Origin of the sequence: Halorientalis salina, assembly GCF_005049285.1 — an archaeon.
Lineage (GTDB): Archaea > Halobacteriota > Halobacteria > Halobacteriales > Haloarculaceae > Halorientalis > Halorientalis salina.
Genome location: NZ_SOSC01000008.1, coordinates 57376 through 113917, shown reverse-complemented (window position 1 = coordinate 113917; position 56542 = coordinate 57376). Strand labels below are relative to the sequence as shown.

General features: G+C 65.5%; 54 protein-coding genes (2 of these 54 running past the window's edge). 25 read left to right on the top strand and 29 right to left on the bottom strand.

Features of this window, described 5'->3' with window-relative positions; genetic code table 11:
- Together E2481_RS14210 and E2481_RS14205 are read left to right on the top strand one after the other, a co-directional pair.
- Positions 1-134, top strand: the 3' end of a protein-coding gene (locus tag E2481_RS14210; RefSeq protein WP_136717816.1) for a long-chain fatty acid--CoA ligase. Its footprint begins 1525 nt before the window's first position; only the last 134 of its 1659 coding nucleotides appear in the window; its start codon lies beyond the left edge, outside the window; the stop codon is at positions 132-134.
- A 176-nt stretch (positions 135-310) separates the two neighbouring features.
- On the top strand, positions 311-1459 hold the full coding sequence (locus E2481_RS14205; RefSeq protein ID WP_136717815.1) for an acyl-CoA dehydrogenase family protein: 1149 nt from the start codon (positions 311-313) through the stop codon (positions 1457-1459).
- Between the two features lie 18 nt (positions 1460-1477).
- On the opposite strand, the gene E2481_RS14200 is transcribed toward E2481_RS14205, so the two are convergent.
- Together E2481_RS14200 and E2481_RS14195 are read right to left on the bottom strand one after the other, a co-directional pair.
- Positions 1478-2521: a sensor histidine kinase gene (locus E2481_RS14200; RefSeq protein ID WP_169302454.1), complete on the bottom strand. Its 1044-nt coding sequence runs from the start codon at positions 2519-2521 to the stop codon at positions 1478-1480.
- Positions 2522-2584: 63 nt separating this feature from the next.
- On the bottom strand, positions 2585-3397 hold the full coding sequence (locus tag E2481_RS14195) for a DICT sensory domain-containing protein (protein WP_136717813.1): 813 nt from the start codon (positions 3395-3397) through the stop codon (positions 2585-2587).
- A 217-nt stretch (positions 3398-3614) separates the two neighbouring features.
- Between E2481_RS14195 and E2481_RS14190 the strand changes: the two genes are divergently transcribed.
- The 5 genes from E2481_RS14190 to E2481_RS14170 all read left to right on the top strand — a co-directional run bounded on the left by E2481_RS14190 (position 3615) and on the right by E2481_RS14170 (position 9432).
- Complete coding sequence (locus E2481_RS14190) at positions 3615-5507, top strand: 2-oxoacid:acceptor oxidoreductase subunit alpha (RefSeq protein ID WP_136717812.1); 1893 nt, start codon at positions 3615-3617, stop codon at positions 5505-5507.
- A gap of 2 nt (positions 5508-5509) precedes the next feature.
- Positions 5510-6445: a thiamine pyrophosphate-dependent enzyme gene (locus tag E2481_RS14185; protein WP_136717811.1), complete on the top strand. Its 936-nt coding sequence runs from the start codon at positions 5510-5512 to the stop codon at positions 6443-6445.
- A gap of 105 nt (positions 6446-6550) precedes the next feature.
- Positions 6551-6979: an HTH-type transcriptional regulator LrpA1 gene (lrpA1, locus tag E2481_RS14180; protein ID WP_136717810.1), complete on the top strand. Its 429-nt coding sequence runs from the start codon at positions 6551-6553 to the stop codon at positions 6977-6979.
- 99 nt (positions 6980-7078) lie between these two features.
- Positions 7079-8584 carry a DHH family phosphoesterase gene (locus E2481_RS14175; protein WP_136717809.1) on the top strand — a complete coding sequence of 502 codons (1506 nt, stop codon included), beginning with the start codon at positions 7079-7081 and terminating at the stop codon, positions 8582-8584.
- A 47-nt stretch (positions 8585-8631) separates the two neighbouring features.
- Entirely contained in the window at positions 8632-9432 is an 801-nt protein-coding gene (locus E2481_RS14170; RefSeq protein ID WP_136717808.1) for a CBS domain-containing ParB/RepB/Spo0J family partition protein, read from the top strand.
- Between the two features lie 19 nt (positions 9433-9451).
- Here the strand turns inward: E2481_RS14170 and E2481_RS14165 are convergent, their stop codons facing one another.
- The gene (locus E2481_RS14165) at positions 9452-11137 is read right to left on the bottom strand and encodes a histidine kinase N-terminal 7TM domain-containing protein (RefSeq protein ID WP_136717807.1); all 1686 of its coding nucleotides are present in this window, start codon (positions 11135-11137) and stop codon (positions 9452-9454) included.
- Between the two features lie 239 nt (positions 11138-11376).
- Between E2481_RS14165 and E2481_RS14160 the strand changes: the two genes are divergently transcribed.
- Positions 11377-13728 (top strand): hypothetical protein, encoded by a 2352-nt coding sequence (locus E2481_RS14160; protein WP_136717806.1) that lies wholly within the window; start codon positions 11377-11379, stop codon positions 13726-13728.
- 80 nt (positions 13729-13808) lie between these two features.
- Positions 13809-15509 (top strand): methylmalonyl-CoA mutase family protein, encoded by a 1701-nt coding sequence (locus E2481_RS14155; protein ID WP_136717805.1) that lies wholly within the window; start codon positions 13809-13811, stop codon positions 15507-15509.
- Positions 15510-15559: 50 nt separating this feature from the next.
- Here the strand turns inward: E2481_RS14155 and E2481_RS14150 are convergent, their stop codons facing one another.
- Positions 15560-15976 carry a universal stress protein gene (locus E2481_RS14150; protein WP_136717804.1) on the bottom strand — a complete coding sequence of 139 codons (417 nt, stop codon included), beginning with the start codon at positions 15974-15976 and terminating at the stop codon, positions 15560-15562.
- Positions 15977-16201: 225 nt separating this feature from the next.
- Here E2481_RS14150 and E2481_RS14145 point away from each other — a divergent pair, with 225 nt between their 5' ends.
- Positions 16202-17821 (top strand): long-chain-fatty-acid--CoA ligase, encoded by a 1620-nt coding sequence (locus E2481_RS14145; RefSeq protein WP_136717803.1) that lies wholly within the window; start codon positions 16202-16204, stop codon positions 17819-17821.
- Here E2481_RS14145 and E2481_RS14140 read toward each other — a convergent pair whose 3' ends face one another.
- Positions 17822-18088: a DUF7520 family protein gene (locus tag E2481_RS14140; RefSeq protein ID WP_136717802.1), complete on the bottom strand. Its 267-nt coding sequence runs from the start codon at positions 18086-18088 to the stop codon at positions 17822-17824.
- Positions 18089-18326: 238 nt separating this feature from the next.
- Entirely contained in the window at positions 18327-18734 is a 408-nt protein-coding gene (locus tag E2481_RS14135; protein ID WP_306293929.1) for a plastocyanin/azurin family copper-binding protein, read from the bottom strand.
- Between the two features lie 150 nt (positions 18735-18884).
- Between E2481_RS14135 and E2481_RS14130 the strand changes: the two genes are divergently transcribed.
- Together E2481_RS14130 and E2481_RS14125 are read left to right on the top strand one after the other, a co-directional pair.
- Positions 18885-19124, top strand: coding sequence for an Htur_1727 family rSAM-partnered candidate RiPP (locus E2481_RS14130; RefSeq protein WP_136717800.1), 240 nt, complete (start codon positions 18885-18887; stop codon positions 19122-19124).
- Positions 19121-20341 carry a TIGR04347 family pseudo-SAM/SPASM protein gene (locus E2481_RS14125; RefSeq protein WP_136717799.1) on the top strand — a complete coding sequence of 407 codons (1221 nt, stop codon included), beginning with the start codon at positions 19121-19123 and terminating at the stop codon, positions 20339-20341. The genes E2481_RS14130 and E2481_RS14125 overlap by 4 nt, the downstream gene beginning before the upstream one ends.
- 1 nt (position 20342) lies before the next feature.
- On the opposite strand, the gene E2481_RS14120 is transcribed toward E2481_RS14125, so the two are convergent.
- Together E2481_RS14120 and E2481_RS14115 are read right to left on the bottom strand one after the other, a co-directional pair.
- On the bottom strand, positions 20343-21374 hold the full coding sequence (locus E2481_RS14120) for an NAD(P)/FAD-dependent oxidoreductase (RefSeq protein WP_136717798.1): 1032 nt from the start codon (positions 21372-21374) through the stop codon (positions 20343-20345).
- Between the two features lie 56 nt (positions 21375-21430).
- A complete protein-coding gene (locus tag E2481_RS14115; RefSeq protein ID WP_136717797.1) occupies positions 21431-23755 on the bottom strand; it encodes a DEAD/DEAH box helicase in 2325 nt (774 codons plus the stop codon).
- A 147-nt stretch (positions 23756-23902) separates the two neighbouring features.
- Between E2481_RS14115 and E2481_RS14110 the strand changes: the two genes are divergently transcribed.
- Positions 23903-24838 carry a ribonucleoside-diphosphate reductase gene (locus E2481_RS14110; protein ID WP_250137833.1) on the top strand — a complete coding sequence of 312 codons (936 nt, stop codon included), beginning with the start codon at positions 23903-23905 and terminating at the stop codon, positions 24836-24838.
- A gap of 102 nt (positions 24839-24940) precedes the next feature.
- Here E2481_RS14110 and E2481_RS14105 read toward each other — a convergent pair whose 3' ends face one another.
- The 4 genes from E2481_RS14105 to E2481_RS14090 all read right to left on the bottom strand — a co-directional run bounded on the left by E2481_RS14105 (position 24941) and on the right by E2481_RS14090 (position 27041).
- Positions 24941-25612 (bottom strand): halocyanin domain-containing protein, encoded by a 672-nt coding sequence (locus tag E2481_RS14105; RefSeq protein WP_136717796.1) that lies wholly within the window; start codon positions 25610-25612, stop codon positions 24941-24943.
- A gap of 202 nt (positions 25613-25814) precedes the next feature.
- Complete coding sequence (locus E2481_RS14100; protein WP_136717795.1) at positions 25815-26249, bottom strand: universal stress protein; 435 nt, start codon at positions 26247-26249, stop codon at positions 25815-25817.
- A 103-nt stretch (positions 26250-26352) separates the two neighbouring features.
- Positions 26353-26667: a DUF7521 family protein gene (locus E2481_RS14095; protein ID WP_250137832.1), complete on the bottom strand. Its 315-nt coding sequence runs from the start codon at positions 26665-26667 to the stop codon at positions 26353-26355.
- Positions 26664-27041, bottom strand: a complete 378-nt coding sequence (locus tag E2481_RS14090; RefSeq protein ID WP_136717794.1) for a winged helix-turn-helix domain-containing protein — start codon at positions 27039-27041, stop codon at positions 26664-26666. The genes E2481_RS14095 and E2481_RS14090 overlap by 4 nt, the downstream gene beginning before the upstream one ends.
- Before the next feature lie 213 nt (positions 27042-27254).
- Here E2481_RS14090 and E2481_RS14085 point away from each other — a divergent pair, with 213 nt between their 5' ends.
- Complete coding sequence (locus E2481_RS14085) at positions 27255-27938, top strand: PHP domain-containing protein (protein ID WP_136717793.1); 684 nt, start codon at positions 27255-27257, stop codon at positions 27936-27938.
- Positions 27935-29056: an asparagine synthase C-terminal domain-containing protein gene (locus E2481_RS14080; RefSeq protein ID WP_136717792.1), complete on the top strand. Its 1122-nt coding sequence runs from the start codon at positions 27935-27937 to the stop codon at positions 29054-29056. The genes E2481_RS14085 and E2481_RS14080 overlap by 4 nt, the downstream gene beginning before the upstream one ends.
- Here the strand turns inward: E2481_RS14080 and E2481_RS14075 are convergent.
- Complete coding sequence (locus E2481_RS14075) at positions 29053-30915, bottom strand: halocyanin domain-containing protein (protein ID WP_136717791.1); 1863 nt, start codon at positions 30913-30915, stop codon at positions 29053-29055. The genes E2481_RS14080 and E2481_RS14075 overlap by 4 nt on opposite strands.
- A gap of 190 nt (positions 30916-31105) precedes the next feature.
- Between E2481_RS14075 and E2481_RS14070 the strand changes: the two genes are divergently transcribed.
- On the top strand, positions 31106-32821 hold the full coding sequence (locus E2481_RS14070) for a methyl-accepting chemotaxis protein (protein ID WP_169302453.1): 1716 nt from the start codon (positions 31106-31108) through the stop codon (positions 32819-32821).
- A 22-nt stretch (positions 32822-32843) separates the two neighbouring features.
- Here E2481_RS14070 and E2481_RS14065 read toward each other — a convergent pair whose 3' ends face one another.
- The gene (locus E2481_RS14065) at positions 32844-33824 is read right to left on the bottom strand and encodes a transcription initiation factor IIB (protein WP_136717790.1); all 981 of its coding nucleotides are present in this window, start codon (positions 33822-33824) and stop codon (positions 32844-32846) included.
- 265 nt (positions 33825-34089) lie between these two features.
- On the opposite strand from E2481_RS14065, the gene gatC reads away from it, so the two are divergent.
- The 3 genes from gatC (at position 34090) to E2481_RS18755 (ending at position 35874) form a co-directional block, all read left to right on the top strand.
- Complete coding sequence (gatC, locus tag E2481_RS14060; RefSeq protein ID WP_136717789.1) at positions 34090-34368, top strand: Asp-tRNA(Asn)/Glu-tRNA(Gln) amidotransferase subunit GatC; 279 nt, start codon at positions 34090-34092, stop codon at positions 34366-34368.
- A gap of 3 nt (positions 34369-34371) precedes the next feature.
- Positions 34372-35649 (top strand): Asp-tRNA(Asn)/Glu-tRNA(Gln) amidotransferase subunit GatA, encoded by a 1278-nt coding sequence (gatA, locus tag E2481_RS14055; protein WP_136717788.1) that lies wholly within the window; start codon positions 34372-34374, stop codon positions 35647-35649.
- A gap of 75 nt (positions 35650-35724) precedes the next feature.
- Positions 35725-35874 (top strand): hypothetical protein, encoded by a 150-nt coding sequence (locus tag E2481_RS18755; protein WP_169302452.1) that lies wholly within the window; start codon positions 35725-35727, stop codon positions 35872-35874.
- A 49-nt stretch (positions 35875-35923) separates the two neighbouring features.
- Here the strand turns inward: E2481_RS18755 and E2481_RS14050 are convergent, their stop codons facing one another.
- The 6 genes from E2481_RS14050 to E2481_RS14025 form a co-directional block, all read right to left on the bottom strand.
- Entirely contained in the window at positions 35924-36274 is a 351-nt protein-coding gene (locus E2481_RS14050; RefSeq protein ID WP_136717787.1) for a helix-turn-helix transcriptional regulator, read from the bottom strand.
- A gap of 58 nt (positions 36275-36332) precedes the next feature.
- Complete coding sequence (locus E2481_RS14045; RefSeq protein WP_136717786.1) at positions 36333-37073, bottom strand: NRDE family protein; 741 nt, start codon at positions 37071-37073, stop codon at positions 36333-36335.
- Between the two features lie 46 nt (positions 37074-37119).
- Positions 37120-38613 (bottom strand): o-succinylbenzoate--CoA ligase, encoded by a 1494-nt coding sequence (menE, locus tag E2481_RS14040; protein WP_136717785.1) that lies wholly within the window; start codon positions 38611-38613, stop codon positions 37120-37122.
- Entirely contained in the window at positions 38613-39635 is a 1023-nt protein-coding gene (locus tag E2481_RS14035) for a mandelate racemase/muconate lactonizing enzyme family protein (protein ID WP_136717855.1), read from the bottom strand. The genes menE and E2481_RS14035 overlap by 1 nt, the downstream gene beginning before the upstream one ends.
- A complete protein-coding gene (locus tag E2481_RS14030) occupies positions 39635-40585 on the bottom strand; it encodes a 1,4-dihydroxy-2-naphthoate polyprenyltransferase (protein WP_136717784.1) in 951 nt (316 codons plus the stop codon). Before E2481_RS14030 ends, E2481_RS14035 begins: the two co-directional genes overlap by 1 nt.
- A gap of 545 nt (positions 40586-41130) precedes the next feature.
- The gene (locus E2481_RS14025; protein WP_136717783.1) at positions 41131-42006 is read right to left on the bottom strand and encodes a 1,4-dihydroxy-2-naphthoyl-CoA synthase; all 876 of its coding nucleotides are present in this window, start codon (positions 42004-42006) and stop codon (positions 41131-41133) included.
- Positions 42007-42165: 159 nt separating this feature from the next.
- Between E2481_RS14025 and E2481_RS14020 the strand changes: the two genes are divergently transcribed.
- Positions 42166-43095 (top strand): J domain-containing protein, encoded by a 930-nt coding sequence (locus E2481_RS14020; protein WP_136717782.1) that lies wholly within the window; start codon positions 42166-42168, stop codon positions 43093-43095.
- Positions 43096-43110: 15 nt separating this feature from the next.
- Here the strand turns inward: E2481_RS14020 and menD are convergent, their stop codons facing one another.
- The 3 genes from menD to E2481_RS14005 all read right to left on the bottom strand — a co-directional run bounded on the left by menD (position 43111) and on the right by E2481_RS14005 (position 46901).
- Positions 43111-44883, bottom strand: a complete 1773-nt coding sequence (gene menD / locus E2481_RS14015; RefSeq protein WP_136717781.1) for a 2-succinyl-5-enolpyruvyl-6-hydroxy-3-cyclohexene-1-carboxylic-acid synthase — start codon at positions 44881-44883, stop codon at positions 43111-43113.
- A gap of 6 nt (positions 44884-44889) precedes the next feature.
- Entirely contained in the window at positions 44890-46239 is a 1350-nt protein-coding gene (locus E2481_RS14010; RefSeq protein WP_136717780.1) for an isochorismate synthase, read from the bottom strand.
- Between the two features lie 65 nt (positions 46240-46304).
- The gene (locus E2481_RS14005; protein ID WP_136717779.1) at positions 46305-46901 is read right to left on the bottom strand and encodes a sulfite oxidase-like oxidoreductase; all 597 of its coding nucleotides are present in this window, start codon (positions 46899-46901) and stop codon (positions 46305-46307) included.
- Between the two features lie 302 nt (positions 46902-47203).
- On the opposite strand from E2481_RS14005, the gene E2481_RS14000 reads away from it, so the two are divergent.
- Positions 47204-47419: a ribbon-helix-helix domain-containing protein gene (locus E2481_RS14000; protein WP_136717778.1), complete on the top strand. Its 216-nt coding sequence runs from the start codon at positions 47204-47206 to the stop codon at positions 47417-47419.
- 231 nt (positions 47420-47650) lie between these two features.
- Positions 47651-47929: a UPF0058 family protein gene (locus tag E2481_RS13995; RefSeq protein ID WP_136717777.1), complete on the top strand. Its 279-nt coding sequence runs from the start codon at positions 47651-47653 to the stop codon at positions 47927-47929.
- Between the two features lie 108 nt (positions 47930-48037).
- On the opposite strand, the gene E2481_RS13990 is transcribed toward E2481_RS13995, so the two are convergent.
- Entirely contained in the window at positions 48038-48766 is a 729-nt protein-coding gene (locus tag E2481_RS13990) for a hypothetical protein (protein WP_136717776.1), read from the bottom strand.
- A gap of 449 nt (positions 48767-49215) precedes the next feature.
- On the opposite strand from E2481_RS13990, the gene E2481_RS13985 reads away from it, so the two are divergent.
- The 3 genes from E2481_RS13985 to E2481_RS13975 are packed head-to-tail and all read left to right on the top strand — an operon-like array spanning position 49216 to position 52112.
- The gene (locus tag E2481_RS13985; RefSeq protein ID WP_136717775.1) at positions 49216-51171 is read left to right on the top strand and encodes a 3-hydroxyacyl-CoA dehydrogenase/enoyl-CoA hydratase family protein; all 1956 of its coding nucleotides are present in this window, start codon (positions 49216-49218) and stop codon (positions 51169-51171) included.
- Positions 51172-51645, top strand: a complete 474-nt coding sequence (locus E2481_RS13980; protein ID WP_169302451.1) for a PaaI family thioesterase — start codon at positions 51172-51174, stop codon at positions 51643-51645. It abuts the gene before it with no gap.
- Positions 51642-52112, top strand: coding sequence for a MaoC/PaaZ C-terminal domain-containing protein (locus tag E2481_RS13975; protein ID WP_136717774.1), 471 nt, complete (start codon positions 51642-51644; stop codon positions 52110-52112). Before E2481_RS13980 ends, E2481_RS13975 begins: the two co-directional genes overlap by 4 nt.
- Before the next feature lie 62 nt (positions 52113-52174).
- Here E2481_RS13975 and E2481_RS13970 read toward each other — a convergent pair whose 3' ends face one another.
- The 5 genes from E2481_RS13970 to E2481_RS13950 all read right to left on the bottom strand — a co-directional run.
- A complete protein-coding gene (locus E2481_RS13970; RefSeq protein WP_136717773.1) occupies positions 52175-53437 on the bottom strand; it encodes a PGF-CTERM sorting domain-containing protein in 1263 nt (420 codons plus the stop codon).
- Positions 53438-53736: 299 nt separating this feature from the next.
- The gene (locus tag E2481_RS13965; protein ID WP_136717772.1) at positions 53737-54255 is read right to left on the bottom strand and encodes an Lrp/AsnC family transcriptional regulator; all 519 of its coding nucleotides are present in this window, start codon (positions 54253-54255) and stop codon (positions 53737-53739) included.
- Positions 54256-54306: 51 nt separating this feature from the next.
- Positions 54307-55179, bottom strand: coding sequence for an alpha/beta fold hydrolase (locus E2481_RS13960; RefSeq protein WP_136717771.1), 873 nt, complete (start codon positions 55177-55179; stop codon positions 54307-54309).
- Positions 55180-55187: 8 nt separating this feature from the next.
- The gene (locus E2481_RS13955; protein WP_136717770.1) at positions 55188-56408 is read right to left on the bottom strand and encodes an acyl-CoA dehydrogenase family protein; all 1221 of its coding nucleotides are present in this window, start codon (positions 56406-56408) and stop codon (positions 55188-55190) included.
- A gap of 95 nt (positions 56409-56503) precedes the next feature.
- Positions 56504-56542 carry the 3' portion of an Lrp/AsnC family transcriptional regulator gene (locus E2481_RS13950; protein WP_136717769.1) on the bottom strand. Its footprint extends 450 nt past the window's final position, so 39 of the gene's 489 nt are visible here — the last part of the coding sequence; the start codon falls outside the window, past its right edge; it ends in the stop codon at positions 56504-56506.

The window sequence follows — 56542 nt, the reverse complement described above, 5'->3', positions numbered from 1 at the left end:
AGTTCATCACGATCGACGAGGTGCCGAAGACCGCGACCGGCAAGTTCGACAAGAAGGTCCTCCGCGACGAGTACGCCGACCAGTCCCTCGTCGAGGGACAGGTACCCGAGGACGCCTCGCCCGGCGAGGACTGACGACTCGGGCTTCCGAGCATCGACGACCGCCGATCACGACCACGCTTTTTTTTGACTTTCGTGCATACACTCGGTAGTGTCTCGACCGTATCAGTTTCCAGAGTAAACTGCAACTCCGTTTTGACTTTCCAGTGTTCCAGAGGTTTATCCTGCCACGTCCCTTGGTACTCGTAGGCATGGAGCTACTGACCGACGACATCGTCCCGGAACACGCACACGAGGTGAAACAGGAGGCACGGGAGTTCGCGGCCGAACACATCGAACCCAACGCCGCCGACTACTACGAGTCCGGGGAGTACCCCGAGGACGTCCTGCAGGCCGGGATGGACGCGGGACTGGTCGCCCAGGACATCAGCGAGGAGTACGGCGGGCGGGGCTTCTCGCTGACGGAGATTCTGGCCATGGCCGAGGAGTTCTATCGGGCCGACGCCGGCATCGCCCTGACCCTCCAACTCGCCAGTTTCGGCGCGGAGATGCTCCAGGAGTACGGGGAGGAGTGGCAGAAAGAGGAGTTCCTGCGGCCCGTCGCCGAGAACGACCAGCGCACCGGACTTGGCGTCTCCGAACCCGAGACCGAAAGCGACCTGGCAGGGATGGAGACCACGGCGACAAAGGACGGGGACGAGTGGGTCATCGACGGCGAGAAGTACTGGATCGGCAACGGCGTGGAGGCCGACTGGATCACCCTCTACGCGAAGACGGGCGACGACGAGGAAAACAGGTACGGCAACTTCTCGCTGTTCGTCGTGCCCACGGACGCCGACGGCTACGAGGCCGAACACATCCCCGAGAAGATGGGCTTTCGCGCCTCCAAACAGGCCCACATCACCTTCGAAGACTGTCGGATCCCCGAAGATCACCTCATCGGCAACGAGGGGGCCGGGTTCTACATGCTCGCGGACTTCTTCAATCACGGCCGGACCGTCGTCGGTGGCCACGGTCTCGGGTTGGCCGCCGCGGCCATCGAAGAGGCCTACGAGTTCGTTCACGGCCGGTCGGCGTTCGGCCGCGACGTCAGTGAGTTCCAGGCGGTCCAGCACACGCTGGCGGACATGCGCATGGAGTTCGAGAGCGCTCGCGCGCTCAATTGGCGCGCCTGCGAGAAAGTCGAGAACGACGACAACGCCGGCCTCTGGGCCGCCCAGGCGAAGGTCAAATCTACGGAAACGGCCAATATGTGCGCCGAACGCGGGATGCAACTCCACGGCGGTCGGTCCGTGCTGACGGAAAACCGCATCTCACGGGTGTACCGGGACGTTCGCATCCCGGTCATCTACGAGGGAGCCAACGACATCCAGCGCAACCTCATCTACGGCCAGTGGTAGGCAGGTGAGTCCGGCGAATCAGGCGGTCGGGATCGAGAGCGTCACGTTCGTGCCCCCCGACTCCGGCGTCTCGATGGAGAGGGACCCGCCGTAGGACTCGGTGATCGCTTTGACGACCCAGAGCCCGAGTCCGCTCCCGTGTTCGAGCTGGGTGATCTCCTGCTCGCCGGTGATGATCGCCCGCTCGGTGTCGGGAATCCCCGGCCCGTCGTCGCCCACGGAGAGGTCGGTACTCCCGCCGTTCTCTCTGGCGGTCACGCTGACTTCGGGACGGTTGCTCTCGTCGTACCGGGCGGCGTTGTCGAGCAGGTGTTCGACCGCGACTGCCAGGTGTTCGTCGGCCCGGACCGCCGCGTCCGCAGGTACCTCGACGTCGAAGCTCGCGTCCGGGTGCGCCGACTGGGCGTCGTCGACGGCCCCGTCGACGAGCGGGCCGAGGTCGAGGTGCCGGTCCTGGGACGGCTCGTGATCGATCGCCCGCTGGAACTGCGTCAGGTTCTTACCGATTCCGGCGATGTCCGCGGATTTGTTCTGGAGGCGTTCGGCCAGGGACGCCAGTTCTCCGTCGTCCGTGCGTGCTTCGAGCAGATCGGCGAGGCTCAGGAGGACCTGCGTGTCGTTGCGGAGGTTGTGGCGCGTCAGCCGGTTCAACACCGCGAGTTTCTCCCGCTCTGTGGCCAGTTCCGTCACGCGAATCCGTCGGACGTCGTTGATACCGATGAGTACGTGCGCGACGGCGCTGACGCCCATGATGACGGCGAGGACGAACATCGGGAGCATCGCGCCCGGAAACAGCGAAACCAGGACGAGGACGCTCCCGAGCGCGACGATGCCCAGCAGGTTCCAGCCGGCCACGCGCAACGCGTGATTCCCGTCGATATCCGACTGGGCGAGCCAGCCACCGCCCGCCAGCAAGGCGATCCCGAGGACGGTACCGAAGCCGGCGATGATCCCGCCGACGAGACCGACGCTGCCACCGGCTAACACACCGACTGTCGGGAGCAAGATTCCGAGACCGGTCAGGGCGACCGAGGCCCCGGCCAGCAGTCGCTTCGAATTCATTACGATCCACATCTCTCGCTATCCGGACAAAGGTGGGGCCAAACAGGTTAGTATGGGCCGAGGTCACTGCTCGACGACGCCGTACGTCGAGTCTAGGTAGTCGAGGATCCAGTCGACGGTATCGGGGTCGTACGTCCAGAAGCCGTAGAACTCGCGGGGCGCGCGCTCCTCGGCCAGCAGCGCACACTTGTTGTCGTCGGCCGCGTTCCGATCACCGGTGTCCGATCGGTGCCCGCCTGAACGGCCCGGATGGCTCTCTGCCTCGCCGTCGTCGGGTGCCCGGGCCATCGCAGACTCCCCGCCGTCGAAGACGACGAACCAGGACCGTTCGATCTCTTCGGCTCGCTCGATGTGGAGCGTGAAGCCGCGGTTCTTTGGCGGGTCCTCGTCGGGGACGGCGTAGGCGTGGACGTCGAGGCGTTTCGAGCCCAGCCGCTCGTAGACCGGGAGCTCTCCCCGGAGCGTCGAGAGGTACTGAAACCCCGCGTGGATTTCACCCTCGCCGACCCGCCAGGCCCGGTCCTCGATCTCCCGGGAGGCCGCGACCATCTGATCGATGCTCCAGGACGTGAACATCGTCTCGTCCAGGTATTCCAACAGGGACCGATACGGACTCTCCGAGAGGCCGATGGCCGCGTCTTCGTCCGCGAGCATCGACTTGAGATCGGCGATGCTGGTCGCAGTCAGTACCTCGCCGTCCTCGCTGATCGTGACGAACTCGCCGGGCTTGCCGCTCGGCGTCGACTCGCTTTCGACGGTCACGTTCCGGTCGGCGAACTGGTCGCGCAACTCGGCCGTCACCGATTCGTCCGCGTTGAACACCGTCAGCGTCTTTTCGTGATTCTCGACGCCGGCGATGAGTTCCGAAAGGGACATGCGCCTCCCGTCTAGCTCCGCAGCCACGCCTCTTAGGGTTTGTGCGGCACCGTCGATCCACCTATGGAAACGCCCCAACTACCGACCAGTTGTTCACGAACGTCCCTGCTCGTTTCCGTAAACTGTCATTATTAATTCGTGCTAACGGGTCGCAAACTCTTTGACCACGGCGAACCGTTTTCCGTATACGACGGCCGACCGCGGCCGATGATTTATCATGACAGACACGGAATTGATGTGGCGAATCGCGGGCGGTTCCGGGGACGGAATCGATTCGACGAGTCAGAACTTCGCGAAAGCCCTGATGCGAGCCGGTTTAAACGTATTCACACACCGACACTATCCGTCGCGGATCCGCGGCGGGCACACGTACGTCGAGGTCCGCGCGGACTCCGAGCCAGTCCGTTCGCGCGGTGACGGGTTCAACTTCCTGCTGGCACTCGGTGACAGCTTCGCCCGCAACCCCTCGGAGGACGCCTTCTACGGGGACGAGGAGGTAAAGCCCCTCACGGAGAACCTGGACGAACTGAACGAGGGCGGGGTTATCGTCTACGACGAGGGACTGTTGGAGGGCGATGACGTCGCGAACCTGAACGAACGCGCCGAGGAGAACGACTGGCACGTGTACCCCCTCGATCTCCGGGGCCTGGCACGCGAACACGGCCGCGAAGTCATGCGCAACACCGCCGGCGTCGGCGCGACGGCGGCCCTGCTGGACATGGACATCACGCACATCGAGGACCTGATGGAAGACGCCATGTCCGGCGACGTGCTGGAGGCCAACCTCCAGATCCTCGAAGAGGCCTACGAGGACGTCAAAGACAACTACGAGTTCACCCACGACCTGCGCGCGCCTACAGGCGAACACGACGAACAGCAGGTCCTGCTGTCGGGATCGAACGCCATCGCCTACGGGGCCATCGACGAGGGCTGTCGGTTCATCGCCGGCTATCCGATGACGCCCTGGACGGACGTGTTCACCATCATGTCCCAGCACCTGCCGGATATCGGCGGGATCTCCGAGCAGGTCGAAGACGAGATCGCCGCCGCGGCGCTGGCCATCGGCGCGTCCCACACCGGCGTCAAGGCCATGTCCGGCTCCTCCGGCGGTGGCTTCGCGCTGATGTCCGAACCGCTCGGACTCGCGGAGATGACCGAGACGCCGCTCGTCCTCATCGAGGCGATGCGTGCCGGTCCCTCGACCGGGATGCCGACCAAACCCGAACAGGCCGACCTGGAACACGTCCTCTATACGAGTCAGGGCGACTCCACGCGGGTCGTCTTCGCCCCCGGGAACATCCGGGAGTGTTACGACCAGATCCGGGCGGCGTTCCGCATCGCCTACGAGTACCAGATCCCGTCGATCCTGGTGTACGACCAGAAACTCCAGGGCGAACTGCGCAACGTCGACGAGTCCTTCTTCGACCGGGAGCCCAACGCCGACCCCGGCACGACCATGACCGAGGAGGAGATCGCCGAGGCCGCACACCACGCCTCCGGGAAGTTCCAGCGGTTCGGCGAGGGCGACGAGAACGGCGTCAGTCCCCGCTCCGTGCCCGGCCAGAAGGGCGGACGCTTCCTCGCGACGGGGAACGAACACTCGCCGGAAGGTCACATCAGCGAGGACACCGAGAACCGGGTCCGCCAGATGGACCGTCGCCTCGGCAAACTCGATACGATCCGGGAGGAACTCGACGGGGCCGACGACTCACACCAGACCTACTACGGCCCCGACACGGCCGAGTACGGCATCATGGTCTGGGGCAGCCACCAGGACACCGTCTTCGAGGCCGTCGACCGGCTCAACGACGCCGGCCACTCGGTGAAGGCACTGGGCGTGAGCGACCTGATGCCCTACCCAGAAGCGGAGGTCACCGAGTTCATCGAATCCGTCGAGGAGTGTCTGGTCGTCGAGATGAACGCGACCGCGCAGTTCCGCGGGCTGACCCAGAAGGAACTGGGCCGGTTCGGCCCGAAACTCAACAGTTTCCTGAAATACAATGGCGAACCCTTCGAGCCCTACGAGGTCGTCGAGGGGTTCGAGCGGACCGTCGACGGGGCACCGGACGTCCCCGAGGGAACGAAATTCGTCCCAGCAGCAGGTGACTAACAATGAGTGCATTCAGTGCAATCGACGAGGAACGGGAGATCGACCGCGACGAGTTCACGCCCGGTATCGAACCGCAACCGACGTGGTGCCCGGGCTGTGGCGACTTCGGCGTCCTGAAGGCGCTGAAACAGGCCATGCCCGAGGTGGGCCGGACCCCAGACGAGACGCTGCTCGTGACCGGGATCGGCTGTTCGGGCAAGCTCAACAGCTACTTCGAGAGCTACGGGTTCCACACCATCCACGGCCGGTCGCTGCCGGTCGCCCGCGCCGCCAAACTGGCCAACCCCGGACTGGAAGTCATCGCGGCCGGCGGTGACGGCGACGGCTACGGCATCGGCGGGAACCACTTCATCCACACGGCCCGCGAGAACCACGACATGACCTACATCGTGTTCAACAACGAGATCTTCGGGCTGACAAAGGGCCAGACCTCCCCGACCAGTCCCAAGGGCCACAAGTCCAAGACCCAGCCACACGGGAGCGCCAAACAGCCGATTCGCCCGCTCTCGCAGAGTCTGACCGCCGGGGCGTCCTACGTCGCCCGGACGGCGGCGGTCAACCCCAACCAGGCCAAGGAGATCATCGCCGAAGCCATCGAACACGACGGCTTCGCCCACATCGACTTCCTGACCCAGTGTCCGACCTGGAACAAGGACGCCAAACAGTACGTCCCCTACGTCGACGTCCAGCAGTCCGACGACTACGACTTCGACGTGACCGACCGGGAGGAAGCCGGGAAGATGATGTACGAAGTCGAGTCCAAACTGCACGAGGGCGAGGTGCTGACCGGTCGCTTCTACCGCGACGACGACCGCATGTCCTACGGCGAGGAGAAACGCGCCGTCGGCGAGATGCCCGACGACCCGTTGGCCGAGCGGTACTTCGACGAGGACGCCGAGTGGGAGCGCTCTGCCGACCTGATGCACTACCACCGGTGAACCATCCGACGGCCGGTTACAGCGACACTGAAGCGAGATTCCGTGGGTAACACTCCGGTTTTCGCATTCGGAAGGTATTTTTTCGCGGAAGCAAAACCTATTGATATGGCCGTCGAGTCCACGGAGGAACGCATCCTGTCGGTCCTCGAAGAAGATGCGCAGGCCTCCTACGCCGAGATCGCCGAACGGGCGGACGTATCCAAACCGACCGTTCGGAAGTACATCCAGAAACTGGAAGAAGAGGGCGTCATCGTCGGCTATTCGGCCGACATCGACCCCAAGAAACTCTCCTCGAAGTCCATCGCCATCGTGGGGCTGGACGTCGAGAGCGAACGGTACGTCGAGGTGACTCGGAAGCTAAAGGACATCGACGAGGTCGAAGCGCTGTACACCTCCAGTGGTGACCACATGTTGATGGCCGAGGTCCACGCGACCGACGGGGACGCGCTCGGCGACGTCATCAACGAGGACATCCTCACCATCGACGGCGTTCCGGCCGCCCATCCCTCCTTCCTCCAGGAACGGCTGAAGTAGCGCGTCCGCTCCGTGGACGGCCGTTGCGGTTTGTCGTCTCGGTTTTCCCGTCAATGATGCTTCTTAGCCTTTATTGGCCTCGGGCGGCGAGGAAGGGGCATGGACACCCGGCTGGTCGTTGGGTGTGGGTCTATCGGACACGCTCTCGTCGAGGTGATGGGGGAGTATCCGGGGACACTGCTCGTGATCGACGAGGAGGAGCGACGCGTCGAGCGGTTACGCGAGGCGGGCGTACCCGCGACCCACGTCGAACGCATCGCTGTCGGGACGCTCAGGGAACAGGCCGGCGACGTCGGAACGGTGTTCGTCGCCGACGAGGACGCGCTGACGAACCTGCGAGCCGTCCAGGCCGTCCGGCAGGCGTTTCCGGATGCGCTGGTGATTGCTTACGCCGGCGAGGATCCGGACGCGGAAGTCGTGGCAGACCTGCGTTCGCTGGCCGACCGGGTGGTCGATCCTGGAACGGCGACGGCCGGGTTCCTGATGGACCGCATCGGCGACGAGGGCCTCCAGATCCGGCAGCTCCGGCAGGTGTTCTGGGACATCGACGAGACGCTGGCCATCGTCACCCACGACAATCCCGATCCCGACGCCATCGCGAGCGCGGTGGCGTTACAACGGATCGCCACGTCGCTGGGCGTCGACGCCGAAGTGTGTTACTACGGTCGGATCTCCCACCAGGAGAACCGGGCGTTCATCAACCTGCTGGACCTGGATCTGTGCCGACTCGACCCCGACTCGGACCTCGACTCGTACGGCGGGTTCGCGCTGGTCGATCACTCGCGGCCGGGCGTCAACGACCAGTTACCGACCGATACTGACATCGACATCGTCATCGACCATCACCCGCCCCGGGCCCCAGTCGACGCCCGGTTCGTCGATCTCCGGAGCAGTGTCGGGGCAACGAGCACGCTCCTCGTCCAGTACCTCCAGCAGTTCGGTATTGCGCTCGACGAGACCGTCGCGACGGCGCTCCTCTTCGGGATCCGCGTCGATACCAGGGACTTCAGCCGCGAGGTCTCCATCGCGGATTTCGAGGCGGCGGCGTCCATCGTTCCGACCGCCGACATCGGGACCCTCGAACGCATCGAGTCCCCGAGTATCAGTAGCGACACGATGGAGACGGTCGCGAGCGCGATCAGCAACCGCGAGCGACGCGGCGCGATCCTGACGAGTTGCGTGCCCGAACTCAACGACAGGGACGCGCTCGCACAGGCCGCCGACCGGTTGCTCGACCTCGAAGACGTGATCGCGACGGTGGTCTTCGGCGTCATCGACGGCGTGATCTACGTGTCGGGTCGCGCTCGCGGAACCGACCTCGACCTCGGCGAGGCGCTCCGGGACGCGTTCGACCAGATCGGGAGCGCCGGGGGCCACGCGGACATGGCCGGCGCACAGATCCCGGTCGCCCAGACGACACTCGCTACCGATCCGGACGCACCGATCGGAGAGACGGACGACGAACCGCCGGTCGACGACTCCCCATCGACGGACCTGGATACGTTCGTCACCGAACGGTTCTACGAGGCGCTGGAGTCCCGACCCCGTCGGGAGACGGGCGACGTCAATATCAGCCCGACCTATCCCAGTCGGGGCAGTCAGTAGTACGGGTAGCGAAGGGGTTTTTACCTGGCGGAGTGATTGAGGGTTTGATGGACGAGGACGGGAAACCGCGCGTCAAAGACTACATGACTCGCGACGTCGCGACGGTGTCACCCGACGATTCGGTCGCGGACGTGGCCCGTCGCATCGCCGACTCGGACGACACTCACAGCGGGTTCCCCGTCTGTGACGGCCGGCACGTCGAGGGGTTCGTCAGCGCGCGCGACCTCCTGCTGGCCGACGACCACGAGCCGATTTTCAAGGTCATGACCCAGGACCTGCTGGTGGCCCATCCGGACATGAAGCTGACCGACGCGTCCCGGGTCATCCTCCGGGCGGGCATCCAGCGACTCCCGGTCGTCGACGACGCGGGCAATCTCGTCGGCATCATCAGCAACGCCGACGTGATCCGCAGCCAGATCGAGCGCGCCACGCCCGGCAAGGTGGACAAACTCATCCGGACGCTCGAAACGATCCACGGGATCGAGGCCGACGAGGACCGACGAGAGATCCCGCTGGACGAGTTGATTCCCACGCAGAGCCGTGTGTACGCAGACGAACTGGAGGGACGGCAGTACGAACTGGAACGCGGCCTGGCCGAACCGCTGGTCGTCATCGACAACGACGGCCAGTTCCTGCTGGCTGACGGCCACCACCGCGTGAAAGCCGCCGCCAAACTCGGCATCGAGGCGATGGACGCGTACGTCATCGTCATCGACGAGCGGGTCGACCTCGGGATGGCCAAAACCGCCGAGAAGGAGAACCTCTCCGGAATCGACGACATCGAGGAGGTCGACTACGCCCACCATCCGCTCGTCGAGACGACACAGCGTCTCCAGGACGACCGGTGATCGCGCTCGGGGCGGCCAGTCACTTCGGGATGCGGACGTCCACGGTCGTGCCGACCTCGCCGACGTCGTAGCCGATCGACGCCTCTGACTTCCGGATCACCCACCCGACGATCCACAGTCCGAGCCCGCTCCCGTGTTCGAGCGGCGTCTCTTCTCCCTTTTCAAGCAGCCGCAGCTCCTGTTTCGGCACTCCCGGCCCGTTGTCGCTGACGCTCAGGTGCGCCTCGCCGTCCCGGTCCGTGAGCGTGACCGCCACCGTCGGGTCCGACGAGTCGTTGTGTTCGGCGGCGTTCTCGACGAGGTTTCCGACGGCGAGTTCGATCGACGGGATCGCCTCGACGATGCAGTCCTCGGGAGTCTGGACCGTAACGTCGACATCCGGAAACCGAGACTGCGACGCCGAACAGGCGTCCCTCACGACTGCAGTGAGGTCCAGTGCTACGGGCTGTTGGTCCCGTTGGATCAGTTTCTCGACGGTCCGGGCCTTCTCGCTGATAGTGGCGAGGTCGTCGGCTTTCGAGAGGACGGTTTCGGCCATCGCGCTGTGTTCGGCGTCGAGTTCGGCCGCGAACAGTTCGTTGTACCCCTTGACGACGGTGAGATCGTTCCGGATGTTGTGGCGGAGCACGCGGGAGAGGACCTGCCGCAACAGGTCGAGGTCCTGCTGGCGCTCCCGGAGTTCCGCTTCCCGTTGTTTCAGGAGCGTGATCTCTCTGAGGACGATGAGTCGGCCTTCACGCTTTCCGGCGAGTTCGTGGATCGGTGAGATTTCGAGGTCGAAGTGGCGCTCGATGCCGTTCTGGGTGACGCTGATCTCGGTATCGATCTCGGTCGTATCGCGGAACCGCTGGAACGCCTCCGGAAAGGCGGCGAAGAACTGCTCGCCCGGCATGCCCACGTAGTCCCGACCGACACCGAAGAGTTCGCGGGCCGCGGGATTGCAGTCGACGACCCGGCCCTTCGAATCGACCGTGATGGCCGCGTCGGTCATGTTCTCGACCGCACGTTCCCGGCCGATCGGAACGACGTCCATCAACTGGACGCGAAAGAGCGCCCATCCGAGGATAAACGCCATCACGACGAAGCCGAAGGGCGTCAGGTCGAACGGCGTCCCGACGACGAGGTGGACGGCGTTGGTGATGGTCGGCGGGATGAGGCTCCCGAACAGGGCGAGACTCTGCGTTCGGCGGACCCCGCGCGTGCTGAGAACTTCACTGAGCACCAGCAGCGCGGCGATCGTGTTGAGTCCGTATCCGACCGCGGCGTGTATCCAGAAGACGAGCTGATAGTTCGCGACGATACTCGAGACGGCGGTAAATGACGTTTCCGGCCCGTAGACGAGATAGTGGGCCGAGTTGGTCCAGGCGAACACCTGGACGAACAGCGGTTCGAGCGCCAGGACGCCGATCACCCGTCGACTCGGCGTGACCAGACCAGTAAAGGCCGACAGAACGAGGAACCACCCGATTATCGAGAGGCTCGCTCCCAGGAGAAGGACGTTCCAGGCGACGAACGCGAGACCCTCCGAGGCTACTGCCGTGTGAACGGCGCTGGCGAATCCCCAGATGCTGACCCCGACGATAGTGACCACCATGCCGACGGCCCCCGGATTCCCCCTGTTCCGGGAGACGGGATAGAGGAGGACCAACGGGAGCAGTCCGGAGGCCACGTAGGCCACAACGAGAATCGACTGGGAGAGGTCCATCCTGTAGGGCGTCTCTGGGGATTGCGTCTACTAAGAGGTAGGGGCGAAATTGAGTGCGAAAGTGATCGAGGTGCCCGCCGGACCCATCGACCGGAGCCTGTCGAACCGGTAGGAGTTTGAGGAACCACTTCCAGGACGCATCCGAGGCCCCGATGGTGGTTGTACTGTGTCACACGGTATCAGGTTGCCCGATGTGTTCTCGAAAGATTATTTTTGATTGAAACGAAACTGCCGGAACGATGTGTCCCCGCAGACAGCGCACAGTCGGTATAGCACTTGCTGTCGCCCTCCTCGGTGTCGTCATGCTGGCGACGCCCGTGACAGCCAGTGCGACGGACGCAACGTTCACATCGTCGGGGCAGTCCACTGACGATGGTATCAATCGCACGCTCGACGGGACAGTGGTCGTCACGGCCACCGGGACGGACGACTGTGGCCTGTTGCTCGGCGGCACGTCCGGGTTCGAGCGCGGGAACGCGACGCTGACGAAACTCGCCGCGGACGGGTCGACGGCGTGGACCCGACACTACAACACGTCGAACCGAACCGGCATCGTGGCGGTCGAACGCGGGCCCGACGACGGTATCTACGCCCTCCAGTACGCGTCGAATTTCAGCCAACCCGGATCTGGGAGCTACAGCATGTGGCTCGTCCGTACCACGGACGCGGGCGAGATCTCCTGGCGGCGGTCGGTAAACGCCAGCGGGCTCGTCGGCGGTCGCGACACGCTGGCCGTTAGCGAGACGGGGCCGGCGCTCGCGGTGACCGACGCGACCGGCCGGAACGCCTCCCTGCTCCAGTTCGGGGCGGACGGCGACCTGCGCTGGAACCGCACGTACGGCGTCGACGCGTCGCCGGGACGGCTGGAGACCACTGACGACGGCTACCTCCTCACGGGGATCGTCGGGTTCGACCACCCCTGGATCCTCCGGACCGACGACGAGGGCCGGATCGTCGACAACCGGACCTACGACCGGATCGACGTGCAGAACCTGGTCGGATCGCGGCCGACCGAAGACGGGATCGTCCTCGCCGGGACCTACGCGGCCGACTTCGGGAGCGGCCAGCCGTGGGTGGCAAGCGTCGGCACGGACGGCGTCCCGCGGTGGAGTCGAGTGTACCCTGGAAGCAACTCCGTGCGGGTACAGAGCGCGTTCCCCGACGGTGACGGCATCACGCTCGTCGGGAGCAGCCAGACGGGTACGACCACGGACTCGTCGGGCTATCTCGTCGGCGTCGGTGCGAACGGTAGCGAGCGCTACACCGAGTCCATCCCCGGGCTGATACAGACCGTCGCGGTGCCGGGACCGAACCGAACCGTCACGGTCGCCGGGATGACTGGATACCCGGGTCGGAACGTGACGAGCGTCGTCCGGACGGTTGCGCTTCCCGATGCGTCTCCCAGCCACGACCGCGGAGCGGTCGAACCGATCACCTCGTCGCGAACGCACTACCGCGGGCAGCAACTCAGCGTCGTTCGCCCGAAGGCAGCGGGTGAGACGCTCGAACTCGTCGCAGTGCCCGGCGAATACGACGACTTCGAGTCCCGGGTGGTCCGACGACTCGAACTCGACGCGGACGGTCGGGCCGTCGTCGACTCGACGACGCTGTCGAGGGGTACCTACTACCTCCGGACGACCGACGGCGAGCCGCTCGACGTGACGAGCGGCTGGGCGCTGGCGGAAACCGACCGGGACAGTGCCACGTTCGAGGTCGCGAGTCAGGACCTCTACACCCGAGACTCGGACGGGACGTACGTCGACCGGGCCGACGGCGAGTCGACGGCCGCTATCACCGTCGACTCCGAGCGCTCGGACTACGCGCTGTACGTCAGTGCCGATCGGTTCCGCGGCGGCCAGGTCGATGCCGAGACGCTACGGGGGATGTTCCCCAACGAGTCCGTCAGCATCGAGCGGGTCCGTGGAACCCCCGTCGCTCGGTTGCCGGCCGACGGGCAGGAGAACGTCACGATCGACGTTGCGTCGGTCGAAGCGGGCCTCTACGACGTCTCGATCCGCGGGACCGACACCGGTCACGCCGGTGCGTCGATGGAGCACCGGCTCGTCGTCGGTTCCGAGACGTCCCGTCCCCTCTCGGTGTCGCTGCGCAACGAGACGCTCGCAGTCCCGGTCGGTGGGGACGCCGCGACGAACGTGACCGTCGAGAACGCGACAGATGGGATCGCCGCGATGTCGATGAGCGCCAACCGGTCCGGGCCGCCGGCAGTACAGCTCTCAGTGGATCTGAACATCAACGGCACGTCCGCACAGGCCAGTTCCGGTTGGTCGGACCACGAGTCCGACGCGGACGCACAGGCGTTCGGCGGGAACACGGCCAACGGTACCGTCGTCGTCGGGTCGCTCTCGGTCAGCGCCGACAACTCGACGCTCGACCCCGAGTCGGACGCGACCAACACGGTCTCGTTCCGGCTGGACTGGGTCGTCGACGAGAACGGCGTCCCCTACACGGTGCCCGAAGGAACGACCGTGACGGTCGAGGTCGAGGACATCGAGAACGCGACGGGTGAGTTCCACGAGCGATCCGGTCACCGACCGCGACCCCGCGCCGAGCGCGTCTCGGGGTCGTCGTAGCCCGACCGCGTTCCGCTCGAACCGCCGCCCTCCTTTTCGCGGCCGAAGGATTAAGCGCGCGCCCCGTGTAAACAGTTGGCATGTACGACGAGGACGACCTCGCGGCCATCCGCGAGGCCCGCGAGGACTGGGAAGCGGACACGCTCGACCCGGTACTCGACGCCCACGGCGAGCGCCGAGACAGCTTCGGGACCGTCTCGAACATGGAGACCGAGCGGCTGTACACGCCCGAGGACGTGGCCGACCTGGACTACGAGGACGACCTGGGGTTCCCCGGCGAGGAACCGTTCACGCGCGGCGTCTATCCGACGATGTACCGCGGCCGGAGCTGGACGATGCGGCAGTTCGCCGGCTTCGGGACCGCCAGCGAGACCAACGAGCGGTTCCACTACCTCATCGACGAGGGCCAGACCGGGCTCTCGACCGCCTTCGACATGCCGAGCCTGATGGGACTGGACAGCGACGACAGGATGAGCGACGGGGAGGTCGGCAAGGAAGGCGTCGCGGTCGACACGCTGCGGGACATGGAGATCCTCTTCGAGGGCATCGATCTGGGGGAGGTCTCGACTTCCTTTACGATCAACCCGAGCGCGCCGGTCATCTACGCGATGTACATCGCGCTGGCCGACCAGCAGGGCGTTCCGCGCGAGGAGATCCGGGGGACCCTCCAGAACGACATGCTCAAGGAGTTCATCGCTCAGAAAGAGTGGGTCGTCCCGCCGGAGCCCTCGCTCGGCGTCGTCACCGACGTCATCGAATTCGCCGTCGCGGAGACGCCGAAGTTCAAGCCCGTCTCGATTTCGGGGTACCACATCCGGGAGGCCGGCTCGACGGCGGTCCAAGAACTCGCCTTCACGCTCGCGGACGGGTTCGCGTACGTCGAGGACTGTCTCGACCGCGGGCTCGATATCGACGAGTTCGGTCCCCAGCTGTCCTTTTTCTTCAATTCGCACAACTCCATCTTCGAGGAAATCGCGAAGTTCCGGGCGGGGCGGCGCATCTACGCGCGGCTCATGGACGAGTGGTACGACGCCGAGGACCCCGCGTCCAAGCAGCTGAAGTTCCACACCCAGACCGCCGGCCAGTCCCTGACCGCCCAGCAACCCCTGAACAACATCGTCCGCGTCACCATCCAGGCGCTCGCCGGCGTGATGGGCGGCACGCAGAGCCTCCACACCAACAGCTTCGACGAGGCCCTGGCCCTGCCCAGCGAGGAGGCCGTCCGGGTCGCGCTGCGGACCCAGCAGATCATCGCCGAGGAGTCCGGCGCGGCCGACATCGTCGACCCGATGGGCGGCTCGTTCGCCATCGAATCCCTCACAGACGAGGTCGAGGAACAGACGATGGCGTACATCGAGGAGATCAAGGAGATGGGCGAGGGCTCCGTTCGGGACGGTGTACTGTCCGGAATCCAGCAGGGGTATTTCCACCGCGAGATCCAGGACTCGGCCTACGAGTACCAGGAACGCGTCGACGAGGGCGAGGAGGTCGTGGTCGGCGTCAACGCCTACAGCATCGCGGAGGACACGCAACCGGACGTGCTCAAAGTCGACGAGGACGTGCAAGAGCGCCAGCGCGAGCGCCTGGCCGAGGTCAAGGCCGACCGCGACGACGAGGCGGTCGCGGACGCGCTGGAATCGGTCCGGGACGCCATCGAGCGCGACGAGAACGTGATGCCCTCGATCGTCGAGGCCGTCAAGACCTACGCGACGATGGGCGAGATCATGGGTGTCTTCGAAGACCACTACGGGAGTTACCAGGAGACGGCCGGACTGGCCTGAGCAACTCGGGCCGATCTTCGTTTTGCAGCCGAGACCGCGTGCCGCGGCGTTCAGTCTTCGCTGCCACCGGTGACGGTGACCGGAACGTCCGTGTCCAGGATGACCGACTGGGTGACGCTTCCGAAGATCGCTTTCCCGGCCGGGCTGCGTTTGTGCCCGCCCATGACGATGTGGTCGGCGTCTATCTCTTTGGCCAGTTCGATGATTCCCTCGGCGGGCGGCGATCCCGCTTCCTTAACCGAGACCGAAAAGCCGCTGTCCTCCAGTTTCTCGACGGCACGACGAACAGTGCCGACCCGGCCGGGTTTCCGCATCGCTTCGGGGGCATCGAGTTCCACACCCCGAAGCACGTGCGTGGCAACCACTTCCACCTCGGACTTGTCCCCCGTCGGGTACGCCGTGACGAACTCCGCCTGTGCATCGGCCAGTGATTCTTCGTCGCCGATAGGTAACAGAATCGTATACATCATCGATACTTGGACCATCTTCGTCTTAGGCGTTTTCCACCCGTCGAGTGAAAATCGGCCATTGTGTTAACAATCATACAGCTGTATGATTATATAAACAGGCTGGTAGAAAGGGAGACAACGGCAGAATTGACGGCCGCTTCTTTTATATTGTGAGTTCCGGTCCCACCTCCTGGGAAGAAACGGAAACCACTTTTTAATTCATTACCGTTTGTTCGAGTTGCGATGGAGAAACCACTGTTAGTGACGGACTTCCTGGACCGCGCCCGGAACTACTACGGGGACGAGGAGGCCGTCGTGGCGACCACGGGAGAACGGTTTTCGTACGACGAACTCGGGGAGCGCGCCGACCGGTTCTCGGCGGCACTCCAGCAACGCGGCATCGAGGCCGGCGACCGCGTGGCGGTACTGGACCCGAACACGCACTATCACCTGGAAGCGGCCTACGGGAGCATGCAGGCGGGTGCCGTTCACACGCCGCTGAACTATCGGCTGACGCCCGACGACTTCGCGTACATCCTCGACGACGCCGAGGTCGACGCCATCTTCGCCGACCACGAGTACGCCGACCGCATCGAGGCCGTCCGAGACGAAGTCCCAACTGAGACGTTCATCACGAACGATACCGACGCCGTCGAGGGCGACTGGGAATCCTTCGACGAGGTCATCGAGGCGGCCGGCACCGACTACGACCGCCCCGAGATGGACGAGGACGACCTCGTCACCATCAACTACACGTCGGGGACGACCGGCGATCCCAAGGGCGTCTGTCGCACCCACCGCACGGAGACCATCCACGCCTACCTCATCACCGTCCACCAGGAGATCACCGACGACGACGTCTACCTGTGGACGCTGCCGATGTTCCACGTCAACGGCTGGGGCCACATCTACGCCATCACGGGTATGGGTGCCAAACACGTCTGTACGCGTGGCGTCGACGCCGAGTGGATCTTCGACACCGTCGCCGAGGAGGACGTCTCCTACATGTGCGGTGCGCCGACGGTCCTGAACATGCTCAGCGACTACTACGACGACCAAGACGGCGACGTCCCGGTCAGCGGCGAGAACGACGTGCGCATCGCCACTGCCGGGAGCGCCCCGCCGGAGGCGACGATTCGCAAAGTCGAAGACGAGTTCGGCTGGTACCTGAAACACGTCTACGGCGCGACCGAGACTGGCCCGCTCATCACGACGTCCGACGCCAAACGGCTGTTCAGCGACGACAACAGCGCCCGATTCAAGATCAAGAAGCGTCAGGGACTGGGCTATCTCGGCACCGACGTCCGCGTCGTCGACGACGACGGGAACGACGTCCCCCGCGACGACGCGACGATCGGCGAGATCGTCGTCCGGGGCAACCAGGTGATGGACAAGTACTGGAACAAGCCCGAACAGACCGAGGAGGCCTTCTCCGACCGCGTCGAGGGGTACTACCACATGGGCGACCTCGCGACGGTCGACGAGAACGGGATGATCGCCATCCAGGACCGCAAGAAGGACATCATCATCTCCGGCGGGGAGAACATCTCCTCGATCGAACTGGAGGACACCCTCTTCGAGCACGACGCCGTCGGTTCGGCCGCCGTCATCCCCGCGCCCAGCGAGGAGTGGGGCGAGACGCCCAAGGCGTTCGTCGTTCCCGACAACGGCGACCCGGAGAACCCCGGCGTTACGAAGGAGGAGCTAAAGGAGTTCTGTCAGGATCGGCTGGCGGGCTACAAGGTCGTCCGCCGGTTCGAGTTCGTCGAGGAACTGCCCACGACCTCGACCGGGAAGATTCAGAAGTACGAACTCCGGGAAGAAGAGTGGGAGGACGAAGACCGGATGGTCGGGCAGGGGTAGTTACTTCGGCGAGGCGTCGTCGTAGCGGCGGGAGATGTACACGACGGCGGCCACGAACGCCCCGAGTCCGACGCCGACGGTGATCATCCCGAACAGGGCGACCCCCAGCGGCGTTGGCGGCAGTTGGATCACGCCGAACAGGACTGGATCTAGGTCCTCCGGCCGGATGGCCCCGAGGATCGTCCCCATCACGCCCGCGACTGCGACGACGACGGTGAAGACGAACAGGACCACGCGACTCCCTTCGGTGGTATCGGCCGCTGACATTACGCTGGCTTCGAGACGAAGGTGATTAACCGTTTCACTTCCTACTCGCGAGCGATGACCGAGAAGGAACTCCTCTTGCTCGTCCTGGCCGGCCTCGCCGTACTGATGTTCCTGACCGGGTTCGTGCTGGTCCTCAGCTGACGGCACGCCGTCGACCCGGCCGGGATCGAACCGGCTCGAAGTCCCGCAGCTACGGCGTCTGAAACCGGCGAAAAAACGAATATGACTGCGGTCGTCGCTACTCGACGATGACGGTCCCGACCATGCCCGAGGCGACGTGCGGGACGCAAACGTACGTGTACTCCCCTGCCGTCTCGAACGTGTGCTCGAAGGTCTCGCCCTGGCCGACCGTCGCCATCGGGTCCCCGTCCTCTTCCATCGTCCCGAACCCTTCGGCGCCGTCCGGAATGGAGACCTCTTCGCTGTGGCTGGGCCACGCCGAGACGTTGTGCGATGCGCTCTCGAACTCCCAGGTGACGGTCTCACCGGTCTCGACGGTGATTTCCTCGGGCTCGAACACGAGTTGCCCGTCCGGTCCGACCGCGACGGTGTTCCCGTCGCCGCCACTGTCGCCGTCGGTGCCATTACCGCTTCCGTCGTCGCCACCGTTACCGGAACAACCCGCCAGTCCACCAGAAATTGTCAATACACCAACGCCTCGAACGAAGTCTCGTCGATCCATCACTTGTTCACCACAGTTGGGCTCAGGGATGACGAGGGGTAAATACTCTGATTCTATTCCCAGGTATTGGGAATCCTAGAGAGGGATATATAGGGAATTGCCGAACATATGCGTATGGCTGAGCGTGCCAGTTCGACCGGACCGAAAACGGTCCGAGCGACGACCGGCCGCGAATGGGAACTGTTCGTAAGCGACGACGAAGGGCCGCCGCGACACGCCGGCAGCGTGTCCGCACCGACGGCCGACGTCGCTCGCGAACAGGCCAGGAACCTTCTCGGGTGGAGCGTCGACGACGTCTGGCTCTGTCCCGCCGACGAGGTGGAACGCTTCTCGCCCAGCGAGGACTCACGATGATCTCGGTCAGCAAACTCCTCTGTGATCTCGACGCCGAGGGCGACGGGCTCCGGTACGACGCCGCCGACGAGTCGGGCAAACCCCAGATCACCGAGGAAAAGCAGCGCCGCCCCGTGGTCGTCTGGAACCTCACCAAGCAGTGTAACCTCTATTGTGACCACTGCTACGCCGCCGCCGACACCGAGTGTGCCCCCGGCGAACTCTCGACGGCCGAGGGGAAACGAATGCTCGACGATCTGGCAGACTACGGCGTGCCCGTCGTCCTGTTCTCGGGCGGCGAGCCACTCGTCAGGGACGACCTGACGGAACTGATCGCCTACGCGACCGAACAGGGCATTCGTCCGGTGCTCTCGACGAACGGGACGCTCATCACCGAGGACATCGCCCACGAACTCAAGGAAGCCGGGCTCAAGTACGCCGGCATCTCCGTCGACGGGCTCCCGGAAGCCAACGACGAGTTCCGCGGCCAGGAGGGTGCGTTCGACGCCGCGCTCCGCGGCATCAACGCCTGTCTCGACGCCGGGCTGAAGACCGGCCTCCGGTACACCATCACGAAACACAATGCCGACGACCTGGAGTCGATCGTCTCGATGCTCCACGAGGAGGGACTCGACCGCTTCTGTTTCTACCACCTCGATTACGGCGGCCGCGGCAACGAGATCCAGGACGTGGACCTCACGCCCGGGGAACGCCGCGAGGCCATCGAAACGGTCTGTGACATGACACGGGAGTACCACGACCGGGGCGAGGAGATCGAGACGCTGCTGGTCGGCAACTACGCCGACGCGGCCTACATGGTCGAGTACGCCCGCGAACACCTCGGCGAGGAGACCGCCGAGCGGGTGTACCGGTACCTCCAGGCCAACGGCGGCGACCCGACCGGCGAGCGCGTCGCCGACGTCGACTACCAGGGCAACGTCCACCTCACGCAGTTCTGGCAGGGGTACTCGCTGGGGAACGTCCGGGACCGGCCGTTCTCGGCCATGTGGGAGGACGACTCGAACCCGCTGCTGGGGGCGCTCCGGAACCGGGAGGCCCACCTCACCGGCAAATGTGCAGACTGCAAGTACCAGGACATCTGTCGCGGCGGCTCCCGACTCCGCGCGCTGTCGGTCCACGGCGACCCGTTCGCCCCCGACCCGCAGTGTTATCTCACTGATGCCGAGGTGCGCGAGCCCAATCCCGTCGTCGACACCGGCCCCGAACCCGCGGACTGAGTCACGCCAGCACGCGATTCTCGATTTTGTCCGCGGCTTCCAACCCGGTCTGGAGCGCCGCGTAGGTCCGACCCGTTCCAGCCACCCAGTCGCCCGCCAGCGCCAGGTCGTAGGAGAGCGGTCGCTCGACGAGTCCCGGGTCGATGCCGTGGTTCGGGACCGCCGACGCCCACCGCGCGTGGTCGGTCCAGTCCGGGTCGAGCAGGCGCTCGTCGTCCAGCAGGTCGCTGGCGCCCTCACGAGCCACCGTCTCGACCGTTTCCGTCTCGGCGTTCGGGTGCTGTCGAGTCCAGTCGGGGTTCAACTGGACGACGAGGAGGCTCTCGCCGTCGGGGACGTGTCCGGGCTTGCACTCCTCGCGGGAGAGCCAGCCCACCTGGTGGCCGTCGTCCTCGGAGACGAGCGCGTAGAACGGGCGGTCGAGTTCGAACGGGTAGTGACAGACGACGCTGTCGACGGGCCGGTAGGGGACGCGCTCGGCGGCGACCATCAGGTCGTCGCGCAACTGCTGACCCCAGTCGGCGTCGGCCAGCAGGCTCGTCGTCTCGCTGGCCGGCAGTGCGAGGATCAGCCCGTCGACCGTCTCCTCCCGACCGCCGGCCGTGCTCAGCGTCCACCCGCCGACGTGGCGGTCGAGATGGCCGACCCTGGTGTCGGTCGCGATGGTCGCTCCGCTCTCCCGGGCGAACGCCGCCGCGATGCCCCGCACGCCGTCTCGCGTAGTGTACTTCGGTGCCTGGTCGTTCCGGCCGGCGCTGATGGTTCCCTCGGAATCGAAGACCCTGATAGTGCCCTCGACGGTATCGAGGTCCTCACCGACCGCCTCCGCCAACACCGTCCGGAAGCGGTCGTCGGCTCCCTTGATGAAGTTCGCGCCGTAGTCGTAGACACAGCCGTCGCGTTCGCGCGTGACCATCCGACCGCCCAGCGCCTCGCCGGCCTCGAACAGGACGGCGTCGACCGACGAGTCCCGGAGGCCGTAGGCTGCTGCTGTCCCTGCGATGCCGCCACCGACGATACCCACCGTCGCCATGGGGGCTCTTCACAGGCGACCGATTTAATTCCGGGTGCCGCGGGACCTCCCCGCGGTCACTCGTCGACGGCCAACGCGTCGAGCAGATACAGTGCCAGGTCCTTGTCCAGCGGGTCGTTCGCGTTGCCACAATGGGGCGACTGGACGCAGGCCGGACAGCCGTCCGCACAGGGACAGGAATCGACCATCTTCCTGGTCGTGTCCACGAGGGACGCGATGTCCGTGTATGCGCGTTCGGTCAGCCCGACCCCGCCGGGGTAGCCGTCGTAGATGAAGATCGTCGACTGGTCGGTGTGGGGATGCAACGGCGTCGAGAGCCCGCCGATGTCCCGGCGGTCACAGAGCAACTCGACGGGCATCATCGCGATCATGGCGTGTTCGGCCGCGTGGATGCCGCCGTCGAACTCCCCGTCGCGCGCTCGCATCTCCGCCTCGACGGCCTCGGGGACGGTGAAGTACAGGGCGGTGGTCTCCAGCGTGGTCTCGGGCAGATCCAGCGCGAACTGGCCAGTGGGTTCGCCCGACGAGGAATCCCGTCGCTCGTAGCCCGTGATCTGTTTGCGCATGGTCACGTCCGCGAACCTGAGCGTGCTGTCCGCACAGCCCGGCATCGGCCGCTCCTCGCGGTCGCGCTCGACGGTGATCGTCTTGTCGTGCAGGACCTGCGTGTAGAATTCCGCACGCGTCCGGGAGAGTTCGGCGATGTCGTGGTCCAGATCGAGGTCGGTCACCTCGTAACTGCGCCCCTGATGGTGGTAGATCGCGCCGGGATGGGCGTCCCGGAGCGCGTCGCCGAAGGGGAGTTTCGCGATCGTCTCACCGCTGGCGCGGTCCCGGAGCCGTATCTGCCGGTCGTCGATACTCCGGAGGTTCATCTCGTGTTGAGGGCTCCCGTCGCCGTCGTAGATCCACCGGATACCGGCGTCGGTCTCCCGGCGGTCGAGGTCGCCAGACGCCGTGAGGTCCGCAACGAGGTCCGGGAACCGCTCGCCGAAGTGGCGGTCGTCGTCGGGTTTGAGCCACGTCTCGCGGGCGGCCGAGCACACGTGCCCGGGCATCAGCGTCTCGTTTTCCGGGTTCGAGATGGCGCGCTCCGGGTCCCCCTGGAAGAACTCGTCGGGGTTGGTCATGAAGTACTGGTCGAGCTGGTCCTCGCCGCCGACCATCACCACGAGGCTGGGGTCGGTGCCGCGGCCGGCGCGCCCGGCCTGCTGGTGGGCCGCCATGCGCGTACCCGGGTAGCCGTCGAGCACAACGACATCGAGCCCGCCGATGTCGACGCCGAGTTCGAGTGCGTTCGTGCTCCAGACGCCGCGAATCTCGCCCGAGGACAGGCCCTGCTCGACGGTTTCCCGGCGCTCGCTGGTCAGGGCGGCCTGATAGGCGGTGACGCCCTCGGCGGCCTCGCGGTCCCCGCGCCGGCGCAGTTCGTCGGCGCTGTCGGTCGCGTAGCGTTCCGCGGTCTGGCGCGAACTCGTGAAGACCACGGTCTGGAAGCCGCGCGAGACGAGGTCGACGAAGAGCCGCTTCGTCTCGGTGTGACTGGACTTGCGACGGCCGCTGCCCCAGCCGCCGCCATCGGCGTATTCCGGCGGGTTCCACAACAGCCAGTGGGTCGGCCCCGTCGCGCTCTCGTCGTCGGTGACCGCGGCGAAGGAGTCCTCGGGGCGGCCGGTGACAGTCGCCGCGTGCTCGACGGGGTTGCCGATCGTCGCGGAACAGCAGACGTACTCCGGGCTCGACTCGAACCGTTCGCAGACGCGGTTGAGCCGCCGGCAGACGAGCGACACCTGGCTGCCGAAGACGCCGCGGTACTCGTGGACCTCGTCGACGACGACGGTCTCCAGCCGCTCGAAAAACCAGTCCCAGAGCCGGTGGGCGTGCGGGAGGATGCCGTAGTGGAGCATGTCCGGCGTCGTCAGGAGGACGGTCGGTTGCTGGTCCCGAATCTTCCGCTTCTCCGATTTCGACTGGCGACCGGTGTACTGAGCGACCGAGACTCGGCTCCCGAACCCGAGACCGTGAGCGAGGTCCTGGAGAGTGTCAGTCTGGTCGTTGATGAGCGCGACCTGCGGGGCGACGTACAGCGTACAGCCAGTGTGGTCGAGCGCTCGCTCGAAGGCGGGGACGGTGTAAGCGAGACTCTTCCCGCTCGCCGTCTCGGTGGCGAGCACGACGTTTTGCCCGTCCCGGACGGCCTCGATGGCTGCCGCCTGATGGCCGTAGAGCCGGTCGATCCCGCGGTCGCGGAGCACGCCGTCGAGCCTGGATTCGAGATCGAGGTCGGCGAAACGCGCCTCGCGACCCGGAACCGTCTCGTGGTGGCGGACCTGCCCCTCGTAGTACGGCCGGTCGCGCAACCAGTCGATGGTCTCGTCCACACGCTCGTTTGCGGACTCTCCATATTTACGGTTGCGTTCATCGGGTTTGCGGGCCGACGCGAATCGTTCGTCGCCACCACTATTTAAATTACCAGAAGTATTCGGCGGTATTTATAGAACGGTACCGGGCGTACGTGTTGTCGTACCATGACGCAGGTAGAGGACACCAGCCGCACGATGCGGCTCGACCGCGATTCGTTCGCACAGGGGTATTTCGAGAACGCCGTCTATCGCCACTGGGACCCGTACGCCATCGAGGGTCTCGAGGACGACAAACAGAAGATGATGGACGAGGACCTGACCGAAGTCGAGTTCGAGGAACTCCGACAGACGCTCGCTCGCTTCGGTGCCGGCGAGGAGGCAGTCACGGAGGACCTGATGCCGCTCGCCCTCGTGCTGGAGGACATCAACGACCAGATGTTCATCTCCAGCCAGATCTACGAGGAAGCCAAACACACGCAGTTCTTCGACCGCTACTGGCGCGAGGTCGTCGACCCGGTCGCCGAACACCACGGCTTCGAGGTCACGGCTCCCACCGATCAGCGGTACTACCCGGACGGCTACATTCAGCTGTTCGACAAGACCGAGGCCGCGATGCACAAGCTCCTGGAGGAGGACACGCCCGAGAACCGCGTCGACGCCTACTGTCATTACCACCTGACCGTCGAGTCGGTGCTGGCCCAGACCGGCTACTACGGCATCGAGTCGACGTTCAGCCCGCGCGGGTCCGACGAAGTCGCCATCCGGGAGTTCCCGCAACTCGAAGGGCTCGTCGAGGGCGTCAGCAACATCCGCAGTGACGAGGGTCGCCACGTCGGCTTCGGGATGCAGAAGGTCCGTCAGGCCGTCCAGAGCGGCGAGGTCGACCAGCAGGTCGTCCAGAACACGCTCCAGGAACTGATGCCCCACGTCGCCAACACTGTCAACGACTTCGAGGAGGCAATCAATCCGGTGCCGCTCGTCAAGTACTCCCGGGACAAACTGACCCGCCGTCTCGACATCATCACCGACGCCGACGCGGAGATTCCCGGCGTCGACGACCTCGTCAAACTCGACACCGACGGCACTGCCGCGGCCGACTGACGGGACAGTCACCTCCCTGCGTCGCTGGACGAGGGGGTGTCAGGAGGAACGGTCCGGCGTACCGGCGGACTGGGGGAGTCCACCGTCGCCACGTTTTTTCGGCTACTCGATCCGTTTGAGGTCCGCGTCCGCACGACCCGTCCCGTCCCTGCCGTCGATGTCGTCTCGGTTCAAGGCGAGCAGGATCGCGAACACGATGGGCGAGAGCACGCCGAGAACGATGGCCGCGCCCATCGCCTGCAGTTCCGGCGTCAAGACGATGCCGCCCTCTTCACCGCCGTGCCCGCCGCCGGTCTCCGGTTCCCCGACGACGACGACCCCGACCATTCCGGCACTCTGGTGGGGGTTGCAGTAGTACTTGTAGACGCCTTCCTCTTCTAAGGTCTGTTCGAACGTCGTGCCGGCTTCCTGGATGGTTTCGCCGGAGTCGAACGCGCCGCCGTCCTCGACGACGTTGTGCGCGCCGCCCTCGCCGGTCCATTCCCACGTGATGGTCGTCCCGGGGTCGACCTGGACGGCAGCGGGCCCGAATGCTAGTCCGTTGTCTCCCGCACCGACCTCGATCGTGACCGCATCGGTGCCGGTCTCGTCGGCGACGGACCCGTCGTAGTTGTTTGCGCCCTCCATCCAGCCGTCGAAGGTGTTGTCGTCCTGTGCTGCTGCCGTGCCGGTGGCGGTCGCACCGAGCCCCGCGACTGTGGCACCAGTCGCCGTCGCCCGGAGGAACCCGCGACGGCTCCGTTTCGAATCACCAGTGGTGTCGTTCGTACTCATGTGTAACACTCCGAATCCCGCCGCACTCGCTCGCGCGTCTTCGTCCCGCCCTGCCACCCGTTCCGGTGCGGCGTCCGTCGGAACCGGGCGTCGCCACGCTGCTCCATACCCGAGAGTTCTCACCGATAGTTAAAAGCCCGCCTAAACGCCTCGATGATTGGGAACCTGTCGCAAGGGCAGTCGCTCGGTGTACGGTGCCCCGTTACCGGACGATCGTGACGGGACAGTGGGCGCGGCGAACGACGTTCTCGGCGACGCTCCCGAGGATGAGCCTGGAGAGGCCGGTCCGACCGTGACTCCCCATCACGATCTGGTCGACGTCGTGTTCGTCGGCGTACTCGACGACGCTGCGCCCGGGTTGGCCGACGACGGCTTCGGTGTCGAGTGTCACGTCGTACTCGTCTGCCACGTCCTGGGCGTCGTCGAACAACGCCTCGGCCTCCTCGGTCGCGCTCTCGTACCACTCCTCCCAGTAGCCGGGGAGCGTCGATTCCATCGGGGCTCCGTAGCCCGCGTCGACGAAATCTAGCACGTGGATGACGGTGAAATCGGCGTCGTCGTGTTTTTCGAGCGCGTGTTCGAGCGCCTCTGCCGACAGCGGCGATTCGTCCATCGGAACGAGTACGTGGTCGGTCATCACTCGACGATAGTCGGTGCTCCCACATAATTCTGGAGTTCGTTTCCCGAACCCTGAGAACCACGGGCGTTCGGCTGTGGGGGCGTCCCGGGGCCGACGCTCGTCACTGCTGGGCGTACAGCGAGTAGACGATGACGGCGAAGCCGAGCGCGGTCAGCGCGGCCTCGGCGACGATGGCGTACCCGCGATCGAGCACGGGGCCGATGTTGGCCGTCCCGACCAGGTCGAGCGCGCCCGCGATCAGGGACCCGGCCGTCACGAAGCCGAAGCCGATCGCCAGCAGTCTGAGTGGTTTCGCACCGGTTCGACGGTAGGCCTTGAACGAGAAGTAGGCGATCAACCCACCGAGGAGTAACGTGATAGTCTTGAGCGCGACGATCACCGACGGGACGTGAACGAGTGGGACGATTCCAGTCACGTTTCCTTTCGCACCTCCGACCAGAGGTCCTGTAACCGCTCGTCTGCCGTTCGCGGGACGCGGCTGATCCCGACGTCGAACTCCCGGTCCTCCGAGACCGCGACCACGACCTCCTCGAAGTCGACCTCGTACTTGCTCGCGTGTTGGCCGTCCGGTCGGATCTCCATCCCCTCGCGGAGCAACGACGCCTCCGTCAACAGATCGAGTTTCCTGTAGGTCGTCGAGAGCGGCACGTCACAGGCGTCGGCTATTTCCTCTGCTGTCATGGGTTCCTCCAAGTTCCGGACGATGGCCCGACACTTCGGATCGTCGAGGGCGTCCAGAACGTCCTGCAGATCGGGTCCTTCCTCGTCCGCGAACGGGTCACGGACCATGTGTCCCGACGTGACGGACGAAGGTATATAACCGCTCCGACATCCCACCCGAAGCACCCGGTTCTGGACGCTGGATCGACCGACTCCGAACACGTTCGCCAGCCGCCTCCGAAAGTGAACCGGGGATCTGTCGGCGCGGCGGACGGTCCCGCGACCACCTGCTGTCGGGGACGGACCGGTTCGCTTTTGAGCGGACCGTTCCTACCGCCTCGTGTGTACGCCGCCGAGTTGCACTGTCACTCGTCGCTGTCGTACGACGGTCGGGACCCGGTCGACCTCCTGCTGGGCCAGGCGGAAGCCGTGGGCCTGGACGCGATCGCCGTGACCGACCACGACGAGATCGACGCCAGCCTCGAAGCCGTCGAACGCGCCCCGGAGTACGGCCTGGTCGGCATTCCGGGAATGGAGGTCTCGACCGCAGCGGGCCACGTGCTCGCACTCGGCGTCACCGAAGCGGTCCCGCCCGGCCTCTCGTTCGGGGAGACGCTCGGTCGGATCCGCGACCTCGGCGGCATCGCCGTCGTTCCACACCCCTTCCAGGAATCCAGGAGCGGCGTCCTCGCCCACATCTCCCGGGACGACCTGACCGCCGCCGACGCCATCGAGGTGTACAACTCCCGACTGCTGACGGGGAGGGCCAACCGCCAGGCCGAAGCGTTCGCTCGCCTCCGGGAGATGCCGATGACCGCCGGCAGCGACGCCCACATCAGCGAGATGGTCGGCCAGGCGGTCACCCGGATCGACGCCGACGACCTCAGCGTCGACGCGATCCTCGATGCCATCCGTGATGGGCGGACCACCGTCGAGGGCCACCGGACCCCGTGGCGAATCAGCTTTCGCCAGGCCGCCGGCGGCGTCAAACGCCGAATGAAAAATCGTTTTTATAGTTTCTTATGACCGGCCGCCGTGCCGGCGGTGGGAAGGTTCGCCTCGACGGGGCCGACCCGACTGCCGTCCGAGACGCCCTCGATTCGGGTGACCCATTGCCGGGGACGCGCGGGTTCGCCGGCGCTGTCGACGGTCGACTCGTCCGTGACGTGCTCGGGCGGTATCCCTGTTTTTCCGAACGCGACGACCCGACGACCTGGAGTTTCGATCCGACGGAACTCGACGATCCCGAGGCGGTCCCGGCGGGCCACGTCAGGACTCCAGCGGGGGACGAGCGGGTCTGGTCGCTGCCCGAACCGTCGCCGTTCGATTCCGACGAGAGCGCGGTCTCGACGGTCCGGGACGCGGTCGCGGAGAGCCTCGACGAGGTGTCGACCGAGGGGCTCGCCATCGCCTTTTCGGGGGGCGTCGACTCGGCGCTCCTGGCTGCCACGCTGGACGCGCCGCTGTACGTCGCTGGCTTTCCCGACAGCCACGACATCGAGGCGGCCAGGTCGGCCGCTGCGCTGTTGGACCGTGACCTCCAGGTCGTCGAGGTCACCCACGACGACATCGAGCGGGCCGTGCCGGACATCGCGACCGCGATCGGGCGGACGAACGCGATGGACGTCCAGATCGCGCTCCCGCTGTCTCTGGTCGCCGAGCGCGTCGCGGCCGACGGCTACGACAGGTTGGCAGTCGGTCAGGGGGCCGACGAACTGTTCGGCGGCTACGCGAAAGTCGCCAAAGCGCCGACCGACCCGAGAGTCGACGCCGGGACGATCCGGGGTGCGACCCGCGAGGTGATCCAGTCGCTCCCCGGGCAACTAGAACGGGACGTGCTCACGCTCCGCGCGGCGGGCGTCGAACCGGTGGCTCCGCTACTCTCCGATCGGGTGATCGACGCGGCGCTCCGCCTTCCGGGACACCTGCTCGTGACCGAACCCGGGGAAGACGGCGAGCGAAAACACGCGCTCCGTCGGGCCGCCGGCGAGTGGCTCCCCGGCGAAATCGCGAGCCGTGACAAGAAGGCGGTCCAGTATGGAAGTCTCGTTGCCCGAGAACTCGACCGCCTGGCCCGCCAGGACGGGTTCAAGCGGCGGATGGACGACCACGTGACGAAATACGTCGAGTCGCTGGTCGATTAGTCGTCGGCGCGGAACCGCTGCCACCCGGCGACCCCGAACATTGCCAGCGCAGTGCCGATGGCCGTAAAGCCAGCCCCGTCGGCGTCGGACGTGGTCGCGGCGGTTTTGGCGTCACCTGACTCTGTCCGCGTCCGCGCCCGCTCACCGGTGACGGCTTGCAGCCGGTGTGGGTCTCGCGTCCTGTTTTCGGGGACGTACACCGTTCCGTCAGTGAGTAGCGGTGCGGTGTGGACGTCGGCGGGCGTCTGCCCAGGGTCCTGCCACTGCCCGAGTTCGACCGTCCACTGCGGGTCGCCCGACGCCGCGTCGAACCCGTGGACTGCCCTGGTCAGTACCTCGTCCCCGTCGTCGTCGTCGACTCCGCCGACGGCCCCGAGATTCGCCGCGTAGACGACGCCGTCCCCGACCGCCGGTGGGCTGACCGTCCCCCGCGTTCTCGTTCGCCACTGCCGGTCGCCGGTCTCGGCGTCGAACGCGTACAGGTAGTAGTCGTGACAGCCGACGTAGACAGTCCCGGTGTCGCCGTCCCCGGAAGTCAGGGCGACGCCCGTCGCGGCGCTACCGAGGTCGGCGGTCCACCGACGGTCGCCGGTCGCGGCGTCGCGGGCGTGGACTTCGTGCGACCCGCTCCCGGCGATGACCGTTCCCCCGCCGACGGCCGGTGGCGTTGGCGGGTACGATTCCGTCTCGAAGTTCCATTCCCTGTTCCCGCTGTCGGCGTCGTACGCGCGGAGGCGGAGCACCGGCTCCTGCCAGTCCACCCCGTTGTGGGCACTGGCACTCACGTACAGCGTCCCGTCCCTGACAGCGAGGCCCTCGACGGTATCCGCCGTCCGCTGCCACCACAGGCGCTCACCGCTCCCCGAGTCGAGGACGCCGTTGCCGCCGGTCGCTCCCACTGCGAGCCGTCCGTCTGCGAGCGCGAGGTCGTTGACCGGGCCGTTCGGGACGCGGACCCGCCACTGTCGGTCACCGGTCGCGGCGTCGTAACACACCACACGCGATCGGAGGGTGTCGGTCTCGCTTCGCTCGCGTTCCCACTCGGGGTTCTGGACGGCGTAGAGCCGGCCGTCGCCGAACGCGAGCGGCCATTCGGCGTCCAGTTCCCACTGCCGTCTGCCGCTGGTCGCGTCGAGGGCGACGACGCGGTCAGGACAACCGAGGAACAGCGTTCCGTCGCCCGTCACGGCTCCGAGAATCGGCTCCACTACGGGAGTGACGCCGCTCGCCCTGACCCCGTCTCTCGGCCCGGTGACGGGCGGGTTACGCGTGTTCGCGGCGTCGAACCCGGCCTGGGCCCAGTCCGTTTCGGGCGCTCGAACCGGCCACTCGCCCTCGGGCGTCGGTTGCGGCGTGGGCGTGGGTTCCGGGGTCGTCGCTCGCCGCGGGTAGTCGGTCCCGACGACCACGGCACCCAGCATCCCCGACCCTTCGTGGGGCAGGCAATGGTAGGTGTAAATGCCGTCTTCCTCGAAGGTATGCTCGAACGCGACGCCAGTCGTTTGAACGGGACTGCCGGACTCGAAGGTTCCGTCCTCGGCGACGACGCTGTGTGCACCGCCCTCGCCGGTCCACTCCCACTGGACGGTCGCCCCGTTGTCCACGTGAACGGCCACCGGGTCGAAGGCGAGCGTGCTGTCGCCGGCCCCGACACGTACCGTCGCCTCGGCCTGTCCCCGCATGTCGACGACCTCGCCGTCGTAGTTGTTCGCCCCGTCGAGGTAGCCGTCGAAGTCCGGCCGACCGCGACCGCCGCCACCGCCGCGTTCCTGTGCCCCGCTAGCAGCTTCTAACGCCGTCCAACCGAGTGCGCTCGCCGAGACACCGAGCAGCCCTCGGCGCGTGAGCGACGTGTCCATATCAGGACGTATTGAGGGAGCGCCAGAAAAGATACTGGTTCGACACTTCGGCCCGCAACTAGCAGAATTGTACAGTGATGGAAATACTATTCTCAAATACTGAAAACGGTGGGAAGGGGTTTAGACGGGAGACAGCCATTGACAATGCGAACAACGGAGCCCAGCGATGTTGCTATCATTATTGAGCCGGATGACAGGAAGTAGTGAGGCACAGGCCGCGACGGAGTCGGTCGAAACCAGCGAGCGACAGGCGTCGGCCGAGGGCGACGCCGTCGTGAGCGACGGCGGGAGTGTCACCGCACAGCGTAGCGGCGACGCTGGACCGTCGCTCGACCACGATGACCAGTACTACCAGGAGACGGCCGCGCCGACCGATATTACCCCCGGGGAAGTCGGAGCGTCGGTCCGAGCGAACCTCGAACAGGTTCTCAACGCCTCGGGGACGGCGATGCGAATCATCGGGCCGGAGTTCAACGTCATCATGCAAAACGACATGATGGCCGAGATGTCCGGCGTCGACGACGAGATGCTCGACGAAGTGCCCTGTTACGGGGCGATGTGCAACGACGACGTCTGTGGAACCGACAGCTGTACCCTCAAACAGCTCATGGCCGGCGAGCGCGAGCGGATCGAGGTCGAAGTCGAGAAAGACACCTACGACGGGCGAACCGTCCCCACGAAACTCGTCGCGACTGCCATCGAGAACGACGAGGGCGAGGTCGTCGCCATTTCGGAGAGTTTCATCGACCTCTCGGACATGAAGTCCGCGACCGAGCAGTTCAACGACGTCGTCGACGACATCTCCGAGGGGAACCTCGACACCGAAGTCGACACCGCGAACCTGGACTGGTACTACGAGGAGATGGGCGAATCCCTCAACGAGATGATCGCCGTGGTCGAGGAAGCGATGGAGACGCTGGACCTGATCACGGACGACCTGCGGGACAAGCGGTTTGACGCGGACCGAGACGTCGAGTTGCCCGGTCTCTTCGGCAAGATCGTCGACGACCTCGACCACACCGCAGCAGGGATGATAGACGAGATGCAGCGTCGTCGATCGGTCGCCAACGGCGTCCAGTCGTCCGTCGACGACCTGCTGGCGACCTCCGAGGACGTGGCTGGTGACTCCGAGGACATCACCGCGCTCGTCGAGGAGCAACACGAGAGTATGCAAGATATCTCCTCGGAAATCTCGAATCTCTCTGCGACCGTCGAAGAGATCGCCTCGAGCGCCGAAGAGGTAAACGCCTCCAGCGAACAGGCCGAACGCCTGGCCGACGAGGGTCGCGACTCCGCCGAAGACGTGATCCACGTCATGGAGAACATCGACACGGCCGCAGCCGAGGTGACCGACGACGTCGACCGACTCCGCGAGGCCGTCGCGGAGATCGACGAGATCGTCGACGTGATCAACGACATCGCCGAGCAGACGAACATCCTGGCGCTGAACGCCTCCATCGAGGCCGCTCGCGCGGGCGAGGCCGGCGAAGGGTTCGCCGTCGTCGCCGACGAGGTGAAATCGCTGGCAGAGAAATCACAGGACCACGCCAGCGAAATCGAGTCGGTCGTCGCGACCATCAGCGAGGACACCGAGGAGACAGTCGCCAGCCTCGAAGAGGCGAACGCGGAGATCGACACGGGCCGGGAGATGGTCGAAGAGTCGATGCGGACGCTCGAAGAGATCCACACTGCCGTCGGCGAGACCGCACACGGCATCGACGAGGTCGCCGAGGCGACCGACGAACAGGCCCACAGCACCGAACAGGTCGCGGGAATGATAGACGAGACCGTCCGGAAAGCAGACCGGATTTCCAACCGGGCCATCGAGGTGACCGAACTCAACGAGTCACAGGTCGATCAGGTACACAGTATCGAAACCGACGTACAGCGTCTCTTAGAGGAGTGAATCCGGTGGCTGGGGGACGCTGTCACTCCAGCATCTGGCCTTCGGTGTCCAACAGCTCGTGATACCGGTTGCGGATGGTGACTTCGCTGATGCTCGCGACGTCGCTGACAGCCGACTGGGTGACCTTCTCGTTGGCCAGCAGGGACGCAGCGTACACTGCGGCGGCCGCCAGTCCAACCGGACTTTTCCCGCTGTGGATGCCCTGCTGTTTCGCCGTTTCGAGGAGTTCGCGTGCCCGCCGTTCGACCTCGTCGGAGAGCTCGAGATCGGAGGCGAACCGGGGAACGTAGCTCGCGGGATCGGCCGGCTGAATCTCAAGGCTCAGCTCGCGAACCACGTACCGGTACGTGCGAGCGATCTCGTCTTTCTCGACCCGGGAAACGCCCTCGATCTCGTCTAAGCTCCGCGGCGTGCCAGCCTGGCGTGCGGCGGCGTACAGCGACGACGTAGCGACCCCCTCGATAGACCGCCCGGGCAGGAGGTCCTCGTCGAGCGCGCGGCGATAGATGACGCTGGCTGTCTCGCGGACGTTCTCGGGCAGGCCGAGCGCCGAGGCCATGCGGTCGATCTCGCCGAGCGCCTGCTTGAGGTTGCGCTCTTTCGAATCCCGGGTGCGGAACCGCTCGTTCCAGGTGCGCAGTCGCTGCATCTTCTCGCGCTGGCGTGAGGACAGCGAGTTGCCGTAGGCGTCCTTGTCCTGCCAGCCGATGTTGGTCGAAAGCCCCTTGTCGTGCATCATGTTCGTGGTCGGGGCGCCGACGCGGCTCTTCTCGTCTTTCTCGGAGGCGTCGAACGCGCGCCACTCCGGCCCGGGATCGATCTCGTCCTCGGAGACGACCAGGCCACACTCCTCACAGACAGTCTCGCCCCGCTCGGAATCCGTCACTACGGACCCACCGCACTCAGGACAGACGAGTCGCTCCTCGTCCGCCTCGGCGGTCTCTTCGTCCTGGCTCTCGCTGACGCGGCCGCCCGTGTACTCCCTGATAGTGGTGTCAGTCATTGGTTGAATCGACGGGCACTGGTGCCCAGAGAACTGTTAAATACAATGTTATGTTGTGGCTACGGCGACTTAAAACTTTCGACAGTTTGAGTCCCTGTAGTGGCCGAAATCGACTGTTCACGCCTCGCGCACGAACGCACGAGATCAGGCATCGATTGCCGGTTCAAGGGCGAGATGTGCAGTTCTGTCCCCGTCGGAAATAACGGGGCGGGAGGCGGGGGAATCGACCGAAACCCTTACCGCTGGCCCGGGCCTGCCGGCGAGTATGAGCGATTCGGCCGTCGATCCCGAGGAAGTCCGCCACGTCGCCTCGCTGGCCCGCGTCGACCTCGACGCCGAGGAAGTCGAGCGGTTCACCGAGCAGTTCGCCGACATCCTCGATTCGTTCGAGCGACTCGACGAGGTCCCCGAGACCGAGGCTGAACCGGACCTGACGAACGTGATGCGCCCCGATGAGGAGCGGGAGCCTCTCAGCCAGGACGAGGCCCTGGAAAACGCCCCTGAGAGCGAAGCGGGCTATTTCAAAGGACCGAAGGTCTCGTAACCGATGTCGTACAACGTCTACATCTCCGAGGAATCCGTCGACGGCGACAGTGACGGCCCGCTAGCCGGCCGAACCGTCGCGGTGAAGGACAACATCTCGACCGAAGGGGTCCGGACGACCTGCGGGTCCGCGATGCTCGAGGACTACGTTCCCCCCTACGACGCGACGGTCGTCGAGCGGCTGAAAGACGCCGGCGCGACCGTCTCCGGGAAGACCAACATGGACGAGTTCGGCATGGGGACGACGAACGAAACGTCCGCGTTCGGGCCGGTCGAGAACCCCGTTGCCGAGGGGAGAGTCCCGGGCGGCTCGTCCGGCGGCTCGGCCGCAGCCGTCGCGGCCGGCGAGGCCGACCTCGCGCTCGGTTCGGACACCGGCGGCTCGGTGCGCTGTCCCGCGGCCTTCTGCGGCGTGGTCGGGATCAAGCCCACCTACGGCCTGGTCTCGCGCTACGGGCTGGTCGCGTACGCGAACTCGCTGGAGCAGATCGGTCCGTTTGCGCCGACGGTGGAGGAGGCCGCGGAACTGCTGGAGGTCATCGCCGGACCCGACGAACACGACGCGACCACTCGCGATGCACGCGAGGAGGGAACGGACTACGACTTCGCGGCCGCCGCGGACGGCGACGTGGAGGGCCTGGAGATCGGCGTCCCCACCGAACTGCTCGACGGCGCGGACGAGGGCGTCGTCGAGACGTTCTGGGACGCCATCGCCGAGCTCGAAGCGCAGGGTGCCAGCTACCACGAGGTCGACCTCCCGTCGCTCGAACACGCGGTCGAGGCCTACTACGTCATCGCCATGTCGGAGGCCTCCTCGAACCTGGCGCGGTTCGACGGCGTCCGGTACGGCCAGTCGGGCGGCTACGAGGGCAACTGGAACGAGTCGTTCGCGAAAGCCCGCGAGGAGGGCTTCGGCGAGGAGGTCAAGCGCCGGGTCCTCCTCGGGACGTACGCGCTCTCGGCCGGCTATCACGACAAGTACTACAAGAAGGCCCAGGACGCCCGGGCGTGGGTCAAACAGGACTTCGACGAGGCGCTCGACGATGCCGACGTGCTCGCCTCGCCGACGATGCCGATCCCGCCGATGAAGCTCGGCGAGAGCCTGGACGATCCCATGAAGATGTACCTGGCCGACTGCAACACGACGCCGGTGAACCTGGCGAACCTGCCCGCCATCTCGGTCCCGGCGGGCGAGACCGACGAAGGTCCCGTCGGCCTCCAGCTCATCGGACCGGCGTTCGGCGAGAAGACGATCATCCGCGCGGGGAGCGCACTGGCCTGATACCGTCGGTCCGCTCGTGTGCGACGACCGCACGCTCGGCGAAAGGTCAATCCGGTATCGGACCGAAGCGAACGTATGGCAACCGAATCGAGTGACGCCGAGGTCGAAACCGACGGAACCGTCGAGCGACCGGCGTTCCGAGGCTGTGTCTTCTGTTACGGCGCGGAGATGACGTACTACGGGGCGCGGAAACTGTCGAGTCGGCTCACCTCGAAAAGCGAGTGACCGACTGGCGGATCGCGTTCAGTCGAGAACTGTGCCGCTACGGACCGCGTTACTCCTCGTAGGCGAGGTTCATGACCCACTGCGAGAAGGCGTCGGAGTGTGGGTCGACTTCCTCGTCGCCGATAAACGGGGACAACATGTCGCCGGCCATCAGCAACGAGAAGTCCAGGTCGCGCGGCGCGGGCGTGAGATGATAGGTGTTGTGGCCCTCGTAGATCGTTTCTTCCCGCTGGATGAGTCCCTTCTCGGCGAGTGACTCGACGATTCGGCTTCCCTTCCGCGAAGAGACGTCGAGTTCCTTCCAGAACTCGCTCTGATGGATCCCCCCGGTTTCGCGGACGAGTTCCAGTCCGGCACGCTCGTCTTCAGTGAGGTTTTCTTCCGACGCTGCCATGCTCATATCATTCCTGGGACGCTCTCACGCTTAAAACTGGCTTTCGATGCGACGAGTGCGTTTTTCACAGGTCCGCATCGACGCTGTGGTACTCGGTTTCACACGGCGGCCCGGGCGCGAAGCGGTAGTTCGCTCCACCTGGACCGATCGTTAGCAGGGAGGAGGAACGCGTCCCGAACCGGTCGTGGTGGACGCAGACGCCGTACTCGTGGTCGCTGATGACGTCGGCCGCTCGTTCGAGCCACGTCCCGGCCCGCTCCCCGGGTTCGGGCTGGAGCGCGGTTCGGACCGCGGTCGCGTTTTCGGCCTGCTGCTGGCCCGCATCCGGCCGGTGGCTCGGGACGAAGAAATCGCCGTCGGCACCAACGTTCACGACGACGTGGACGCCAGGGTCGAGGTTCCGGACCGCGAGCCGGCCGCCCCATTCCAGCAACACGGCCGCACTGCTGTCGGCGACGACGAGATTGAACCCCTCGAACTCGTGGGCGTCGACCTCGCGTTCGACGAACCGGGCGGCGTCCTCGGCGCTCTCGTGTTCGAGGACGTCACGGACGAGCAGCCCGCGCGAGCGGTCGCCCGCGAGGTCGGCGTCCACCCAGCGGTTCGTGATGGCGGCGAAGACGCCGTGTTCGTTGTACCCGATCCAGGTGCCCCCCGCGTCTCCGTCCTGGGGGGCGACGATTCGAGGGTCATTGGCGATCGTCGCGGGCGGTTCGGACGGACGGTCGAGCAACTCGTCGCGGTTCGCCGCGACGGCGACGGGCGTGTCGGCGAAGACCTGCCAGGCGATGACGAGCGTACACACGACCCCCTATAGACAGTCTCCTCGGTTAAGCGTCGGGGTCGGGCAGTCACCGCAGTTGGTCGCGCACGGCGTCGCGATCGACCGTCCCGGAGGCCGTTCGCGGGAGTTCGTCGGCGAACCCGAGCGTCCGCGGCAGTTTGAACCCCGCCAGATGGTCGCGACAGTACTCCTCGACGTCGCCCTGGTCTATCGTGGCTCCGTCCCGTGGGACGACGAGCGCGCCGACGCGTTCGCCCCACTCGGCGTCGTCGAGGCCGACGACCGCAGCGTCCACGATGTCGGCGTGGTTCCTGAGTACGTCGACGACCTCTCCGGGGTCGACGTTCTCCCCGCCGCTGACGATCCGGTCGTCCTTTCGATTGGACACCCAGAGCCGTCCCTCGGCGTCCCGGTACCCGATGTCGCCCGTGAACAGCCCCCGCTCTCCGAACGCCGCGTCCGTCCGCTCGGCGTCCAGATACCCCGGCGTCACGGTCGGCCCGGAGACGACGAGTTCGCCCGACTCGCCGGGGTCGCAGTCATCCCCGTTCTCGTCGACCACGGTCACGTCCGTACACAGGAGCGGCTGCCCGACTGTGCCCTCGTGGGAAACGGTCTGCTCGGGCGTTGCCGTCGCGATCTGTGACGCGGTTTCGGTCATGCCGTAGGTGGGGTGAACCGGAACGCCGACGGACTCAGAGCGGTCGAGTAGTTCGGCTGGGGCGGGCGCACCACCGAGCAGTACGAACCGGAGGCCCTCGGGCGGCGTCCAGCCGGCGTCGAGCAATCGGCCGAGCATCGTCGGGACCAGCGAGATGCCAGTGACCTCGTACTGGTCCATCACAGCCGCTGTCTCGTGGGGGGCGAAGTCTTCCTGGATCACGACCGTCGTTCCGTAGAGGACGGACCGGACGACCGGGGCGAGTCCGCCCATGTGGTACATCGGGAGACAGCAGAGCCAGCGGTCGCCCGGAATGACACCGAGTCGGAACGCGGAGGCGGTCGCACTGGCCAGTAGATTCCCCACCGTCAACCGCACGCCTTTGGGCTGGCCCGTAGTTCCAGAGGTGAACATGACGAGCGCCTCGGTATCCCGGGTCAGTGTCGCGGGGTCGCTGGCCGCGTCGGCATCGGCTGTCAATTCCGTGACCTCGGCCCGGTCGCTGTCGTCGACCGTCGCTACCGGGCTGTCGGCCACTTCGACGGCCGTCGGCTCCGTCTCGGACCCGCAGATCAGCAGGTCCAGTCCGACTCGGCCGATTCGGGCGGCGAGTTCCTCGACTGTCAGGCGGACGTTGAGCGGGACTAGTCGACCCCCGAGTCGCTGGACGGCGAAGAACACCTCGGCGAACGCGAGGCGCGTATCGAGTAGAATGCCGACAGTTGGGGCCGTCCCACACTGTTGCTCGATCGCAGCGGCTCGCCGATCGACAGCGGTATCGAGCTCCCAAAAGGTCCTCGTTTCGCCGGTCTCGGCCTCGACGACGGCGGTTCGTTCGGGCGTCGACGCCGCACGGTGAGCGACGAGGTCCTGCGTCGGCCAGTCGACCGGGGATTCCATTACCCGGTCAGTTCGACGCCCAGACCTTTGTTCTGTGGGACTTCGATCCGACCGTCGGCGACCGGTGCCGGGTCCGGACCCAGATCGTCGGCGAGCCAGTCGGCCGTGGCCAGCCCACAGGCCGGCACCTCCGGAATCGCGGCCGCGACGTGGACGGCTCCGGTCCGAGCGACGACGCTGTCGACGGTCGTCGAGACGACCGGGGTGACGCCGGCCTGGCGCGCCTGTTTGGCGGCCATCCGGGCGCGGTCCGGGCCGCCGAGCGCCATCGGCTTGAGAACGAGGTAGTCGGCGGCCTCGGCGGCCAGCACGTCCGTCACCGACCGACTGGACAACGACTCGTCCAGCGCGACGGCGACACCATCGTCCCGGAGTCCGGACAGGTCCGGGATGTCGTCGGCCGGAAGCGGTTGTTCGACGTATTCCAGATCAAGCGAAGCGATTCCCTCGAAGGCACGCTCTGCCTCTTCCCGCGACCAGGCTCCGTTCGCGTCGGCGCGGAGGGTCACCTCGTCGCCGAGGGCCGCTCTGACCGCACGGAGACGGTCGACGTCCTCTTCGACGGGGCGAGCCCCCACTTTGACCTTGACGCAGTCGAAGCCGGATTCGACGGCTGTGGTCGCCTGCTCCCTCGTCGCTTCAGTCGATCCATCGCCGACCGTCGCGTTGACCGGGACGCGGCGGACCAGTCGCTCGTTGCCGAGGTACCGGTAGAGCGGTTTGTTCCCAGTCTTGGCACGAGCGTCGGCGAGCGCCAGCGAGAGGGCGTGTCGGGCGGCCGGCGCGTTCGTCTCGCTCAAGGCCACGCCCCAGTCCTCGTCCCAGGCGAGTTCCAGCGCCCACTCCAGGGCTTCCCGGCAATCGTCCAGCGATTCCGTCCAGCCGGGAAGCGGCGTCGCCTCACCGAGACCGACCGCCTCGGCGTACTGGATCTTGACCAGAAACCCCTCGCGCTCTTCGATGGTACCGCGGGCGGTCGAGAGCGGACGCGCCAGTTCGACGGTGAAGGGTTCGATGTCAATCATGGGAGTGCCAGCCCGATTGCGAACAGCGCCGAGTGGAGCGCCAGCAGTTGCCCGGTCCGTTCCAGCGCGGGGTTGAGCGCCTCGCCGTCGGTCCGGGAGAAGACCGTTCGACCGAGGCCGACGGCCAGCGGCAGCGTCACCAGCGGCAACAACGCCCACAGTCCGAACTTGGGGTTCAGGGCGAACAGCACGGGGACGACGTAGGCCATCCCGACCATTGCGAGCCATTCGACCCGGCTCCAGGTGTACCCGAGCATGACCGCGAGCGTCTTCTTGCCGGCCGCCGCATCGCTCTCCCGATCGCGGATGTTGTTGACGACCAGGATCGCCGTCGAGAGTCCCGCGGCCGGCAGGCTGGCGACGAACGCTTCGACGGTGACCGTGCCGGCCGGAATCCCGAGCGCTAACGGTTCGACGCCCGGCAGCGTCGCCGCTGCCTGGACGTAGTAGGTCCCCATCACGGCGACGAGGCCGAAGTAAACGAACACGAACAGGTCGCCCAGGCCCCGGTAGCCGTAGGGGTACGGTCCGCCCGTGTAGGCGATGCCAGCCGCGATGCTGGAGAGGCCGACGATCACGATCGGAAGCCCGCCGACGTAGACCAGATACAGGCCGACGACCATCGCCAACGCGTAGGTCGCCGCCATCGCCTGCTTGACGCGTGCGGGTTCGATGAGTCCGCCGGCAGTCACGCGCGTGAAGCCCTCGCGCTCGGCGGTATCGGCCCCGTTGACCGCGTCGAAGTAGTCGTTCGCGAAGTTGGTCCCGACCTGGAGCAAGAGCGCCCCGAGCAGCGCCGCGACGGCCGGCAGCGCGGCGAACACGCCGCTGTGAACCGCAAGCCCCGTTCCGACGATGACGGGTGCCGCTCCCGCGGGGAGCGTCTGCGGTCGCGCGGCCATCAGCCAGGCTCTCGTTCGGGATACCTCGGCGTCAGCCGTAGCCATTACGACCGTCTTCGTTCCCCAGCCGTGTGAAGGTTGCCACTCCACCTTTTTCTGCGTCGGGTGCCCTCGCGCGCTTTGCGCGCTGTGGGCACCGCTCCTTGAAAAACGTGGGCGAAAAAAGCCGGACGCTCGCCTGCTCACGGGCTTCGCCCGTTCGCTTCGAGGCGCTCCCTACAGTCGCGCCTCGCCCGCCTCGCGTCCGGTGAACCGTTTCGCGCGCCGAGCGCGCTCGACGGACGCTATTTCTAACTAAACAAACGGCAACTCACACTCCTATTTCACCTAGAGTGCGCTGGTCACGGCGTTCATACCCCAACTGAGTTCTGCGAGGAGTGAGCATCGCAGGGAGTGTGTTTTGTTACACGAGCGAGAAGCGAGTCGGTTGGGGTGGCCAGTGGCAGACGCTCCGTGCGGTGCTGTTGGTAGCAAGCACAGCAACCGAGAGCGCGCTCTGCGCGCTCTCGGCCTTTTTTGGTCCAGATTTTTTGGCGGGGGTTGAGCGCTCGCCGCAGGCGAGCGCGATTCCCCCGTGAAAAAAGGTGGTCTCAGTAGTGCCAGGGGAACTGCCCGAAGTTCGGCTGGCGGTTCTCGTTGAACGCGTCTCGGCCTTCCTGTGCTTCGGCCGTTCCGTAGCCCAGTCGCGTGGCCTCGCCGGCGAAGACCTGCTGGCCCATCATGCCGTCGTCGACCATGTTGAAGGCGTATTTGAGCATCCGAATCGCGGTCGGTGACTTGTTCATGATCGTCTCGGCCCAGGCGAGGGCTTCGTCTTCCAGTTCCTCGTGGGGCACCACGTCGTTGACCATGCCCATCTCCTCGGCCTCCTCGGCGTTGTAGGTCTTCCCCAGGAAGAACACCTCGCGGGCCTTCTTCTGGCCGATCTGTTTGGCGAGGTACGCCGATCCGAAGCCGGCGTCGAAGGAGGCAACGTCTGGGTCGGTCTGGAGGAACTTCGCGTGCTCCTCGGAGGCCAGCGTCATGTCACAGATGACGTGCAGGGAGTGGCCGCCGCCGACGGCCCACCCCGGCACGACGGCGACGACGACCTTCGGCATCGTCCGGATGAGCCGCTGGACCTCCAGGATGTGGAGCCGTCCGGTTTTGCCCTCCTCGTCGTACTCGTACCCGTCGGGGCCACGGACGCGCTGGTCGCCGCCGGAACAGAACGCCCACCCGTCGTCTTTCGACGAGGGGCCGTTCCCGGTAAGCAGGACACAACCCACGTCAGTCTGGCGCTTGGCGTGGTCGAGCGCCACGTACAGTTCGTCGACCGTCGGCGGGCGGAAGGCGTTGCGCACGTCCGGACGGTCGAAGGCGATGCGGACCGCGCCGGTGTCGACGGCGCGGTGGTAGGTGATATCCTCGAAGTCGAACTCGTCGACAGGCTCCCACCGCTCGGCGTCGAAAAGCTCTGAGACCATACGCCGACTCCGCCCCGCCCGATTATATAGGTTCCCCGTTGACGGCTCTCGGCGCTCCGAGCGGCCACTCGGGCACCGATCCACGGCCGCGTCGTGAGTCCGGTGCATGGAGAATCACTGCCGAGAACCGCAGGGAACCTTTTTGAGCGAACCGCGAAAATGACCGACAGCGAGAACGCCGCCCACAGGAACACTCCACTCACCTCCATGCCAGAGACGTTCTACGACACGCTCGGCGTCGGCGAGGACGCGACGACCGAAGAGATCCGGTCTGCCTACCGGGCGAAGGTCAAGGAGACTCATCCCGATGTCAGCAACGCCCCCGACGCACAACAGCGGTTCAAGCGCGTCAAACGTGCCAAAGAGGTGCTGACCGACGCGGAGGAACGCGACCGCTACGACAGACTGGGCCACCAGCAGTACGTCAGTATCGCCGACGGTGTCGTCGACGGGAGCCAGTACACTGCCGAGAAGGAGTCACCCCGCAACGGGACTGAAACGGGGACGAGCCGGTCCGGGTCGGGGAACCGATCGGATCGAGGCGACCGAGCGACCTCGGACCCGTTCGGGTGGTCGGACGGGGACGACACGGGGGCAGGGTCGGAACAGACTGCGGATGGTCAGTCGGGTGGTTCGGGAGACTGGACCGACGAGGATTCTGGGACCGCGGACTGGCAGCAGGGGACGGGCGGACGCCAGGCGACGGGTTCGAGCGGGTATGCGACGCGAACGACGTACGGTGACCAGTCGTTCGACCGGGTCCGGGTCCCGTTGACGCCGGCGACGCTCATCCAGATTGGTGCGATGTTCGTCCTCTATCCCGTCTTCCTCGTCGCCTCGGTCTTCCCGCTGTTTCCGACGGTCGTCAACGTCCTCGTCGGGATCTGTACGCTGTTCGTCGTCGCGTACCTGCTCTCGATTCCGGAGGTCGCCATCGTCGTGTTCGGTGCCTGGAGCCTGTTGACGCCGCTGCTTTTCCTCTCGCTGCCGGGACTCGCGCTGGTGAGTCTCTGGGGAATCGCCGCACTCGTCGCGACGTGGTTCCCATTCGGACTGGCACTGTTGACTCAGCACGCGCTGCGAACGTAGGCACGGTCTCGCCCGCTAGTTGTCGCTTATCTGCTCGCAGATTTCCTCGTGAATCCGCTCGCGCGTGCGGTGGCTGGCCTCGCCGTCCGTGCGAACCTCGATGACCTGGGTCCCGTCGCTCCCGACCGATTCGGTGAACGCCTCGCGGAACCGTTCTCCCGGGGCGACGCGTCGGAACCCCAGCCCGTAGAGGTCCCCCGTCGGCTCGAAGTCCAGCCCGTGGGGCGTCTTGAACTGCCCGGTAAACGGTGGGTCGAACGCCTCGATGGGGAGGAGGTGGAAGATCCCGCCGCCGTCGTTGTTGACGAGCACGATGGTCGCGTCGACCCCACAGCGGGCGATCGACAGCAGGCCGTTCATGTCGTGATAGTATGCCAGGTCGCCGGTGACCAGGACGAGTGGGTCGTCGGTCGCGCTGCCAGCACCGAGTGCTGAACTCGTGATGCCGTCGATACCGCTCGCCCCGCGGTTGCCGAGAACCGTCAGGTCGGCCGATCGCGGTCGTCCGAACCGGTCCAGGTCCCTGACTGGCATACTGTTCGAGACGAACACCGTCGACGGGTCCGGCGAGAGCGCGGCGACGTCAGCGAGTATCTCGCCCTCGAACGTCTCGTCCGCACGAGCGTCGTCGACGGCGTCCCAGTACTGCGCTTCAGCCGACGCGAAGCGGTCGCGGTACGCTCGGCCGCGCTCGGTGCTCTCGTCGAGGTGGCCGACCATCGACCGAGTCAACCGCGTCGGGTCGGCGACAACGAGGTCGGTCGCGGTGAACGCCGCCTCTCGCCACCCGCCGGCCGGGTCGACGACGACCTGGCGCTCGGCGCGGTCCCGGAGGTAGTGGCGCAGGACCTTCGACGTGGGCGAGGCTCCGATCCTGAAGACGAACTCGGGGGCCGCCCAGTCCTCGGCGGCATCGAGATACGAGTCGTACCCGCCACAGACTGTCACCCCCTCACGGTCGCAGTGGTCGCCGAACCGCAGTCCAGAGAGCGGGTCCGCCAGTATCGGGAACCCCGTCGCGGCAGCGAGGTCGACGATAGCTTCGGGATCAGGGGTTGGTACGTCTGCCGGTCCCGCGACGACGAGTCCGCGGGTCGCGTCCCCGGCCGCGTCGGCGAGGTCCCGAACCCGCTCCTCGGTCACCTCGGGTCGACCCTGCGTCGTCTTGACGAAGGGGCCGTCCCGTCCCTCGACGGCCAGCGGGGCCTCGGCAGCCAGGTCCGCCGGCACGTCACCGGGAACGTCGACCGGTTCGAGCGGCTTCCGGAACGGACAGTTGAGATGCACTGGCCCCACGGGCACGCCCGTCGAGCGACCGACGGCGCGGTCGATCGTCGTCCGTAACGACCGGAGTTTCCGGGCCGTGGGCTCCGGTTCGGGGAGCGTCCGGTCGAACCTGACGGCGTCGCCGTACAGCCCGTCCTGGTCGATGGTCTGGTTCGCGCCGCTGTCCCGGAGTTCCGGCGGCCGGTCGGCGGTCAGCACGACCAGCGGCACCCGGGACTGGTGGGCCTCGATGACGGCCGGGTGGAAGTTGGCCGCGGCGGTCCCCGAGGTACAGACGATCGCGGTGGGTTCGCCCGTGCGACGGCCCCGGCCGAGCGCGAAAAAGGCTGCCGAGCGCTCGTCGAGTACGGAAAAAGTCTCGATGTCGTCGTGGGCGTCGACGGCGACCGTCAGCGGCGTCGACCGACTGCCCGGCGCGACGACCGCGGCGGTGACGCCGCTTTCGACGAGTTCGTCGGCGATAACCTGTCCCCAGAGCGTGTTGCGATTCGGCGCGGTCATGGGTCCTTACGGGTCCTCGCCGGTCAGTTCGTCGAGGATCGGCCGGTACTTCGGCTGAACCTCCTCCCACTCTTCCTCCGGATCCGAGTCCGAGACGATGCCACAGCCGGCGAACAGCGTCGCCGACTTGCCGCCGGCGACGCCCGACCGGATGCCCACCGCGAACTCGCCGTCGCCGTTGCCGTCAAACCAGCCGACTGGGGCGGCGTACCAGCCGCGGTCGAACGTCTCCGTCTCCCGGATGACTTCCCAGGCCTTCCCCGGTGGCAGCCCGCCCACCGCCGGCGTCGGGTGGAGCGCCTCGACGATGCTCAGGACGTGTTCGTCCTCCGAGAGCGTCGCCGTGATCGGCGTCTGGAGGTGCTGGATGTTCGTCAACTTCCGGACGCTCTGCTCGCCCTCTCGTACTTCCCCCAGGGGCGACAGCTGATCCATGATTGCGTCGACGACGAGTCGCTGTTCGTGCTGGAGTTTCTCGCTCGCGCGCATTCCGTCGGCGAGGTCGGCGTCCGCTTCCGGGGTGTCTCCCCGTTCGACCGACCCCGCGAGGGCCTCCGTCTCGACCCGGCTACCCTCCAGCTTAACTAGCCGCTCGGGCGGCGGGCCGAAGAAGGCGGCTTCGTCGCCGGGCTGGACCAGGAAGCGATAACAGTTCGGATACGTCCGCCGGAGCCGTTCGAGCACGTCCGGGACCGACAGGTCGGCGGCGAGGTCGACCTCCAGCGCCGTCGCGAGGACGACCTTTCGGAGGTCGCCCGCCCCGATCCTATCGAGCGCGCGTTCGACCTGGTCTGTCCACTCGTCTTTGGGCGGGGTGACCCGTGTCTCGACGACGCCGGGCGGGCCACCGCTCGGACGCATCGTCGGGAGGGTCGACAGTTCCTCGACGGCGTCGTCAAGTCGCTTCTCGACCTGCGTGGGCGTTACGTCCTCGCCGTACGCCCGCACCGTCAGCCAGGTCGTCTCGCCGGCGTGGGTCAACTGCGTCCGGGGGAGCGTGAACGAAGCCGCCGGGAATCCCTCCCAGGGCGGTGCCTGTTCGTGGTTCTCGTTGAACGCGAGTCCGCCCAACAGTCGGGGTCGCGTCTCGGTCGGTCCGGTTCGGTCGACGTTCGCGAACGCCGTCGCCGCGCCTGCTCGGAGTTCGTCGAACCGGTCCGGGCCGTGGGCGGTCAGGCTCACTGCCGTCCCGCTCCCGACGATTTCGAGCCCGTCGGGGGCCGCCCAGTGGACCCGCGGTGCCGGTTGGCTGGCCAGAAACGCTCGATACGAGACGTCGGGGATCTCCCGGGTGCGACTGACGAGCACCGCACCCTCGCGTGGGGCCGCCCGATCCTCGCGCTGGGCCGGTTCCATCTGCCTCAACTCAGGGTTCCGCCCTCTTGAGAGTGTCCTTCCAGAACCGACATATCGGCCCGGGTCTAGCTGTAGCGCTCCTCGGCCCACGGGTTCGCCGACACCGAGTACCCGCGTCGCTCCCAGAATCCCCGCTCCGGTTCGGTGAGGAACTCGACGCCACAGACCCACTTCGCCCCTTTGTAGGCGTACTTGTGCGGCGTCACGACACGAAGCGGCCCGCCGTGGTCCGGCGGCAGGTCCTCGCCGTCGTAGCCCCACGCGAACAACACTTCGTCACGCATGCACGCCTCCAGCGGCAGATCCGTCGTGTAGTCGTCGAGCGCGACGAACATGACGTGACAGGCGTCGTCGTGGACGCCGGCCCGCTCGGCGAGTTCGGCGAACGGAACGCCGGTGAACTCGCAGTCGAACTTGCTCCAGCCGGTGACACAGTGGAAGTCCTGTCGCTGGGTCTCGGCGCGGAGGTCCCTGAACTCCGGCCAGGAGAACGTTAGCGGGTCCTCGACGGCACCGGTGACGGTGAAATCCCAGGTGTCCGGGTCCCAATCGGGGCGGCCGGACTTCGAGAGGACGGGAAAGTCGTCGGTTCGGTGCTGGCCCGGCGGCAACCGCTCCGCGCCGAACTCCTCGTAGATGTCGGTGACGTCGTTCGTCGTCACACTGTTACCTCGGTCGCGGTCGACCCTATGCGTGTCGACCCGCGCACGAGTGACGAAATCAATACTGTGGGGGTTCGGTCCGCACGGTTCATTCCATTCGAATACTTATGAGTTCGTCTCACGCACCTCTTACTCACACGTACTCGTCCCGGCTTGCCGAATATTCAATAATGGAGTTGAACACACTAACTCACGATGGTCTACCTATAACTTTAGTTTGTGAATATCGAGGAATTTTTTGATACGCGGGCAAGATCGCCGTCAGAATTAAATACCCCTCTGTCGAAACCCCCAACGTTCAAATGCCGAAGGCAGAGATCACCATCCCGGAGCATCTCGAGATGCAGATCGCCCAGTTGGTCGAGCAGGGTGAATTCCTCAACCGCGAGGAGGCCATCGAGGACCTGCTCTCGACCGGGATCAAGGCGTACAAAACGAGCGGACCCGTTGACGACGAAGAAGAAGCCGGCTTCGAGGACGACGGTATGATGGGCCACGACGACGAGTACGTGTTCTAGTCTCTCTGTTGAAGCCGCCTTCCAGACGCGTCCCGGGGGATAGCGACTGCTATCGGACTCGCTGTGACTCTGTTGTATGGCAATCATTTGCCACGCTGCCGGGTACCCGATGTCGGAACCACCGGAGATAACCGGATCTGACGGTTGATTTCCGCCGACTGACGATTTGCCAGTTGTGCGAAGGGTTGTCAGAAATCCTTAAACGGCCGTCTCACGAACGATAACACAAGGATGCACAAAGACGAACTGCTCGAACTCCACGAACACATGGTGATGATCATGGACTATTTCAAGGACCTCGAAGACATCGATTCGGGGCTGTTCGACGCCTACGAGGAACTCGACGTGACGCCCAACGACGTCCACATGTCGAAAAGCGAGCACAAACACGCCGTGTTCGTCCTCGGGAACGCGCTGGCGACGGCCATGAGCGAAGACGAGTTCTCGGACGCGGGTCGCATCGGCAAGCGGATGAAGGAACTCGCCGAGGACGCGGAAAGCAAGCTGTAGCTCTTCTCTGATGTCTCTATTCTCGCCCGTTGTGAGCGACTGCACAGTCGTTGCGATGGGTTTCGTTCTGTAGCTGCGTATACTCAGGCCGAATCCCCGACGGCGAGGTCAGAAGATGTCGTCGATGGTGTCGCCGATATCGCTGATGCCGTCCGTGATGCCCTTCGTGACCGTGTCGGTGACGTCACCGATGCTTTCACCGATGTCTCGGATGGGGCCATCGAACGCCCACTGGTCGTCGCCCTCCGAGACCGTCGGATCCGGTTGATTCGGCCGGTCCGAGAGTCGGTAGCTCTGGCTGATCGGGTCACCTGACGGACAGGCCCCCATCTCGTACTCGTCGTCGCCGTCCGGGTCGTAACACAGCATCAGGTTGATGTTCGAGAGCACGATGGTGCCACTGGCGAGATAGTGCGCGTTGATGCGTGGGCGTTCGAAGGTGACGGGGCCGTCCGCCGAGATCTCGAACTGCCCGCGTGGGTCACTGCTCCGTTCTTCCTCGATTGCGAAGTCTTCGAACCGAGCCTCGCCGTCGGTTGCGACAGCTGTGGATTTCACCACGACGTTCTCGGCGTTGCTCGTCCCGGCCGACACGAAAAACACCCGCGCTTGTCCGGTGAGCCCCGGCGTCGAACTGAGGTCGAGCGTCTTGTAGAGCCAGAGGTTCCGCAGTTGCACGTCCTGTAGCTCTACGATGGTCTGCGGGTAGTACTCCCGCGTACTCGTATCCCCGACGCCGGGATACAGCACCATGTTGTCCGCAGATATCTCTGTCGCGGCGATGTCGAACCCACCCAGTCCGGCGAGTGGGGCCGCGTAGGCGACGCCTGTCGACATGATTAGCAGTCCAATGAGGCCCCAGACAGCCAGGGCTGCGCCAGCGCCTCTCGTTACTCGTTTACGATTGTACATCCTTCCCCCTGCACGGTAGCCGTCGTACGGAGCTTCCCCCGACTCCGCATAACCGGCTGTAAATCAGTATACAGTCTATACCCCCACATAGTTTACCCCGTTAGATCACGGCTACTTATAAGCACAGTCCGTTTCAGTGATGCAACCACCCCTCTGGATCTTGGAGCGTCTTTACGCCTGCCTTCGCACAGAGGTCTCGAACGTCTCTCGGCCGAATATCCCTCGTCGATAGACGCGTCGTCTCGGGCGACGTGTTTAACGACGAGCTGTGATGGAGTATCGGAACCTAACATAGTTTCGGTACTGTGGTCCATTGGTTTACAGTGGTTCACACCGTCGGTGGAGTTATATCGGTCGCGGACACATCTCTTGGCATGCAAGTCGATGATATCGACCGAGTCGCAGTGCTCGGTGCAGGTAGTATGGGTCACGGGATCACCGAAGTCGTCGCCATCGCCGGCTACGACGTGGTGATGCGTGACATCGAACAGGACCTCGTCGACGACGGGTACGACGATATCGAGTGGAGTCTCCAGAAACTCGCCGAGAAGGGACTGATCGACGAGGACGCCGACGAGGTGCTGTCCCGGGTCGAGACCGAGGTCGACCTCGAAACCGCCGTCGACGACGTCGACCTGGTCATCGAGGCCGCCCCGGAGCAGATGGAACTCAAGAAGGAGATCTACGGCAATCTCGACGATTTCACGCCCGAGCACACGATTCTCGCCTCGAACACGTCCTCGCTTTCGATCACGGAGATCGCGACGGCGACCGACCGACCGGACCAGGTCGTCGGGATGCACTTTTTCAATCCGCCGGTCAAGATGGACCTGGTCGAAGTCATCTACGGCGACGAGACCAGCGACGAGACCGCCGAAGCGGCCCACGACTTCGTCGAGTCCATCGACAAGACGCCCATCTACGTCCGGAAAGACGTCAACGGCTTCGTCGTCAACTCGGTCCTGGGTCCGTTCGGTGACGAGGCCGCCTGGATGGTCTCGGAGGACGAAGCGACCGTCGAGCAGGCCGACGCGGCGATGGTCCACCAGCGCGGCTATCCGATGGGTCCCTTCGAGCTGGCGGACATGACGGGCATCGACATCGGCTACCACGTCCGCAAAGAGGCCGGCCGCCCCATCGCACCGATCGTCGAGGAGAAAGTCGAGAACGAGAACCTCGGCAAGAAGACTGGGAAAGGATACTACGACTACGAGGACGGCGAAGGGACGACGTACGAGCCCGGCGACGGCGAGGGCTTCGACACGCTGCGGGTCGAGGCCCGGATGGTCAACGAGGCCGCCAAACTCATCGGGAACGACGTGGCGACGCCGGACGCCATCGACACCGGGATGCGCCTGGGTGCGGGCTTCCCCGAAGGCCCCTGCCGTCGCGCCGACAAGACCGGGCTCGACGAGATCCTGGAGAAACTGGAGACGCTGTACGAGCAGACCGAGGCCGACCGGTACCGACCGGCCGACTACCTCGTCGAACTCGTCAACAACGGCCACACGGGCGAGGACGCCGGTCGCGGCTTCTACGAGTACGACGGCGACGGTGGCGACCGCGAGTATCGCACCCTCAACGTCTCCCAGGACGACGGCGTCCTCGCGGTCGAACTCGACCGCCCCGAGCGCATGAACGCGCTCAACGACGACCTGATGGACGAGATCGAGCACGTCCTGAACAACGCCGACCTGGACGAGGTTCGGTGTGTCACCTTCGAGGGCGCCGGCGACCGCGCGTTCTCGGCCGGTGCCGACATCGGCGGCTTCTCCGGGATGGAACCCCACGAGGCCGCAGAGGTCACCTCGATGTTCGAGACGGTCAACGAGTTCCCCCGTCCCACGCTGGCGAAGATCGACGGCTTCTGCCTGGGCGGCGGCCACGAACTCGCGCTCGCCTGTGACCTGCGGGTCGCAACCGAGGACTCGGAGTTCGGCTTCCCGGAGATCAGTCTGGGCCTGCTGCCCGGCGGCGGCGGCACACAGCGCGCACTCCGGATGATCGGCGAGGCACGCGCCAAGGAACTCGTCTTCCGCGGCAACCGCATCAGCGCCGACCGCGCCGAGAACTGGGGACTCATCAACCGCTCGGTCCCCGACGAGGAGTTCGACGACGTGGTCGCCGAGTTCGTCGACGACCTCGTCACGGGGCCGCCGGTCGGCCTCAGCTTCGCGAAACAGGTGATGAACGAGGGAGACGACGCGAGCATGCCGGCGGCGCTGGCCATGGAGAGTCAGGCCTTCGGACTGCTGATGGGCACCGACGACATGATGGAGGGCGCGAGCGCGTTCATGGAGGACCGCGAGCCGGAGTTCGAGGGCAAATAGATGGGCGAGGAGTCCGACGACGTCCCCTTCGAGTTCGAGGGTGAGCTAGGGGTCGAGGAGGCCTCGATGGTCATCGAAAAGCACGGCTTCCTGTCGTGGCTGAACGTCTCACTGGAGACCCTCGAAGACGGCCGCGCGGTCATGGAACTCCCCTACCAGGAGAAGCTGACGAACTGGGTCACCGGGACCATCCACGGCGGCGTGACGGCGACGGTCGTCGACACCTGTAGCGCCTTCGCGTTGCGTACCTGCATGGACGACCCGATGAACACGACCCTCGCGACGACGGACCTGGACGTGAAGTACGTCCGGCCGGCCACGTCGGACATCCACGTCGAAGCGGAAGTCATCCGCGCGGGCACGTCGACGGGCGTCACGCGCGTGACGGTTCTCGGGACCGACGAGGAGGGACAGAGCAAGGAGATCGCCATCGGAGCGACGACGTACCGACTGTTCACGGAGAGTTCACTATGAGCGACGAGACATCGACGGCGGCGGACAGCTACTTCGAGAGCGTTGAGGTCGGCGAGACGGCCGAGACCGAAGCACGAACGATTACCGAGGCGGACGTGGTGAACTTCGCGGGCGTCAGCGGTGACTTCAACCACCTCCACATGGACGCCGAACGGATGGCCGAGTCCCAGTTCGGGGAACGAATCGCCCACGGGACGCTCGTGTTCTCGATCGCGACGGGGCTGCTCTGGCAGTCTCGCTCCGAGCGGGAACGCGAGAGTCTCGTGGCCTTCTACGGCGTCGACAACCTGCGTTTCGTCGGCCCGGTCACCTTCGGCGACACGATTCACGTCGAGACTGAAGTGGTCGAGAAACGCGAGAAGCCCGACCATCCGGTCGCTGGCGGCGTCCTTCACACCGAAGCCGAGATCAAAAAACAAACCAACGCGCCGGTCATCACCTGCGAGTTCCTCTCGCTGATGCAGTAGCGGTTCGAAGGCGTATCTTTTCGGAAACGCGGAAAAAAGTCGGCGTGTCGAATCGAAGGCGGTTACGCGGTTCGACGGCGGGCGAGCAGCCCGGCACCGAGCAGGCCGATGGCGGCGACGAGCAGGCCGAATCCGGGACCGGTTTCGGTCGTCGTGGTCCCGGTTTCCGTCTCGTCACCGTCGTCGGTCTCGGTCGGTGATTCCTCGCCCGGCGGCTCGCTCTCGGTGGGCGTCTCGTCGTCTGTGCCCTCGTCGGGCGTATCGGTGAACAGATCACCGTTGCCACCGGGTGCGCCGGTATCGTTACCGGGGTCGGCCGCGCCGGGGCCGTTCGATTCGTTCCCCATCGTCTCGTTTATCTCCTCGGGATCGCCGATGGTCAGCGACGCCGTATCGCTGGCTTGAGCACCGATGACGTCGATCCGGAACTGGTAACGTCCGGGATCGATCGGCGCCTCGTTGGCCTGCACTTCGACGTCGTCGTCGACCCGGAATATCGTCCCGTTCCGGACCGAGGTGTTCTCGAACGGTTCGGCCTCGTCGAAGATGGCCGTCACCTGTGCCTGGTGAAGTCCCGACCCCTTGACGCTGACGAGGAAACTGTCGTCGCGGTTCGATTCGACCTCGAACTGCGTCGTCCCGTCCGTACTGACCTGATCGGGATCGAACGACGCCGAGAGGTTCTGGATGTCGACCTCGAAGGCGGCTTCGGAGGCATCGCTCACGAATTCACCTTCTCCATCGTCGACGGCGACGGGCATCTCCTCGTAGACTAGGGCGTACTCACCGGGCTCGTACCCGGACATGTTGATGACGGCGATACCCGTTTCGTTGACCTGGAACTCGTCGACGTTCGATCCGAGCGTGCCGTCCTCGACCGTCCGAACCTCGAAGGTCCTGGCCTCCTCGCTGGCCTGTCCGATGGGTTTGATCGAGGCGTTGTTGACGACCTCCGCGCCGTCGAAGTAGGCCCGCTGGTTCTGCCAGAACGTTCCGTCCGACGAGAGACGGACGTTCCAATCGGGTAGTTCGTCTTCCGCTTCTTCCTGTTCAGCCTCGTCTTCTGCCGTCTCGTTGTCCTGCTCAGCGTCGTCCTCGGGCGTCATTTCGTCCTCGGGCGTCTCCTCGTCCTCTGGCGTCAACTCGTCTTCGGGCGTCGTTTCGTTTTCCTGTTCAGTGTCGTTTTCCTGTACTGCGTCGTTGAAGTCTACGGCCGTCGACCCGTGGCTCGCCGCCACTGCCGGGACCGCAGACCCGATGACGATTCCCCCGACTAAGAGAACCGTGACGCTCGTGAGGAGCGCCTTGTCTGTGGAGGGCAACATGGTATGTCTGACACCATGGATCACGCACGGGGACCGACCGAACGTGCGATGTCCGGTGTCGCTATTTTGTCCACCACGAACCGGTAAATGCCTTCGGACTCCCCGAATTCGAATTCAAATGTGAGCTGATACCACGACGAAATAAGTGGCCAGTAACTACGTACTCGGACTCCTGACTCAGTGTGCTTTCGGCCCGCGGTGTGTGTCCACACTTGACTACTCGATAGTAATCTCCGCGGAGGTTCTGCCCGAACCGTGGCCGTTCCCGCCGGGACGCCTCCGGGGACCGCCCCCTGATCTCAGTCCTCGTGGAGCGTTTCGAGGATCTCCGGGTCGGTGCGGAACTTGAGGACGTTGTGAACCACGGAGTTGCGGATGTTGTGGACGACGTCGCCGTGTTCCTTGTAGAAATCGTGGATCCACTTCGACTCGTCGATCCGATCGGGGAACATCATCACGGACTTCCACTGGTACTCGCCGTCCGAGAGGAAGTACATCAGCGTGTTCGGCGAGTCGCGGACGTACTCCATGGCCTCGCGCCACCCGTCGTCGAAGTGTTCGGGGTTGATCTTGAACTCGAACATCCCGAAGATGAAGTACTCCTCGTTTGGGATGATCGCCTCCCGGAAGACGCCTTCTTCGCGCATCCCGCGGATGGACTCGCTGACGGTCACGTGTGAGACTTTGATGTCGTGGTCCTCTTCTAAGATGCGTGCGAGGTCGCGCGACGACAACTGCGGGTCCCGCGACAGTTCCCGCAGGATGAGCACGTCGCGTTCCTTGAACTCCCAGTCCGGTGGTTCCTGATCTGCCGTCACGATTCGTCCTCCGTCGGTACCGCGTAGGTTCGTCTGTGCATCTGTTGTATGTCACTCCGTTAGGAACTGACTTACTTCTGCCGTATACCGCTCGGGACGGTCCTCGACCACCCAGTGGTAGGCGTCGAGTTCCACCACCTCGCCGCCGAGGTCGTCGGTCAGGCGGTGTGCGTACTCGATGGGCTGGAACTCGTCGTCGCTGCCCCACAGCGCGAGGAAGTCAGCGTCGATCGCGTCGTAGTCGAGTTCCGTCGTGTGGTTCGTGTTCGTCGCGACTGCGTTCCGACTCAGCGAGGTCCGGCCCGTCTCGTCGGTCCACTGCTGGGTCATCCCCTCGACGAAGGCCGCCTCGGCCTCGTCGGCGTAGACGCCCTCGGAGAACGCGCCGCCGACCTGCTCTTCCAGCGTGTCGAGGGGCATCTCCGTGGTCCGGGGCAGTCCCAGATCCGTGATGAACCCGACCGGCCAGGAGTCGTAACAGACCGCGTTCGACAACACGAGCTTCGAGACCGCCGTCGGGTTGTGGGCAGCGTACCGCAACGCGACGCCGCCGCCGATGTCGTGTGCGACGAGCGCGCACGTCTCGACGCCCAGCTGGTCGAACAGGTCGTCCAGCATCGCCTCCTGGGCGCGGATCGAGCGGTCGAAGCAGTCGCGCATGTCGGAGTTGCCGTAGCCCACGAGGTCCGGCGCGACGACGCGCCGGCCGGTCTCCTCGGCGACGGCCGGAGCCACGTCCCGCCAGAGAAACGACCACGTCGGGATGCCGTGCAGGAACACGACCGGTGGGTCTTCGCTGGCTGTCTCGCCGTCCATCGCCTCCGAACTGTCCCAGTAGGCCGCTGTTAACTCGTGGCCGTCGACGGTCACCGTCGTCTCCGTCTGGGCGACCGTCCAGTCCTCGTGCGTGGTTGCGTCGGTCATTGGGTGCGTTATTTCAGTCGGTCCGCGATGATGTTCTTCTGGATCTCGCTGGTCCCCTCGTAGATTTTCGTGACGCGCGCGTCCCGATAGTAGCGCTCGACGGGGTGGTCGGTGACGTAGCCCGCACCGCCGTGGACCTGGATGGCCTCGTCGGCCACGTCGACGGCACGCTCGGATGCGAACAGCTTCGCCATGCTGGCGAACTGCATCGCCTGCCTTTCCTCGCCCGCCTCGACGTGACTCGCCGCGCGGTAGGCCAGCGAACGGGCGGCCTCGACGTTCGTCGCCATCTCGGCGAGTTTGTGCTCGATGGCCTGGAACTCCGCGATGGGCTGCCCGAACTGCTCGCGTTCGCCCGCGTAGTCCAGTGCCGCGTCGAGCGCGCCCTGGGCCGCGCCGATGGCCTGGGCCGCGACCTTGCACCGTCCCTCGGCGAAGAAGTTCATCAACTGGTAGAACCCCTCGTCGACCTCGCCGATGACGTTTTCCTCGGGGACGCGCACACCGTCGAGCACGATTTCGGCCAGATCCGAGGCGTGCAGGCCGAGTTTGTTGTCGATCGACGTCGGCGAGAACCCGTCCGTGTCCGTCGGTACGAGGAAGGCAGTGACGCCTTTGCGGCCCGCGTCGGGGTCGGTTTTGGCCATCACCACGGCGACGTCGGCGACCGTCCCGTTCGTGATCCACGTCTTCTGGCCGTCGATGACGTACTCGGCCCCGTCCTTCTCGGCGGCTACGCCGCCTTCTTCCGCGGCGCTTCGTTCCTCGCGCCGCGCTGTCGTTTCCGCGGCGCTGCCGTCCTCGTGCCGCGCTGTCGTCTCGATGCCGGCGACGTTCGAGCCGTGGGCGGGTTCGGAGATACAGGAACAGGAGACCGCCTCCCCGCCGGTGATCTTCGGGAGCCACTCCTCGCGCATCCACTCGTCGCCGTAGTGGAGGATCATCTCGGTCCCGAAACCCGCGCTGCCGATCGCGGTCCCGATGCCGGGGTCGGCCCGCCAGAGTTCCTCGACGACGATCAGCTTCGTCGGCAGGTCCATGCCCGCACCGCCGTACTCTTCGGGCACGTGTGGCGCGACGAAGTCGTACTCGGCGGCCTGTTGTCGGATCTCCGCCGGGTACGCCCGCGACTCGTCGTGTTCGCGCGCGACCGGCCGTATCTCGTTCTCGCCGAACTCGCGGACCGCCTCTCGAACGGCCCGCTGTTCGTCGGTCGATCGAAACGACATACCCGGGCGTTCACTTCCATTGGAAAAATATCTTCCGCCCGTCTGAAACGGTGTTAACGACGTGACGGGTGCGACCGGTACGCTGCCGTGTCAGTTCACTCGCCAGTGAGCGCCTCGACGAGCGTGTCGTGTTC

Coding starts and splice junctions, on each gene's coding strand:
- menD (WP_136717781.1), bottom strand. CDS start 44,883: ATGACCGCGCCGAATCGCAACACGCTCTGGGGACAGGTTATCGCCGAC.
- E2481_RS14090 (WP_136717794.1), bottom strand. CDS start 27,041: ATGGTCCGTGACCCGTTCGCGGACGAGGAAGGACCCGATCTGCAGGAC.
- E2481_RS14150 (WP_136717804.1), bottom strand. CDS start 15,976: ATGTATACGATTCTGTTACCTATCGGCGACGAAGAATCACTGGCCGAT.
- gatA (WP_136717788.1), top strand. CDS start 34,372: ATGTCGTACAACGTCTACATCTCCGAGGAATCCGTCGACGGCGACAGT.
- E2481_RS14205 (WP_136717815.1), top strand. CDS start 311: ATGGAGCTACTGACCGACGACATCGTCCCGGAACACGCACACGAGGTG.
- E2481_RS14145 (WP_136717803.1), top strand. CDS start 16,202: ATGGAGAAACCACTGTTAGTGACGGACTTCCTGGACCGCGCCCGGAAC.
- E2481_RS13960 (WP_136717771.1), bottom strand. CDS start 55,179: ATGACCGACGCAACCACGCACGAGGACTGGACGGTCGCCCAGACGGAG.
- E2481_RS14010 (WP_136717780.1), bottom strand. CDS start 46,239: ATGGAACCGGCCCAGCGCGAGGATCGGGCGGCCCCACGCGAGGGTGCG.
- E2481_RS14070 (WP_169302453.1), top strand. CDS start 31,106: ATGACAGGAAGTAGTGAGGCACAGGCCGCGACGGAGTCGGTCGAAACC.
- E2481_RS13955 (WP_136717770.1), bottom strand. CDS start 56,408: ATGTCGTTTCGATCGACCGACGAACAGCGGGCCGTTCGAGAGGCGGTC.
- E2481_RS13980 (WP_169302451.1), top strand. CDS start 51,172: ATGGGCGAGGAGTCCGACGACGTCCCCTTCGAGTTCGAGGGTGAGCTA.
- E2481_RS13995 (WP_136717777.1), top strand. CDS start 47,651: ATGCACAAAGACGAACTGCTCGAACTCCACGAACACATGGTGATGATC.
- E2481_RS14000 (WP_136717778.1), top strand. CDS start 47,204: ATGCCGAAGGCAGAGATCACCATCCCGGAGCATCTCGAGATGCAGATC.
- E2481_RS14125 (WP_136717799.1), top strand. CDS start 19,121: ATGATCTCGGTCAGCAAACTCCTCTGTGATCTCGACGCCGAGGGCGAC.
- gatC (WP_136717789.1), top strand. CDS start 34,090: ATGAGCGATTCGGCCGTCGATCCCGAGGAAGTCCGCCACGTCGCCTCG.
- E2481_RS14025 (WP_136717783.1), bottom strand. CDS start 42,006: ATGGTCTCAGAGCTTTTCGACGCCGAGCGGTGGGAGCCTGTCGACGAG.
- E2481_RS14120 (WP_136717798.1), bottom strand. CDS start 21,374: ATGGCGACGGTGGGTATCGTCGGTGGCGGCATCGCAGGGACAGCAGCA.
- E2481_RS14190 (WP_136717812.1), top strand. CDS start 3,615: ATGACAGACACGGAATTGATGTGGCGAATCGCGGGCGGTTCCGGGGAC.
- E2481_RS13970 (WP_136717773.1), bottom strand. CDS start 53,437: ATGTTGCCCTCCACAGACAAGGCGCTCCTCACGAGCGTCACGGTTCTC.
- E2481_RS18755 (WP_169302452.1), top strand. CDS start 35,725: ATGGCAACCGAATCGAGTGACGCCGAGGTCGAAACCGACGGAACCGTC.
- E2481_RS14200 (WP_169302454.1), bottom strand. CDS start 2,521: ATGAATTCGAAGCGACTGCTGGCCGGGGCCTCGGTCGCCCTGACCGGT.
- E2481_RS13975 (WP_136717774.1), top strand. CDS start 51,642: ATGAGCGACGAGACATCGACGGCGGCGGACAGCTACTTCGAGAGCGTT.
- E2481_RS14175 (WP_136717809.1), top strand. CDS start 7,079: ATGGACACCCGGCTGGTCGTTGGGTGTGGGTCTATCGGACACGCTCTC.
- E2481_RS14075 (WP_136717791.1), bottom strand. CDS start 30,915: ATGGACACGTCGCTCACGCGCCGAGGGCTGCTCGGTGTCTCGGCGAGC.
- E2481_RS14080 (WP_136717792.1), top strand. CDS start 27,935: ATGACCGGCCGCCGTGCCGGCGGTGGGAAGGTTCGCCTCGACGGGGCC.
- E2481_RS14100 (WP_136717795.1), bottom strand. CDS start 26,249: ATGACCGACCACGTACTCGTTCCGATGGACGAATCGCCGCTGTCGGCA.
- E2481_RS14155 (WP_136717805.1), top strand. CDS start 13,809: ATGTACGACGAGGACGACCTCGCGGCCATCCGCGAGGCCCGCGAGGAC.
- E2481_RS14130 (WP_136717800.1), top strand. CDS start 18,885: ATGGCTGAGCGTGCCAGTTCGACCGGACCGAAAACGGTCCGAGCGACG.
- E2481_RS14165 (WP_136717807.1), bottom strand. CDS start 11,137: ATGGACCTCTCCCAGTCGATTCTCGTTGTGGCCTACGTGGCCTCCGGA.
- E2481_RS14195 (WP_136717813.1), bottom strand. CDS start 3,397: ATGTCCCTTTCGGAACTCATCGCCGGCGTCGAGAATCACGAAAAGACG.
- E2481_RS14140 (WP_136717802.1), bottom strand. CDS start 18,088: ATGTCAGCGGCCGATACCACCGAAGGGAGTCGCGTGGTCCTGTTCGTC.
- E2481_RS14185 (WP_136717811.1), top strand. CDS start 5,510: ATGAGTGCATTCAGTGCAATCGACGAGGAACGGGAGATCGACCGCGAC.
- E2481_RS14110 (WP_250137833.1), top strand. CDS start 23,903: ATGACGCAGGTAGAGGACACCAGCCGCACGATGCGGCTCGACCGCGAT.
- E2481_RS14105 (WP_136717796.1), bottom strand. CDS start 25,612: ATGAGTACGAACGACACCACTGGTGATTCGAAACGGAGCCGTCGCGGG.
- E2481_RS14020 (WP_136717782.1), top strand. CDS start 42,166: ATGACCGACAGCGAGAACGCCGCCCACAGGAACACTCCACTCACCTCC.
- E2481_RS14160 (WP_136717806.1), top strand. CDS start 11,377: ATGTGTCCCCGCAGACAGCGCACAGTCGGTATAGCACTTGCTGTCGCC.
- E2481_RS14030 (WP_136717784.1), bottom strand. CDS start 40,585: ATGGCTACGGCTGACGCCGAGGTATCCCGAACGAGAGCCTGGCTGATG.
- E2481_RS14065 (WP_136717790.1), bottom strand. CDS start 33,824: ATGACTGACACCACTATCAGGGAGTACACGGGCGGCCGCGTCAGCGAG.
- menE (WP_136717785.1), bottom strand. CDS start 38,613: ATGGAATCCCCGGTCGACTGGCCGACGCAGGACCTCGTCGCTCACCGT.
- E2481_RS14050 (WP_136717787.1), bottom strand. CDS start 36,274: ATGAGCATGGCAGCGTCGGAAGAAAACCTCACTGAAGACGAGCGTGCC.
- E2481_RS13990 (WP_136717776.1), bottom strand. CDS start 48,766: ATGTCGACAGGCGTCGCCTACGCGGCCCCACTCGCCGGACTGGGTGGG.
- E2481_RS14170 (WP_136717808.1), top strand. CDS start 8,632: ATGGACGAGGACGGGAAACCGCGCGTCAAAGACTACATGACTCGCGAC.
- lrpA1 (WP_136717810.1), top strand. CDS start 6,551: ATGGCCGTCGAGTCCACGGAGGAACGCATCCTGTCGGTCCTCGAAGAA.
- E2481_RS13985 (WP_136717775.1), top strand. CDS start 49,216: ATGCAAGTCGATGATATCGACCGAGTCGCAGTGCTCGGTGCAGGTAGT.